This window comes from Citrobacter sp. Cf088 (genome assembly GCF_030334295.1).
GTDB lineage: Bacteria > Pseudomonadota > Gammaproteobacteria > Enterobacterales > Enterobacteriaceae > Citrobacter > Citrobacter freundii.
The window spans coordinates 114,769-166,784 of sequence record NZ_JAOWEE010000047.1 but is presented as its reverse complement, the minus strand read 5'-3'; the positions used below and the strand labels follow the sequence as shown (position 1 = coordinate 166,784).

The 52,016-nt window shown below is 52.4% G+C and carries 49 protein-coding genes and 1 pseudogene (1 of these 50 running past the window's edge); 36 read left to right on the top strand and 14 right to left on the bottom strand.

All coding sequences use genetic code 11. From position 1 onward, the window contains the following. Positions 1-147: 147 nt before the first annotated feature. Positions 148-1,128, bottom strand: a complete 981-nt coding sequence (locus OGV71_RS10665; RefSeq protein WP_000019445.1) for an IS5-like element ISKpn26 family transposase — start codon at positions 1,126-1,128, stop codon at positions 148-150. A gap of 44 nt (positions 1,129-1,172) precedes the next feature. Between OGV71_RS10665 and ehaB the strand changes: the two are divergent. Together ehaB and iprA are read left to right on the top strand one after the other, a co-directional pair. Beyond that, positions 1,173-4,085: pseudogene (gene ehaB, locus OGV71_RS10660) on the top strand (autotransporter adhesin EhaB). Positions 4,086-4,174: 89 nt separating this feature from the next. Further along, complete coding sequence (gene iprA, locus OGV71_RS10655) at positions 4,175-4,798, top strand: hydrogen peroxide resistance inhibitor IprA (RefSeq protein WP_071696892.1); 624 nt, start codon at positions 4,175-4,177, stop codon at positions 4,796-4,798. A gap of 1 nt (position 4,799) precedes the next feature. Here iprA and ampH read toward each other — a convergent pair whose 3' ends face one another. Further along, positions 4,800-5,957, bottom strand: a complete 1,158-nt coding sequence (ampH, locus tag OGV71_RS10650) for a D-alanyl-D-alanine-carboxypeptidase/endopeptidase AmpH (protein WP_003021428.1) — start codon at positions 5,955-5,957, stop codon at positions 4,800-4,802. A gap of 384 nt (positions 5,958-6,341) precedes the next feature. On the opposite strand from ampH, the gene sbmA reads away from it, so the two are divergent. Next, positions 6,342-7,562, top strand: coding sequence for a peptide antibiotic transporter SbmA (sbmA, locus tag OGV71_RS10645; RefSeq protein WP_003021430.1), 1,221 nt, complete (start codon positions 6,342-6,344; stop codon positions 7,560-7,562). Between the two features lie 15 nt (positions 7,563-7,577). Further along, the gene (locus OGV71_RS10640) at positions 7,578-8,681 is read left to right on the top strand and encodes a DUF1615 domain-containing protein (RefSeq protein ID WP_204583993.1); all 1,104 of its coding nucleotides are present in this window, start codon (positions 7,578-7,580) and stop codon (positions 8,679-8,681) included. On the opposite strand, the gene OGV71_RS10635 is transcribed toward OGV71_RS10640, so the two are convergent. Then, positions 8,666-8,989, bottom strand: a complete 324-nt coding sequence (locus OGV71_RS10635) for a DUF2755 family protein (protein ID WP_003021437.1) — start codon at positions 8,987-8,989, stop codon at positions 8,666-8,668. The two genes, OGV71_RS10640 and OGV71_RS10635, sit on opposite strands and share 16 nt — an antisense overlap. A gap of 264 nt (positions 8,990-9,253) precedes the next feature. Between OGV71_RS10635 and OGV71_RS10630 the strand changes: the two genes are divergently transcribed. Next, a complete protein-coding gene (locus tag OGV71_RS10630) occupies positions 9,254-9,472 on the top strand; it encodes a DUF2754 domain-containing protein (protein ID WP_003021440.1) in 219 nt (72 codons plus the stop codon). 23 nt (positions 9,473-9,495) lie between these two features. Here OGV71_RS10630 and ddlA read toward each other — a convergent pair whose 3' ends face one another. After that, a complete protein-coding gene (gene ddlA, locus OGV71_RS10625; protein WP_003847629.1) occupies positions 9,496-10,590 on the bottom strand; it encodes a D-alanine--D-alanine ligase in 1,095 nt (364 codons plus the stop codon). Positions 10,591-10,891: 301 nt separating this feature from the next. Between ddlA and OGV71_RS10620 the strand changes: the two genes are divergently transcribed. The 5 genes from OGV71_RS10620 to adrA all read left to right on the top strand — a co-directional run bounded on the left by OGV71_RS10620 (position 10,892) and on the right by adrA (position 15,724). Further along, complete coding sequence (locus OGV71_RS10620; protein ID WP_003021445.1) at positions 10,892-12,088, top strand: multidrug efflux MFS transporter; 1,197 nt, start codon at positions 10,892-10,894, stop codon at positions 12,086-12,088. 248 nt (positions 12,089-12,336) lie between these two features. Beyond that, entirely contained in the window at positions 12,337-12,579 is a 243-nt protein-coding gene (locus OGV71_RS10615; RefSeq protein WP_204583991.1) for a sigma-S stabilization anti-adapter protein IraP, read from the top strand. Positions 12,580-12,683: 104 nt separating this feature from the next. Then, positions 12,684-14,099, top strand: coding sequence for an alkaline phosphatase (gene phoA, locus OGV71_RS10610; RefSeq protein WP_003021451.1), 1,416 nt, complete (start codon positions 12,684-12,686; stop codon positions 14,097-14,099). A gap of 97 nt (positions 14,100-14,196) precedes the next feature. Continuing rightward, a complete protein-coding gene (gene psiF, locus OGV71_RS10605) occupies positions 14,197-14,517 on the top strand; it encodes a phosphate starvation-inducible protein PsiF (protein ID WP_003021454.1) in 321 nt (106 codons plus the stop codon). A gap of 91 nt (positions 14,518-14,608) precedes the next feature. Further along, on the top strand, positions 14,609-15,724 hold the full coding sequence (adrA, locus tag OGV71_RS10600; protein ID WP_086538773.1) for a diguanylate cyclase AdrA: 1,116 nt from the start codon (positions 14,609-14,611) through the stop codon (positions 15,722-15,724). Between the two features lie 17 nt (positions 15,725-15,741). Here adrA and proC read toward each other — a convergent pair whose 3' ends face one another. Further along, positions 15,742-16,551, bottom strand: coding sequence for a pyrroline-5-carboxylate reductase (gene proC / locus OGV71_RS10595; protein WP_032948672.1), 810 nt, complete (start codon positions 16,549-16,551; stop codon positions 15,742-15,744). A gap of 189 nt (positions 16,552-16,740) precedes the next feature. On the opposite strand from proC, the gene OGV71_RS10590 reads away from it, so the two are divergent. The 5 genes from OGV71_RS10590 (at position 16,741) to ppnP (ending at position 19,426) form a co-directional block, all read left to right on the top strand. Beyond that, complete coding sequence (locus OGV71_RS10590) at positions 16,741-17,196, top strand: YaiI/YqxD family protein (RefSeq protein WP_003021467.1); 456 nt, start codon at positions 16,741-16,743, stop codon at positions 17,194-17,196. 186 nt (positions 17,197-17,382) lie between these two features. Beyond that, positions 17,383-17,928 (top strand): shikimate kinase AroL, encoded by a 546-nt coding sequence (gene aroL / locus OGV71_RS10585; RefSeq protein WP_204583989.1) that lies wholly within the window; start codon positions 17,383-17,385, stop codon positions 17,926-17,928. 26 nt (positions 17,929-17,954) lie between these two features. Continuing rightward, complete coding sequence (gene yaiA, locus OGV71_RS10580) at positions 17,955-18,146, top strand: protein YaiA (RefSeq protein WP_003021472.1); 192 nt, start codon at positions 17,955-17,957, stop codon at positions 18,144-18,146. A 246-nt stretch (positions 18,147-18,392) separates the two neighbouring features. Continuing rightward, positions 18,393-19,070: an AroM family protein gene (locus tag OGV71_RS10575; RefSeq protein WP_003021474.1), complete on the top strand. Its 678-nt coding sequence runs from the start codon at positions 18,393-18,395 to the stop codon at positions 19,068-19,070. Positions 19,071-19,141: 71 nt separating this feature from the next. Then, positions 19,142-19,426, top strand: coding sequence for a pyrimidine/purine nucleoside phosphorylase (gene ppnP, locus OGV71_RS10570; RefSeq protein WP_003021477.1), 285 nt, complete (start codon positions 19,142-19,144; stop codon positions 19,424-19,426). Positions 19,427-19,475: 49 nt separating this feature from the next. Here the strand turns inward: ppnP and rdgC are convergent, their stop codons facing one another. Continuing rightward, positions 19,476-20,387 carry a recombination-associated protein RdgC gene (rdgC, locus tag OGV71_RS10565; RefSeq protein ID WP_003021479.1) on the bottom strand — a complete coding sequence of 304 codons (912 nt, stop codon included), beginning with the start codon at positions 20,385-20,387 and terminating at the stop codon, positions 19,476-19,478. Between the two features lie 91 nt (positions 20,388-20,478). Here rdgC and mak point away from each other — a divergent pair, with 91 nt between their 5' ends. Beyond that, positions 20,479-21,387: a fructokinase gene (mak, locus tag OGV71_RS10560; protein ID WP_044712870.1), complete on the top strand. Its 909-nt coding sequence runs from the start codon at positions 20,479-20,481 to the stop codon at positions 21,385-21,387. Positions 21,388-21,394: 7 nt separating this feature from the next. Here mak and araJ read toward each other — a convergent pair whose 3' ends face one another. The 3 genes from araJ to sbcD form a co-directional block, all read right to left on the bottom strand. Further along, entirely contained in the window at positions 21,395-22,567 is a 1,173-nt protein-coding gene (gene araJ, locus OGV71_RS10555) for an MFS transporter AraJ (protein WP_204584331.1), read from the bottom strand. A gap of 192 nt (positions 22,568-22,759) precedes the next feature. Then, positions 22,760-25,903 (bottom strand): exonuclease subunit SbcC, encoded by a 3,144-nt coding sequence (gene sbcC / locus OGV71_RS10550; RefSeq protein ID WP_204583987.1) that lies wholly within the window; start codon positions 25,901-25,903, stop codon positions 22,760-22,762. Next, positions 25,900-27,102 (bottom strand): exonuclease subunit SbcD, encoded by a 1,203-nt coding sequence (sbcD, locus tag OGV71_RS10545; protein ID WP_071696888.1) that lies wholly within the window; start codon positions 27,100-27,102, stop codon positions 25,900-25,902. The genes sbcC and sbcD overlap by 4 nt, the downstream gene beginning before the upstream one ends. A 190-nt stretch (positions 27,103-27,292) precedes the next feature. Here sbcD and phoB point away from each other — a divergent pair, with 190 nt between their 5' ends. From phoB to malZ, 5 genes are all read left to right on the top strand, one after another. Continuing rightward, the gene (gene phoB, locus OGV71_RS10540; protein ID WP_003021496.1) at positions 27,293-27,982 is read left to right on the top strand and encodes a phosphate response regulator transcription factor PhoB; all 690 of its coding nucleotides are present in this window, start codon (positions 27,293-27,295) and stop codon (positions 27,980-27,982) included. A gap of 50 nt (positions 27,983-28,032) precedes the next feature. After that, positions 28,033-29,328 (top strand): phosphate regulon sensor histidine kinase PhoR, encoded by a 1,296-nt coding sequence (gene phoR, locus OGV71_RS10535; protein WP_003021498.1) that lies wholly within the window; start codon positions 28,033-28,035, stop codon positions 29,326-29,328. 405 nt (positions 29,329-29,733) lie between these two features. Continuing rightward, the gene (gene brnQ, locus OGV71_RS10530) at positions 29,734-31,053 is read left to right on the top strand and encodes a branched-chain amino acid transporter carrier protein BrnQ (protein ID WP_003021501.1); all 1,320 of its coding nucleotides are present in this window, start codon (positions 29,734-29,736) and stop codon (positions 31,051-31,053) included. Positions 31,054-31,134: 81 nt separating this feature from the next. Further along, positions 31,135-32,508, top strand: a complete 1,374-nt coding sequence (proY, locus tag OGV71_RS10525) for a proline-specific permease ProY (protein WP_204583985.1) — start codon at positions 31,135-31,137, stop codon at positions 32,506-32,508. A 138-nt stretch (positions 32,509-32,646) separates the two neighbouring features. Beyond that, on the top strand, positions 32,647-34,464 hold the full coding sequence (gene malZ / locus OGV71_RS10520) for a maltodextrin glucosidase (RefSeq protein ID WP_032941218.1): 1,818 nt from the start codon (positions 32,647-32,649) through the stop codon (positions 34,462-34,464). Here the strand turns inward: malZ and OGV71_RS10515 are convergent. After that, on the bottom strand, positions 34,458-35,360 hold the full coding sequence (locus OGV71_RS10515) for a LysR family transcriptional regulator (protein ID WP_003835993.1): 903 nt from the start codon (positions 35,358-35,360) through the stop codon (positions 34,458-34,460). The genes malZ and OGV71_RS10515 overlap by 7 nt on opposite strands. Positions 35,361-35,633: 273 nt before the next feature. On the opposite strand from OGV71_RS10515, the gene OGV71_RS10510 reads away from it, so the two are divergent. From OGV71_RS10510 to OGV71_RS10500, 3 genes are all read left to right on the top strand, one after another. After that, the gene (locus OGV71_RS10510; RefSeq protein WP_003021513.1) at positions 35,634-36,275 is read left to right on the top strand and encodes a hydrolase; all 642 of its coding nucleotides are present in this window, start codon (positions 35,634-35,636) and stop codon (positions 36,273-36,275) included. A gap of 173 nt (positions 36,276-36,448) precedes the next feature. Further along, positions 36,449-36,994, top strand: a complete 546-nt coding sequence (locus OGV71_RS10505; protein WP_204583983.1) for an antibiotic biosynthesis monooxygenase — start codon at positions 36,449-36,451, stop codon at positions 36,992-36,994. A gap of 21 nt (positions 36,995-37,015) precedes the next feature. Beyond that, complete coding sequence (locus OGV71_RS10500; RefSeq protein WP_003021520.1) at positions 37,016-38,884, top strand: amidohydrolase; 1,869 nt, start codon at positions 37,016-37,018, stop codon at positions 38,882-38,884. 121 nt (positions 38,885-39,005) lie between these two features. On the opposite strand, the gene OGV71_RS10495 is transcribed toward OGV71_RS10500, so the two are convergent. Next, entirely contained in the window at positions 39,006-39,608 is a 603-nt protein-coding gene (locus OGV71_RS10495) for a peroxiredoxin (protein WP_003021524.1), read from the bottom strand. 168 nt (positions 39,609-39,776) lie between these two features. After that, positions 39,777-40,358 (bottom strand): ACP phosphodiesterase, encoded by a 582-nt coding sequence (acpH, locus tag OGV71_RS10490; RefSeq protein WP_016149694.1) that lies wholly within the window; start codon positions 40,356-40,358, stop codon positions 39,777-39,779. A 90-nt stretch (positions 40,359-40,448) separates the two neighbouring features. On the opposite strand from acpH, the gene queA reads away from it, so the two are divergent. The 7 genes from queA to OGV71_RS10455 all read left to right on the top strand — a co-directional run bounded on the left by queA (position 40,449) and on the right by OGV71_RS10455 (position 47,165). Next, positions 40,449-41,519 (top strand): tRNA preQ1(34) S-adenosylmethionine ribosyltransferase-isomerase QueA, encoded by a 1,071-nt coding sequence (queA, locus tag OGV71_RS10485; RefSeq protein ID WP_003021529.1) that lies wholly within the window; start codon positions 40,449-40,451, stop codon positions 41,517-41,519. 55 nt (positions 41,520-41,574) lie between these two features. Beyond that, positions 41,575-42,702, top strand: coding sequence for a tRNA guanosine(34) transglycosylase Tgt (gene tgt / locus OGV71_RS10480; RefSeq protein WP_003021535.1), 1,128 nt, complete (start codon positions 41,575-41,577; stop codon positions 42,700-42,702). Between the two features lie 22 nt (positions 42,703-42,724). Beyond that, complete coding sequence (gene yajC / locus OGV71_RS10475) at positions 42,725-43,057, top strand: preprotein translocase subunit YajC (RefSeq protein WP_003021544.1); 333 nt, start codon at positions 42,725-42,727, stop codon at positions 43,055-43,057. 27 nt (positions 43,058-43,084) lie between these two features. After that, on the top strand, positions 43,085-44,932 hold the full coding sequence (gene secD, locus OGV71_RS10470; protein ID WP_003021547.1) for a protein translocase subunit SecD: 1,848 nt from the start codon (positions 43,085-43,087) through the stop codon (positions 44,930-44,932). 10 nt (positions 44,933-44,942) lie between these two features. Next, positions 44,943-45,914, top strand: a complete 972-nt coding sequence (gene secF / locus OGV71_RS10465; RefSeq protein ID WP_003021550.1) for a protein translocase subunit SecF — start codon at positions 44,943-44,945, stop codon at positions 45,912-45,914. Positions 45,915-46,083: 169 nt separating this feature from the next. Continuing rightward, entirely contained in the window at positions 46,084-46,449 is a 366-nt protein-coding gene (locus OGV71_RS10460) for a VOC family protein (RefSeq protein WP_054528147.1), read from the top strand. A 23-nt stretch (positions 46,450-46,472) separates the two neighbouring features. Continuing rightward, positions 46,473-47,165, top strand: a complete 693-nt coding sequence (locus tag OGV71_RS10455) for a helix-turn-helix transcriptional regulator (RefSeq protein ID WP_003021558.1) — start codon at positions 46,473-46,475, stop codon at positions 47,163-47,165. A gap of 45 nt (positions 47,166-47,210) precedes the next feature. Here the strand turns inward: OGV71_RS10455 and OGV71_RS10450 are convergent, their stop codons facing one another. Together OGV71_RS10450 and OGV71_RS10445 are read right to left on the bottom strand one after the other, a co-directional pair. After that, on the bottom strand, positions 47,211-48,074 hold the full coding sequence (locus OGV71_RS10450; protein ID WP_003021561.1) for a nucleoside-specific channel-forming protein Tsx: 864 nt from the start codon (positions 48,072-48,074) through the stop codon (positions 47,211-47,213). 298 nt (positions 48,075-48,372) lie between these two features. After that, the gene (locus OGV71_RS10445; RefSeq protein ID WP_032950795.1) at positions 48,373-48,912 is read right to left on the bottom strand and encodes a SadB/YajI family lipoprotein; all 540 of its coding nucleotides are present in this window, start codon (positions 48,910-48,912) and stop codon (positions 48,373-48,375) included. Between the two features lie 153 nt (positions 48,913-49,065). Here OGV71_RS10445 and nrdR point away from each other — a divergent pair, with 153 nt between their 5' ends. The 5 genes from nrdR to thiL form a co-directional block, all read left to right on the top strand. Then, positions 49,066-49,515: a transcriptional regulator NrdR gene (gene nrdR / locus OGV71_RS10440; protein ID WP_003021571.1), complete on the top strand. Its 450-nt coding sequence runs from the start codon at positions 49,066-49,068 to the stop codon at positions 49,513-49,515. Positions 49,516-49,518: 3 nt separating this feature from the next. Next, entirely contained in the window at positions 49,519-50,622 is a 1,104-nt protein-coding gene (gene ribD, locus OGV71_RS10435; RefSeq protein WP_048216762.1) for a bifunctional diaminohydroxyphosphoribosylaminopyrimidine deaminase/5-amino-6-(5-phosphoribosylamino)uracil reductase RibD, read from the top strand. A gap of 90 nt (positions 50,623-50,712) precedes the next feature. Further along, entirely contained in the window at positions 50,713-51,183 is a 471-nt protein-coding gene (ribH, locus tag OGV71_RS10430) for a 6,7-dimethyl-8-ribityllumazine synthase (protein WP_003021575.1), read from the top strand. A gap of 19 nt (positions 51,184-51,202) precedes the next feature. After that, the gene (nusB, locus tag OGV71_RS10425; protein WP_000801129.1) at positions 51,203-51,622 is read left to right on the top strand and encodes a transcription antitermination factor NusB; all 420 of its coding nucleotides are present in this window, start codon (positions 51,203-51,205) and stop codon (positions 51,620-51,622) included. Positions 51,623-51,699: 77 nt separating this feature from the next. Next, on the top strand, positions 51,700-52,016 hold the start of the coding sequence (thiL, locus tag OGV71_RS10420) for a thiamine-phosphate kinase (RefSeq protein WP_061547924.1). Its footprint extends 661 nt past the window's final position; the window shows 317 of its 978 coding nt (coding positions 1-317); it begins with the start codon at positions 51,700-51,702; the stop codon falls past the right edge of the window.

Sequence of the window (52,016 nt, the reverse complement as noted above, 5' to 3'; positions counted from 1 at the left end):
GGAAGGTGCGAATAAGCAGGTCATTTCTTCCCAAGCTGACTCGCTGATTAAAATTTCGCGGATCTGGGCCGATTTTTTTCCCGCAAACACATCGAATCAGCCTATTTAGGCTATTTTTTCCACCATTTCTGGCGTTATTTCCGGTTTTTACTGAGATCTCTCCCACTGACGTATCATTTGGTCCACCCGAAACAGGTTGGCCAGGGTGAATAACATCGCCAGTTGGTTATCGTTTTTCAGCAGCCCCTTGTATCTGGCTTTCACGAAGCCGAACTGCCGCTTGATGATGCGAAACGGGTGCTCCACCCTGGCACGGATGCTGGCTTTCATGTATTCGATGTTGATGGCCGTTTTGTTCTTGCGCGGATGCTGCTTCAAGGTTTTTACCTTGCCGGGACGCTCGGCGATCAGCCAGTCCACATCCACCTCGGCCAGCTCCTCGCGCTGTGGCGCTCCTTGGTAGCCGGCATCGGCTGAGACAAATTGCTCCTCTCCATGAAGCAGATTACCCAGCTGATTGAGGTCATGCTCGTTGGCCGCGGTGGTGACTAGGCTGTGGGTCAGGCCACTCTTGGCATCGACACCAATGTGGGCCTTCATGCCAAAGTGCCACTGATTGCCTTTCTTGGTCTGATGCATCTCCGGATCGCGTTGCTGCTCTTTGTTCTTGGTAGAGCTGGGTGCCTCAATGATGGTGGCATCCACCAAAGTGCCTTGGGTCATCATGACGCCTGCTTCGGCCAGCCAGCGATTGATGGTCTTGAACAATTGACGGGCCAGTTGATGCTGCTCGAGCAGGTGGCGGAAATTCATGATGGTGGTGCGATCCGGCAGGGCGCTATCCAGGGATAATCGGGCAAACAGGCGCATGGAGGCGATTTCGTACAGGGCATCTTCCATGGCACCGTCGCTCAGGTTGTACCAATGCTGCATGCAGTGAATACGCAGCATGGTCTCCAGCGGATAGGGCCGTCGGCCATTGCCCGCCTTGGGATAAAACGGCTCGATGACAGCGGTCATATTCTGCCATGGCAGAATCTGCTCCATGCGGGAGAGGAAAATCTCTTTTCGGGTCTGACGGCGCTTAGTGCTGAATTCACTATCGGCGAAGGTGAGTTGATGGCTCATGATGTCCCTCTGGGATGCGCTCCGGATGAATATGATGATCTCATATCAGGAACTTGTTCGCACCTTCCTTAGCATTAGCCTGCACTTTGGCAATCACTTCTCAGGCGAATGCTTCTACTGATATCTCTGGGACCGCCTACACAACGTTTACCCATTATAATGATGCATCTTATGCTGATGGCGTCTAGTACGATGGATATGTCGGGTGGAACAATTACGACACCGATAGTATTTATAACGGTGATATTTATCCGGTAATCAATGACGCTACTGTCAACGGCGTTATTTCTACTTATTATCTGGATGATGGGCTGTCTACTAACACCAATAACAACAGCCTGACGATTAAAAACAGTACCATTCATGGTATGGTGACATCCGAATGTATGACCACGGATTGTTCTAACCGTACAGGTACCGACTACTACTACGACCGCCTGGCGATGAACGTTATCAACTCAACGATTGATGACAACTACGAACATTATACCTACAACGGTACGTATAATGACGCGGCTGACACGCACGTTGTCGACGTTTATAACCTGGGGACGGCTATCACGCTGGATCAAGAAGTTGATCTGTCTATCTCCGCCAACTCTCACGTCGCTGGCATTACCCTGACTCAGGGTTACGAGTGGCAGGACATTGACGATAACACCGTTAGTACCGGCGTAAACAGCAGTGAAGTGTTTAACAACACCATCGCTGTCAGCGATTCTACCCTGACTTCTGGTTCATGGACTGACGAAGGCACCAGCGGTTGGTTTGGTAACACCAGCAATGCGAGCGACTACAACGGTAACGGCTGGAACGCTAATGATATCGCATTAGCGGTTATTGCCAATCCGGATGCTGATAACGCGATGCAGACCAGCGCCACGTTTAATAATTCCACGCTGATGGGTGACGTGCTGTTCTCCAGCAACTTCGATGAGAACTTCTTCCCGAACGGCGCAGATACTTACCGTGATACTGATGCCGATCTGGATACCAACGGATGGGATGGTACTGACCGTCTGGATCTGACTCTGAACAACGGCAGTAAGTGGGTTGGCGCGGCCATGTCCGTACATCAGGTTGATGTTGATGGTGACGGCGTTTACGATAACTATGCTGCAGGTACTGAAGCCACTGCAACGCTGATCGACATCGCTGCCAACAGCCTGTGGCCTTCTTCAACCTACGGTATCGATAGCGACACAACCTCTTATGACGAAAATGGTCATGTGGTTGGCAACTCTGTTTACCAGAGCGGTCTGTTCAACGTCACGCTGAACGGCGCTTCACAGTGGGATACCACCAAAACGTCTCTGATCGACACCCTGAGCATCAACAGTGGTTCCGTCGTCAACGTGGGTGATTCTACCCTGATCTCCGACACTATTGGCCTGACCGGTGGTTCTGCACTGAACATCAACGAAGATGGTCATGTTGCGACCGATACCCTGTCTATTGATAACAGTACCGTCACAATTGCTGATGATGTTGCTGCTGGCTGGGGTGTAGGTAGTGCTGCGCTGTATGCCAACACCATCAACGTTACCAACAACGGTGTTCTGGATGTGGGCAACAGCACAGGCGATGCACTGCAGGTTGATACGCTGAATCTGACCAGCTACACCGACGCTTACAACCATGTTAATGCGGGTGTTTTCGACATCAACAGCACTAACTATGTACTGAATGCTGACCTGACCAACGATCGTACCAACGATACCACCCAGGCTAACTACGGTTATGGCGTGATCGCGATGAACTCTGATGGTCATCTGACTATCAACGGTAACGGCGATTCCGACACCTCAGGCGATCAGTCTGAAGTTGATAACTACGGTGACCATGTCGCGGCAGCAACCGGTAACTATAAAGTTCGCATCGATAACGCGACTGGCGCTGGTTCTGTTGCGGATTACAAAGGTAACGAGCTGATCTACGTTAACGACACGAACAGCAACGCGACCTTCTCTGCAGCCAACAAAGCTGACCTCGGTGCTTACACCTATCAGGCTCAGCAGCAGGGTAACACCGTTGTTCTGCAGCAGATGGAACTGACAGACTACGCGAACATGGCGCTGAGCATCCCGTCTGCTAACACCAATATCTGGAACCTGGAACAAGATACCGTTGGTACTCGTCTGACTAACGCACGTCATGGTCTGGTTGATAACGGTGGTGCATGGGTAAGCTACTTCGGTGGTAGCTTCGATGCAGATAACGGCACCATTAACTACGATCAGGATGTTAACGGCATCATGGTTGGTGTTGATTCCAAAATTGATGGTAACAACGCTAAGTGGATTGTCGGTGCTGCAGCAGGCTTCGCGAAAGGTGATATGAGCGACCGTACCGGTCAGGTGGATCAGGATAGCCAGACTGCCTACATCTACTCTTCTGCTCGCTTTGACAACAACATCTTTGTTGACGGTAACTTAAGCTACTCCCACTTTAACAACGATCTGTCTGCCAACATGAGCAACGGTCAGTATGTTGATGGCAGCACCTCTTCTGATGCCTGGGGCTTTGGCTTGAAACTGGGTTATGACCTGAAGCTGGGTGACGCAGGCTACGTAACGCCATACGGCAGCGTATCAGGTCTGTTCCAGTCTGGTGATGATTATAAGCTGAGCAACGACATGAAAGTTGACGGTCAGTCTTATGACAGCATGCGCTATGAACTCGGTGTAGATGCAGGTTATACCTTCGCCTATAGCGAAGATCAGGCGCTGACTCCGTACTTCAAACTGGCCTACGTTTACGACGACTCTAACAACGATTCTGACGTAAATGGCGATTCTATCGACAACGGTGTAGAAGGTTCTGCGGTACGTGTTGGACTGGGTACTCAGTTCAGCTTTACCAAAAACTTCAGCGCCTACACCGATGCTAACTACCTCGGTGGTGGTGATGTAGATCAAGACTGGTCTGCAAATGTTGGCGTTAAATATACCTGGTAAGACATCTCTCGTTGTTAAAGAAAAGATAATCTAACTCAGAAAAATGCCCGTCACGGATTTGACGGGCATTTATTGCAAGGAATGCCCAGATGTTGTCTGCAAATAAACCGCTTGTGGAATTTGGTAAGCTTGATAAATGTTTGTCGAAATATGGCAAACACTTTGAGTGTGATAACGATAAAGAAATAATTTATTCCAGTGATATAAACAGTGACGATACCTTTATCATTTTAAATGGTGTAATTTCCCTGAGGCGAGGGGAGAATGTGCTGGTTGGTATTGCACAGGCACCGTTTATTATGGGGCTTTCAGATGGCGTGATGAAAACAGATATACAATACAGATTAATCACGGAAAGCGATTGTACGGGATACCATTTACCTGCCTCACAAACAATTAATATAATTGAAGAGTGCCAGCTTTGGCGTGAAGCTTTTTTTTGGTTGGCATGGCAAAATTCCATGCTTGAATTGCGCGATCTGCAGTTGATCGGCAATAACTCCTACGATCAGATTCGCGCGACGCTGATATCCATGATGAAATGGGACGACGTACTGCGTTCGCGTATCGGCGTCATGAACTATATTCACCAACGCACGCGAATTTCCCGCTCGGTTGTCGCTGAGGTTCTCGCGGCTTTGCGTAAAGGTGGTTACATTGAAATGAATAAAGGCAAACTGGTGAGCATTAACCGTTTGCCTTTTGAGTATTAACTCAGGATGCGGGAATAACCTGCGGTTTGTTCCCGCTCAACTCTGCAACCAGATCGTTGATACCGTCACTCATATTGGTAAAACGGGTTAGCGGAGAACGGGTCACCACGATAAACGCCCCGACGTTTTGTTGTGGGATCATCGCCATATAGGTGATGAAACCACCACCGCCGCCGGTTTTTTGAATAATTCCCGGTCGGCCATTCTTCGGCGCCATGTAGACCCAGCCCAAACCAAGCGCATCGGCTCTGCCTGGAACATCCATTCCCACCACTTTAGTTAACTGCGTACGCTGATAAATCAGCGTCTGCATCCGGTCGGCCTGCTGGCTACGATGATAAAAGTCAGAAGAGAGATACTGCTGCATCCAGCGCATCATATCGCCGGGCGTAGAATAGACACCGCCGCTGCCCATTGCCGCCAGCGTATTGTTACAGGGGCTGGCGCCTTTTTCCGCGACCATCAGGCGTCGGCATTGATCGGGGGACGGGGTAAAGGTGGTGTCTTTCATCCCCAGCGGACGGGTGATTTTTTCTTCAAACAGCTGCGGATAAGGCTTACCAGAGGCCGCTCCCAGCGCATCGGCCAGCAGGTCAAACGCCAGGTTGGAATAAGATGCCTGTGAACCCGGTGCGGCTTTCAACGTGGCAGTAGAGAGATAGCTCCAGCGCTGCTCGCGGGTTGGCCAGACAAACACCGGGCGCTTTGCCGCGCCGCCAGGCTGCTCGCGCGGCAGCGCGCTGGTATGCGTCGCCAAATTCACCAGCGTAATCGGCGTGCCCTGATAAGTCGGCACGCGTGCACCTGGAGGTGCATATTTACTCAATGGATCGTTGAGTTTGACCGTGCCCTGATCGAGCAATTTCACCAGCATTTCGCTGGTCATTAATTTAGTGATTGAGGCAATTCGAATCACGGAATCAAGCTGTGGATGGACATTGTTACCGGGACGCGTTTCGCCAAAGCTGCGAAATACGCGCTGATTACCATCAATCACCACGAGCGCCATCCCCGTAGCACCACTGCCGTAAAATATATGGTCGGCATAACGATCGACGATATCGGAGGCGAAAACCGGATCGGTTATAGGCTGTGCCGCCTGGACTGATGTCAATGACGCCGCACACAGCGCGGCAGAAAAAAGCAGACTACGTTTCAACGGTGGTGTCCATGAGTTAGAGAAAGTGAAAAAGGATGTCGTGCGTATGCGTATTTATACTACTCATCGGCGTATTGCAAAGCGCTTATCAACCAATGATAGTGGGAAAAACGTAACGATGAGTAAACGTAGGAGTTTCCTGGATTGCGGATGTTCGCTTTTGTGATCTCACGCTGTGATAATCTGCACATACTGAAACGTTGTCGAGTGTGAAAACCACAGAAACAATTCTTCATAACCGAGGTGCGAACTAAGTGCCTCGGTTTTGGTCACAATTGTCGGTTTCAGCTTGTGTTTTTGGGCGTAAGCCGTCTGGCCTCCGCACTCCACGGTGGCAAATGCACAGCAGTCGTCATAACGATAAGAAGTTAGCAGGAGAGCACTATGTTTAAGTCTTTTTTCCCAAAGCCGGGGCCGTTCTTTATTTCGGCATTTATTTGGGCACTTGTCGCCGTTGTATTCTGGCAAGCAGGTGGGGGAGCCTGGGTTGCACATATTACCGGCGCGTCGGGAGACGTACCTATTAGCGCAGCGCGTTTCTGGTCGTTGGATTATCTGATTTTTTATGCGTACTACATTCTTTGTGTCGGGGTGTTCGCGCTGTTCTGGTTTCTCTACAGCCCACACCGCTGGCAGTACTGGTCTATTCTGGGCACATCGCTGATTATTTTTGTGACCTGGTTTCTGGTTGAAGTCGGCGTCGCTGTCAACGCCTGGTACGCGCCATTTTATGACCTAATTCAAACTGCGCTCAGCGCACCACACAAGGTGAAGATTGAGCAGTTCTATCATGAAGTTGGCATTTTTCTCGGCATTGCTCTGATAGCCGTGGTCATTGGCGTGATGAACAACTTCTTCGTCAGCCACTACGTGTTCCGCTGGCGTACCGCGATGAACGAACACTATATGGCGCACTGGCAGCATTTGCGTCACATCGAAGGCGCAGCGCAGCGTGTGCAGGAAGACACCATGCGTTTTGCTTCTACGCTGGAAGATATGGGCGTCAGTTTTATCAACGCGATTATGACGCTGATTGCCTTCCTGCCTGTACTGGTTACGCTCTCTGCCCATGTTCCTGACCTGCCGATTGTTGGACATGTGCCTTATGGCCTGGTGATTGCCGCGATTGTCTGGTCGCTGATGGGAACCGGTTTGCTGGCCGTGGTCGGGATAAAACTTCCTGGGCTGGAGTTTAAAAACCAGCGCGTGGAAGCGGCCTATCGTAAAGAACTGGTCTATGGCGAAGATGATGGCAACCGTGCGACGCCACCGACGGTGCGTGAACTGTTTCATGCGGTACGCCAAAATTACTTCCGTCTCTATTTTCACTATATGTACTTCAATATCGCCCGTATTCTTTACCTGCAGGTTGATAACGTTTTCGGCTTGTTCCTGCTGTTTCCGTCGATTGTTGCCGGTACGATTACGCTCGGCCTGATGACGCAAATCACCAACGTGTTTGGCCAGGTGCGCGGCTCGTTCCAGTATCTGATTAACTCCTGGACAACGTTAGTGGAACTGATGTCTATTTATAAGCGTCTGCGCAGCTTTGAACGAGAGCTTGATGGTCAGGATATTCAGGAAGTTACCCATACGCTGAGTTAATAATAAGGAGATGTTATGTCGACGGTTTCCCGTCTTTACCCCTTGTCTGGTCTGGCAGCACTGGTGCTGGTGGGATGTAGTAGCCAACCCGCGCAGCCGCTAAAAAAGGGGGAGAAAGCCGTCGATGTGGCGAGCGTGGTGCGCCAGAAAATGCCCGCCAGCGTGAAAGACCGGGACGCATGGGCGCAGGATTTGGCAAAGACTTTTGAAAGCCAGAAGCTGGCGCCGACGGCTGAAAATATCTGTTCGGTGCTGGCGGTCGCGCAACAGGAGTCAAATTACCAGGCGGATCCAGCCGTGCCGAACTTAAGTAAAATCGCCTGGAAAGAGATCGATCGTCGTGCCGAGCGTATGCACATCCCGCTATTTGTGGTGCATACCGCGCTGAAGATTAACTCGCCAACGGGGAAAAGCTACAGCGAGCGCCTGGATACGGTGAAAACCGAAAAACAGCTTAGCGCGATCTTTGATGATTTTATCAACATGGTACCGATGGGGCAGACGTTATTTGGTTCGCTTAATCCGGTGCATACCGGTGGGCCGATGCAGGTTAGCATCGCCTTTGCTGAGCAGCATGCCAGCGGCTACCCGTGGAAAATGGCGGGAACCGTGCGCCAGGAAGTATTTAGCCGCCGCGGTGGGCTGTGGTTCGGTACGTATCATCTGCTTAACTACCCGGCGAATTACAGTGCGCCAATTTTCCGCTTCGCCGATTTCAATGCCGGGTGGTATGCCAGCCGCAATGCAGCTTTCCAGAATGCGGTCAGTAAAGCCAGCGGCGTGAAGCTGGCGATGGACGGTGATTTAATTCTCTATGGCAGCAGCGAGCCGGGCAAAACGGAGCTGGCGGTACGTAAACTGGCCGGGAAGCTGGACATGAGCGAGAGTGAGATCCGCCGTCAGCTGCAAAAAGGCGACAGCCTGGCCTTTGAAGAGACCGCGCTGTACGAGAAGGTTTATAAGCTGGCGGAAGCGAAGGCCGGGAAAACGCTTCCCCGTGAAATGCTGCCAGGCATTCAACTGGAAAGCCCGAAGATCACACGTAATCTGACTACCGCGTGGTTTGCTAAACGCGTGGACGATCGTCGGGCGAAATGTATGGGTCAGTCATCGTTATGATGACGGCGGCGCCAGCGCGCGAATGCCGCGATGGCGCCAAGAATCAGGCTTCCGGCGAGAAAAGGGACCAGTCCAAAAAGGGTTCCGACGCCCAGGCCGATTTCAACTCGTGGGCGCCCTGTCTCTTGCATTTGTAACTGCATCAACTGCTCATAGATGCCGGGAGCGTGGGCCAACAGATTTAAAATCTGCGCGCCTGCCCAGAAGCAAAACAGCACAAATACGGCATACGCAATGTTGCCGGGCAGGGAGGAGGGATCCCGATGCTTGCCCTTAAACAGGGATTTTGAGAGCGTAAAATCAGCCATAAAGACCTCCGGAAATAACCTGCTTTTTTTGACGTAATGCCTGTAACTGAAAGTGAGTCTGACAGGTGATCGGCAATGTCAATATCAGAATGATGGTAATTTCAGGTAGAGATTATTCCTGGATTTCGGTTTTTTGCTTAGCATCACAATTACGCAACCTTAAGTGAAATTAATTTACATTTCAGAAATTCCGCACACGCCACAGACGTGTATGAGGAAATGTGCGAGGATGCGTTTTCATGTTGTATATCCACCGGAGCCGTTATGAACCTGCCTGTTAAAATCCGCCGAGACTGGCACTATTATGCCTTCGCTATTGGGCTTATCTTTATTCTCAACGGCGTGGTGGGCTTACTCGGTTTTGAAGCGCAGGGGTGGCAAACCTATGCGGTAGGGCTGGTGACCTGGGTGATTAGCTTTTGGCTGGCCGGATTAATCATCCGTCGCCGCGTTGAAGATGATGAAGTAAAGGATGCCCAATAGCTATATCAGGCATCCTGGCGGGTTTACATACTGGTTTTCAGCGCGCTATCCGCAGCATGGCGTTCCAGCGCCAGTTCGATTAGGCGAGTGATCAAATCGGTATAGCCTAAACCGCTCGCCTGCCACAGCTTCGGATACATACTGATATTGGTAAAGCCTGGCAGCGTGTTGATCTCATTGATCACAACGTCGTTTTCAGCAGTTAAGAAAACGTCCACGCGCGCCATGCCGGCACAGCCCAGTGTCTGGTAGGCCTGAATGGCGATTTCGCGGATCTTGTCGTTAATCTCTGGTGCAATTGCTGCCGGAACGACAACTGTGGCACCGTTATCGTCAATGTATTTAGTGTCGTAAGCGTAAAAATCGCTGTTCAGCACAATCTCTCCACAAGTACTGGCCTGCGGATGATCGTTGCCCAGTACAGCACATTCGATCTCGCGGCCTTTGATCCCTTGCTCCACCACGACTTTATGATCGAATTCAAATGCCAGCGCGACGGCCTGATCGTATTGGGCTTCGCTGGTTACTTTGCTGACGCCAACGGACGATCCCTGGTTGGCCGGTTTTACAAACAACGGCAGACCCAGGCGGGATTCCACTTCGCTAAAGCTGATGCTGTTGCGATTGGCGCGAGTGAGCGTAATAAATGGCGCGATGTTTAATCCGGCATCACGCAGCAGACGTTTGGTCACGTCTTTATCCATACAGGCCGCAGAACCCAGCACATCAGAACCTACGAACGGTAGGTTTGCCACGCGCAGCATGCCCTGCAGAGAGCCATCTTCACCCAGAGTGCCATGTACGATCGGGAAAATAACATCGACCGTCGGCAGCGGTTGACCGTTTTGTGCATCGATCAACTGGTGCGCTTGTTTACCCGGTACCTGCGCCAGGCTGGTCTCAGAAGGTCGCAATGCAATATGCGCCGGGTCGTCTGAATTGAGCAGATAATTACTGGCATCGCTGACGTGCCATTGCCCTTGTTTATCAATACCTAACAGCACAACGTCAAAGCGAGTCTTGTCGATGGCATCGACAATATTTTTTGCCGATTGCAATGACACTTCATGTTCCGCTGATTTACCACCAAATACGATTCCTACCCGCAACTTTGCCATCTTAAAAACCCATTCCATGAATGCAAAGCACATACATTACCACGACAAAACGCAGGTTTCCTCGGCTTCTGGCAGATTGTTTTGGCTGACGACAGGGGAATAGAACACAACAAACAAGCGGCCCGCACGCGAAGCATAATCCCCTGCTTATATTATGGGTTTGATGTGAGCCGTATCACAAATATGATGAGCGGGAAGATAAAATACTAAACTGTGATTTATCGCACCTGTGGACCCTTATTCAGCTAAGTAATTTGTTAAGCTGCTCGCAGTTTTCAGCTACTTATCGTTATGAGTCCTTATGGAATCCTGGAGAGTTAACCTTATTTCCGTTTGGTTCGGGTGCTTTTTTACCGGACTGGCGATTAGCCAAATCTTGCCTTTTTTACCACTCTATATCTCCCAACTGGGCGTGACCTCACATGAAGCGCTCTCAATGTGGTCCGGATTAACGTTCAGCGTCACCTTCCTGATTTCAGCTATTGTCTCTCCAATGTGGGGCAGTTTAGCCGACCGCAAAGGACGCAAGCTAATGCTGCTGCGGGCCTCACTGGGTATGGCCATTGCGATTTTGCTACAGGCATTTGCTACTAACGTCTGGCAGCTTTTTCTGCTGCGCGGGGTGATGGGGTTAACCTCCGGTTATATTCCTAATGCGATGGCGCTGGTCGCGTCACAGGTTCCGCGTGAACGCAGCGGCTGGGCGCTGAGTACGCTGTCGACGGCGCAAATTAGCGGTGTCATTGGTGGACCGTTAATGGGGGGCTTTATTGCCGATCACGTTGGCTTACGGGCGGTATTCTGTATTACCGCCGCTTTGCTGGTGGTGAGTTTTCTGGTCACACTGTTTTTGATCAAAGAGGGCGTTCGTCCTACGATTAAAAAAAGCGAACGTCTGAGTGGGAAGGCCGTATTTGCCTCGCTTTCACATCCGGCGCTGGTGATCAGCCTGTTTTTTACCACCATGGTGATTCAACTGTGTAACGGTTCAATTGGGCCAATTCTGGCGCTGTTTATTAAATCAATGGTCCCAGATAGTTCGAATATTGCCTTTCTCAGCGGGCTGATAGCCTCTGTACCGGGCATTTCTGCTCTGATTTCCGCGCCTCGACTTGGTAAATTAGGCGACCGTATTGGTACTGAGCGGATTTTAATGGCGACGTTAATCTTCGCGGTGGTGCTGTTTTTCGCTATGTCGTGGGTCACCACGCCGTTGCAGTTGGGAGTTCTCCGTTTTCTGCTTGGCTTTGCCGACGGTGCGATGTTGCCGGCGGTGCAGACGCTGTTAGTGAAATACTCCAGCGACCAGATAACCGGGCGCATCTTTGGTTATAACCAGTCATTTATGTATCTCGGCAACGTCGCCGGGCCATTAATGGGGGCGACGGTTTCGGCAATGGCGGGGTTCCGTTGGGTGTTCATTGCTACAGCAAGCATTGTGCTTATCAATATCTGGCAATTAGCTATTGCGTTGCGACGTCGGCGCGGGGGGCGTTGAGTTTCTGATTAACAACGCTGCCTGTCAGCGTTGTTAATCCATAATTGTGTATTATATATTTGTGTGATTATTAATTTTCTTACCTTTTTATATTGAATCATTCTGCGTCAAGACGCATTTAGCCTTATTTTGTGTTGTGATTGTTTTCGCAAATCGTTTTATTACTTATAAAAATACAACTTTCATCCTCTAGGCAGTCGTGAGCCTTAATGATAACGTGACCCATATTTTGTTAAGGGAATAGGCAAATGAAAAACCTCGTCACTGAGTTGTTACTTAAACTCGCGCAAAAAGAAGAAGAGTCGCAAGATCTGGCGGTACAGGTCGAAACGTTAGAGCGGGTAATCATCGAAATGCTGCGCAATATGACGTGGAACGATCGGCAAATATTTATTCGTCAAATTGAGGGGGCGCTGGCTGATGCAAACCGCATGCCCGCGTTTCTGACGAACATACATAACGCTTGCGAGATCGTACCAAAAGCGTTTTGAACCATCTGTGGCGGGGCACCCACAAATTATCATAAAAGTGTCACATCAAATACTTATAGTCGCTTTGTTTTAATTTTACCGTATTTATACATGGAGAATATAAAGTGAAACAAAGCGCACTCGCTATTGCCCTGTTACCTTTGCTGTTTACCCCGGTTATTAATGCAGAAACATCTACTGTAGCGGTTTTGGATAATCGTGCCGCTCAAGGTGATATCTCCACGCCGGGTGGCGCTCGCCGATTGTCTGCCGACCAAACCGCGGCTCTGCGCGAATCCCTGAACGACAAACCGGCCAAAAATATTATTTTACTGATTGGCGATGGGATGGGTGATTCCGAAATAACGGCAGCGCGAAATTATGCTGAAGGCGCGGGCGGCTTTTTTAAAGGTATTGATGCTTTACCGTTGACCGGACAATACACACATTATGCGTTGGATAAGAAAACCGGCAAGCCCGATTATGTGACAGATTCTGCAGCATCGGCGACGGCGTGGACGACCGGTGTTAAAACTTACAATGGTGCTCTGGGCGTTGATATTCATGAGAAAGATCACGCTACTATTCTGGAAATGGCCAAAGCGGCGGGTCTGGCGACAGGCAACGTTTCCACGGCTGAATTGCAGGATGCCACGCCGGCCGCGCTGGTTGCCCATGTCACTTCGCGTAAATGCTATGGCCCGAGCGTGACGGCTGAAAAATGCCCTACGAACGCGCTGGAAAAAGGCGGTAAAGGGTCGATTACCGAACAATTATTGAATGCCCGTGCGGATGTTACGTTAGGTGGCGGGGCAAAGACTTTTACTGAAACCGCTACGGCAGGTGAGTGGCAGGGTAAAACGCTGCGTGAACAAGCACAGGCCCGTGGTTACCAGATGGTGAGTGATACCGCGACGCTGGCGGCGATTACCGAAGCGAATCAGGATAAACCGCTGTTGGGTCTGTTCTCTGACGGTAATATGCCAGTGCGTTGGGAAGGCCCGAAAGCGTCTTATCACGGAAATCTGGATAAGCCGGTAGTGACCTGCACGCCAAATCCAAAACGTAACGACAGCGTGCCGACTCTGGCACAGATGACGGATAAAGCGATTGAGCTGTTAAGCAAAAATGAGAAAGGCTTCTTCCTGCAAGTGGAAGGCGCGTCAATCGACAAACAAGATCACGCCGCTAACCCGTGTGGACAAATTGGTGAAACTGTCGATCTGGATGAAGCGGTGCAGCGTGCGCTTGCTTTTGCGAAGAAAGATGGCAACACCCTGGTCGTGGTAACCGCTGATCACGCGCATGCCAGCCAGATAGTCGCACCGGATACTAAAGCTCCCGGTTTAACGCAAGCGCTGAACACCAAAGATGGCGCGGTGATGGTCATTAGCTATGGCAACTCTGAAGAAGAGTCCCAGGAGCACACCGGCAGCCAACTACGTATTGCAGCCTATGGCCCTCATGCGGCGAATGTGGTTGGCCTGACCGATCAAACCGACCTGTTCTACACCATGAAAGCGGCGTTAGGACTGAAATAACCCGACGCCCGGCGGCAATACTTTTGCCGTCGGGTGGTATTTTTATCGTTAGCAGCCAAACTTACCTGTGTGTCGTCGTTCAGAAAAGGATGGAGCTATGAAAATTACATTATTAATGACGTTGCTTTTTGGTCTTATTTTTTTAACTACCGTCGGTGCTGCCGAGAAGACATTAACCCCGCAACAACAACGTATGACCACCTGCAATCAGCAGGCAACGGCGCAGACCTTAAAAGGGGATGCGCGTAAGACGTATATGAGTGATTGCCTGAAAAACAGTAAATCTGGGCCTGAGGAAAAGAGTCTGACGCCGCAGCAGCAGAAAATGCGTGAATGCAACGTCAAGGCGACGGAGCAGTCTCTGAAAGGCGATGATCGTAATAAGTTTATGAGTGCTTGCCTGAAAAAATCTGCTTAGCACTTCCGGGTGAGCAGATAAAATCGCTCACCCGAAATATCATACTTCCGCCGCCAGACCCCTTCCTATAATTTGGGAAATTTGTTTCAGAATATTCCCAAATACGATGAATGATGAAAATTTTTATCAAAAGAAGGTCGTCTCAAATGAAGCATTTATATTGCTTCATCAAAATGACCACCAACGTTCCGGTCTGCGATTTGCCCGACGAATCAGGCTGCCGCGAGCGGTGGGACTGGGGGGTATGTTTTTCCCTATCGCGTCGGTATTAGTTTCTCAGCCAATAACCGGAGGCTGGTGGCTTTTGCTGGTGGGATGGGCATTTGTCTGGCCACATCTGGCATGGCAACTGGCAAGTAAAGCTGTCGATCCACTGCATAGCGAATATACCAACTTAAAAGCCGATGCCATCCTCGCCGGGATGTGGATGGGGATTATGGGGATAAACTTGCTGCCATCCACGGCGCTGTTGATGATTATCTGTATCAACCTGATGGGCGCAGGAGGTATGCGAGTCTTCATCGCAGGCGCCGTGTTGATGGTGGTTTCCTGCCTGGTGACGTTACAGTTAACGGATATCCCCGTGGCTTTTAGCAGTACGCAGCTGAGCGTGCTGCTGTCACTGCCAGTGTTAGTGGTTTACCCGTTGCTGTTTGCCTGGGTGAGTTATAAGACGCTCATCCGGCTGGCAGAACATAAACGTCGCTTACAGGTTATGAGTACGCGAGATGGGATGACCGGTGTGTATAACCGACGTCATTGGGAGCTGTTGCTGCGTAATGAGTTTGATAATTGCCGCCGCCATCAGCGTGATGCCACGCTCCTTATCATCGATATCGACCATTTTAAGAGTATCAATGATACCTGGGGCCATGATGTAGGGGATCAGGCCATTGTTGCACTGACCCGCCAGTTACAGATGACCTTACGCGGTAGCGATGTGATTGGGCGTTTTGGCGGTGATGAGTTTGCGGTAATCATGTGTGGCACGTCGGCGAGCAGCGCGATTGCAGCGATGTCTCGTGTTCACGAACGGCTTACCCAACTGCGTTTATCTTGCGCGCCGCAGGTTGACCTGCGCATTAGCGTGGGCGTTGCGCCGCTGACATCTGAAACTGAACACTATAGAGAATGGTTAAAATCAGCAGATATGGCGCTCTATAAAGCAAAGAATTCCGGACGTAACCGCACTGAAGCGGCGGCATGACGTCCGGCGGTGTTAACTCAGGAGCGGCTGAGTTTTTCCGATTGCTCCATGCACTTAATCATCGCTTCAATTACTGATGAACGGAAACCGCGGTCTTCCAGGACGCGTACCGCCTCAATGGTGGTTCCACCTGGTGAGCACACCATATCCTTTAATTCGCCAGGATGTTTACCCGTTTCCAGCACCATCTTCGCCGAACCCATTACCGCTTGTGCCGCAAATTTATAAGCCTGCGCGCGGGGCATCCCCCCCTGAACGGCGGCATCTGCCATTGCTTCGATAAACATAAATACATAGGCCGGTGCTGAACCGCTGACACCAACGACCGGATGAATCATTGCCTCCGCAATGACTTCAGCTTCGCCAAAGCAGCGGAAGATATTCAGTACGTCAGCCGTATCTTCCGGCGTGACTAAGGCGTTTGGCGTGACGGAGGTCATTCCGGCGTTCACCAGCGACGGCGTGTTTGGCATCGCGCGAATGATTTTACGGTCGTGACCCAGCGCGCGGGCAAGCTGATCGAGGGTGACGCCTGCGGCAATTGAGACGACCAGGGAGTCTTTGTTCAGGCTGGAGGTAATTTCGCTCAGCACCTTAATCATAATGCCTGGCTTTACGGCCCCAAAAACAATATCAGCGATCTGCGCGACTTCTTGTGCAGACTGCGCCGCATTAATGCCGTACTGGTCGTGTAGCGCGGCGACCTTATCGGGGGAAGGGGTATAGACCCAGATTTGTCCGGGGAGAACCTGACCGCTGGCGATCATGCCGCCAAGAATGGCTTTGCCCATATTACCGCAGCCGATAAAACCAATTTTCTTGTCCATCTTGTCACTCCCTATGGATGATATTCATTGTTTTATACCCTAATTACTTCAAGCAACTTGAATTATTTGGGGTAAATCTGGGAAAGCTAAGCTTAGCGCGGAATGAATATGTTCAGAAGGAGAAACAGCACTTTGCCTGAAAGTAAAAGCACGCGACAATGTGCGGCAGCACAACAGTGGGGAGAAGTTATGACAATATGGGTGGATGCCGATGCGTGTCCGAATGTGATTAAAGACATTTTGTACCGCGCTTCTGAGCGCATGCAAATGCCGCTTGTTTTGGTGGCCAACCAAAGCCTGCGCGTCCCGCCTTCGCGTTTCATCAGCACATTACGTGTGCCTGCGGGCTTTGACGTGGCTGATAACGAGATTGTGCGTCAGTGCAGCGCTGGTGATTTAGTGATAACGGCCGATATTCCGCTGGCGGCTGAAGTGATTGAAAAAGGTGCGGCGGCGCTTAACCCGCGTGGCGAACGTTATACCGAAGCCACGATCCGCGAGCGTCTGATGATGCGTGATTTTATGGATACGCTACGCGCTAGCGGTATTCAGACCGGGGGGCCGGACAGCCTTTCGTCCCGTGACAGACAGCATTTTGCGGCTGAACTTGATAAATGGTGGCTGGAAGTTCAGCGTAGAAAATAGTATGTGTAATTTATTATTTACACTTTATTCGTTGTGAATTCTTGTTATAGTAGGGATTAACTCATCTCGCCATTCTTTATGTAATTTTTTCTTTACGATTTTGGCGGCGTACTAGTTTGATGATATGATTATATTTTTAACCGCATCAGATCCCGCTTGTTGGCGGCTCTCTGGGGAAATTCTGTGATGACGCAACCTCTTTTTCTTGTTGGCCCCCGGGGGTGTGGTAAGACGACAACCGGTATGGCGCTGGCAAAGGCTATTGATTTCCAGTTCGTTGATACCGATCGCTGGTTGCAATCGCACGTGCAAATGACCGTGGCGGAAATCGTCGAAAGAGAAGGATGGGAAGGGTTTCGTGCCCAGGAAACGACCGCTCTGCAGGCTGTCACAGCACCAGCAACGGTTGTTGCGACTGGCGGCGGTATCATTCTTACCGAATTTAACCGCCACTACATGCGCAGCCACGGCGTGGTTATCTATTTAAGCGCACCGGTATCGGTACTGGTTGAGCGTCTGGAGGCCACGCCTGAAGAAGGATTACGACCGACCTTAACCGGAAAGCCGTTGACTGAAGAAGTGCAGGAAGTGCTCGCCCAGCGAGATGTTTTGTATCGCGAAGCCGCGCACTATATCGTTGATGCCACCAATGCGCCTGCGCAAGTGGTGGAAGACATTCTTGGGATACTGGCGCAGGCAGCGCCACGGTTGCAGGGCGGTGTCTATACTTAATGTTCATCCAGTGAAAAGGAAGAACTATGCCGACACAACCACCTTACCCACGTCAAGCGACCATTGTTACGGTTGAAAAAGGGACGCCAGGCCAGACGGTAACCTGGTATCAACTTCGTGCCGATCACCCTAAACCGAATTCGTTGATCAGTGAGCATCCTTCGGCTCAGGAAGCGATGGATGCTAAAAAACGCTACGAAGACCCCGATAAAACCTGATATGAAGACCGCCCTGGCACGAGTCTTAAAAGTGCCAGTCCGGGCGTGCATCACATTTTTTTAAATTTCGCTGTATACAGTAAAAATTGAAAATTAAACAATAACAATCCAGTACTGGAATGATCTGGAATCTTTACACAATACACCGCCGATCTACTGCTACGCTTTTGAGCATTTGTAGCACAGGTTAGCGTCCGGCACGTGTCCGGGATTTCACAGCAAAGTAAGAAAACGGTGGAGCAACAAATGAGTACGTCGTTGGCTATCCTCACGATTGGCGTTGTGCCAATGTGTGAGGTGTTACCGCTCCTGACGGAATATATTGATGAACAGCACATTACTCACCACAGTCTGCTGGGGCAGATGCAGCGAGAAGATGTGATGGCTGAGTACGGAGCTTCACCCGGTGATGAGCTGTTATTAACGCTGCTTAGCGACCATCAGCTTGCACATGTCTCGCGCCTGAAGGTAGAACGCTCGCTACAAAGTATCGTGGAGGTGCTGGATAATCAGGGCTTTGACGTGATCCTGCTGATGAGTACCGCTTCAATCACCCGTCTGACCGCCCGCAATAGCATCTTGTTGGAACCCATACGCATTATTCCCCCGTTAGTGGCTTCGATTGTCGAAGGGCATCAGGTTGGGGTCATAGTACCTGTTGCTGAATTGCTCAAAGCCCAGACACAAAAGTGGCAGGTGTTACAAACGCCACCAGTGTATGCCGTAGCGAATCCAGTAGAAGGTTCTGAACAACAGCTGATTGATGCCGGGAAATATCTCCTTGAGCAAGGCGCTGATGTTCTCATGCTGGACTGCCTGGGTTTTCATCAACGCCATCGTGATTTACTGCAAAAGTCGCTGGATGTCCCGGTTCTGCTGTCCAATGTGTTGATTGCCCGGCTAGCTTCGGAATTGCTGGCGTAATTTTGCGTGACAGGTGGAACGTCAGCCCCCTATATTGGTTCCTAACTTAATCACGAGATAGGGTCAGTTGTATGCTTCAAAGTAATGAATACTTTTCCGGCAAAGTAAAATCGATCGGTTTTACCAGCAGCAGTACTGGCCGCGCCAGTGTAGGCGTGATGGCTGAAGGTGAATATACCTTTGGTACTGCGGCGCCTGAAGAGATGACGGTGGTTAGTGGCGCACTGAACGTGCTGCTGCCGGGGGAAACCGAGTGGAAAGTATATGCCGCAGGAGACGTGTTTAACGTACCGGGCAACAGTGAGTTTCATCTGCAGGTAGCAGAGCCAACATCCTATCTTTGCCGCTATTTGTAAGCGTAAAAATGACGAATGGCGATATTGTGTCGCCATTCGCTAAACAGGGCTAACGTTGCGCTTCGCCGCCTAATCCTTCCACCAGACTTTTAATCAGCGCCGCCAGTTCACCTGTCATCAGAATGAAATCGGCATCAAAACGCTGAGCATAATCTTCACGGTCGATATCTTCGTTCTGATCGCGCAGCTCGTCGCTGAACTTCAGACGCTTAATGGAGCCGTCGTCACACATAACGAACTGAATACGCTGCTGCCAGTCGAGGGCCAACTTGGTGACCAGTTTGCCCGCCTCGATATGCACGGCGATTTCGTCGCAGACCAGATCCTGCTTTTTCGCGCGGATCACACCGCCGTCTTCAAGGATCGCTTTCAGTTCAGCTTCATCCAGTAACTGGAATCCTTGTGCTGTTGTGCCGGAGCGAACCCATTCGGTCAGCGTCAGCTCAATAGGGTTTTCCATCGTTAGCGGAACGACCGGCAGCGAACCGAGGCTTTTACGCAGCAGCGCCAGCGTATCTTCCGCTTTTTTCGCGCTTGCACAGTCGACCATGATCAGATCGTTGACGGTGTCGATCCACATCATTGTCTGGCTGAAGCGGCTAAAGGCGCGCGGCAGCAATGAGTGCAGAACTTCATCTTTCAGTGAGTCTTTTTCGGTCTTCTTGAGTTTGCGACCTTGCTCAGCTTCCAGTTTGAATATTTTGGCTTCCAGCGCCTGTTTGATAACCGGCGACGGCAGAATTTTTTCTTCTTTGCGGGCGCAGATAATAATTTGGCCATTGGCGGTATGCGTTAATGCATCGCTGTGCGATCCCATCGGCGGAACCCAGCCCATTTTTGCCATATCCTGGCTACCGCAAGGGGTGAACGTCATTGATGCCAGCTGTTTTTCCATCTCTTCGGCACGCAAAGAAACATCGCGGCTAAGACGGTAAACCATTAAATTTTTGAACCACAGCATGATAATTTCCACGGCCTTGTCGTTAAATCCAGCGGGCATGATAGCGAATTGTCGCTATGCTTGCATTGTTAATCGGGAAGAGGAGCAAACAGTGCGTATAGGTATCGATTTGGGCGGTACGAAAACGGAAGTTATTGCGCTTGGCGATGCGGGCGAACAGCTTTTTCGCCATCGCCTGCCCACGCCGCGTGATGATTATCGGCAAACGATAGAAACCATCGCCATGCTGGTGGAGATGGCGGAAAACGCCACCGGGCAGACGGGAACCGTTGGAATGGGCATTCCCGGTTCAATCTCGCCCTACACCGGGGTGGTAAAGAATGCCAACTCGACCTGGCTTAACGGGCAACCTTTTGACAAAGACCTGAGTGCGCGTCTGAATCGCGAAGTGCGGTTGGCAAATGATGCCAACTGTCTGGCGGTTTCTGAAGCGGTGGATGGTGCGGCGGCGGGGGCGCAAACCGTGTTTGCGGTGATTATAGGCACCGGATGTGGCGCAGGCGTGGCGCTGAATGGTCGGGCACACACCGGCGGTAACGGTACCGCAGGGGAGTGGGGGCATAATCCGCTGCCGTGGATGGACGAAGATGAGCTGCGTTATCGGCAGGAAGTCCCTTGTTATTGCGGCAAGCAAGGCTGCATTGAAACCTTCATTTCCGGGACCGGTTTTGCCACCGACTACCAGCGCCTGAGCGGTAAGCCGCTCAAAGGCAGTGAAATTATCAGCCTTGTTAATGCGCAGGATACTCTTGCGGAGCAAGCGTTGAGCCGCTATGAGCTTCGTCTGGCGAAATCACTGGCACATGTGGTGAATATTCTCGATCCGGACGTCATTGTGCTGGGTGGCGGAATGAGCAATGTCGATCGACTGTATCAAAACGTTCCGACGTTGATGCAGCAATTTGTTTTTGGTGGCGAGTGTGAAACGCCTCTACGCCAGGCGTTGCACGGTGACTCCAGCGGCGTGCGCGGCGCGGCCTGGCTGTGGCCGCACGTATAAACGGTTGTTATGTCGCGGGTGCAACCTGTTGTTGCACGCCGCGCTTCAGGCGACCATAGAGCAGCAGCGAGGACATCGCAGAAAACGACAGCAGTGCAGCCGGCAGCGTCACGTAGTTGTAGGTAAATCCCAGCGTCAACATCATGCCACCGCAGTACGCGCCAATCGCGCTGCCGAGATTGAAGGCAATTTGCCCGCCAGCCGCGCCCAGTAGTTCTCCCCCTTTAGCATTTTGCAGCAGCAAAATTTGCAACGGCGCCGACAGAGCAAACAGACCCGCGCAGCAAATGAAAGCGAAGGTCAGCGACGCGGATTTGATGCCGCCAAAGGCAAAGAGCAGCAGCAGAGCCAGCACAATCACGAAGTCGGTTATTACCGCAATTCGCAGCGGCGTATAACGGCCTGACAGCCTACCGCTTAGCAGATTTCCCAACACCATTCCCAATCCCACTAGCATCATGATGAAGGTCATTAGCGCCTCGGAGAAGCCGGAGATATACATCATGTACGGTTTGACGTAGCTGAACCAGGCGAAAACCCCGGCGTTCCCAAACATGGTGGCGGAAAAAATGAACCACGGGGCGGGGCTTTTCAAAAAGTGAAATTGTTCGCGCAGTTTCCCTTTTGCCTCATCGCTAATGTTGGGGACCCAAAAAGCGACCGAGACTATTACGGCGATATTAAAGACGGCTATCAGCAGAAACGTGTAGCGCCAGCTAAATTCCTGGCTGAGCCAGGTGCCGACGGGAATGCCAACCAGATTGGCAACGGTCATCCCCGAAATCATGCCCGCGACGGCGGCAGTGACTTTTCCCGGACGGGCCAGCTTCGACAGGATAATCGCGCCCACGCCGAAAAATGCGCCATGAGGGAAGCCGGAAACCAGCCTGCCCACCGCCAGCATAAAATACGAGGAAGAGAGGGTGAAGATGGCGTTGCCAATCACGCACAGGGTGACCAGAAACAGCAAAATATGTTTGAGCGAAAAGCGATTGGAAAAGAGCGCAATAATGGGCGCGCCAAGCACTACGCCAAAGGCGTAAAACGAAATCATATGGCCAGCGGCAGGAATGGAAATTCCCACGTCCCGCGCCAGCTCAGTGAGGACACCCATGATGCCAAACTCGGCCATGCCCAGCCCAAATGTTCCGAGCGCTAAAGAGAAAATGACTTTTTTCATACCACCTGCCAACAAGAAAGACGCAGGATATGCGTCATAGCGACGAATGTTCGCCGCCAATAGCGATAGCTTGCGGATAAGTGAAGTGGAATGCCATTTCATATCCGTCCCTGAGTATGCAATATTGTGCTACCTGGCGTGCCGGATAGCGTTAGCGCTTATCCGGCCTGTGACACCACATCCGCTGGCCGATTACTCCACCTCAAACATTTTGTCGAGTTTGCTGTAGCCCAGACCGTTGATTTTTTTCACCTTGATCTGCACCGGAATGCGTTCTTTCATTGCTTCGACGTGGCTGATCACGCCAATGGTTTTACCGGTGGCGTTGAGTGCATCAAGCGCGTCCAGGGCGGTATCCAGCGTTTCACTGTCCAGAGTGCCGAAACCTTCGTCGAGGAACAGGGAGTCAATTCGCGTTTTGTGGCTGACCAGATCGGATAATGCCAGCGCCAGCGCCAGACTCACGAGGAAGCTCTCGCCGCCGGAAAGCGTACGCGTATCACGTACGGCATCGGCCTGCCAGGTATCAACCACTTCCAGCTCTAACGCTTCGCTGGCCTTGCGCTGCAACAAATATCGACCGTGCAGACGGGTTAACTGGTTGTTGGCAAGCCAGACGAGGTTATCCAGCGTCAGCCCCTGGGCAAATTTGCGGAACTTATCTCCCTCTTTCGAGCCGATCAGCGCATTCAAATACCCCCAGTCTTCGACCTGCTGCGCGACTTTTTCAATCTCCTGCATCAGCGCCTGCTGCTGCTGGCGGTTTTCAGCATCTTGTTTGAGCTGCTGGCGAATTTCGCCCTGACGAGTAGTGTTATCGCGTAGCAGTTGGGTGAGCTGCGCCAGCGCGTCGTGCAGATGCTGCGCCGTCATCGTGAGATCCACTTCTGTTGGTTGCTGCTGTTGATGAGCCGCCAGTGCCTGCTGGGCCTGATTAACCAGCGTTTGCGCCTGCTGTCGCTGGCCTTCCAGTGATTGCTTCAACTGCTCCAGGCGATTAAAGGTCTCTTCGTCCAGCAGGGCGGCAATAAAGGCGTCGCGATCGGCAAAGATGCTGGCCTTTAATGCGGCATCAAACTGCGCCTGGATTTCCGCGGCGCGCTGAACGTCCTGCTCCTCCTGCTGTTGCAAGGTTTGCCACTGTCCCTGTAAAGAGAGGCAATCGTCGTGCACCTGCCGCCAGTTTTCCAGCGACAAATCCTCAATGTTTTCAGAAAGCGCTTCGGTTGCAGGCAGCGTTTCCAGCAGCGGCGCAAGCTGGGCAATCCGGGCCTGTAACTCGGTCAGTTCATTCTGACGCTGTTGCCACATTTGTGCTTCGTTCGCCCGTTCCCTTAGCCATGAGGCGACGTCATCCTCGGGCGGAAGGGCCAGACCATAACGGGAAAGCTCGGCGGTTAGCGTCGCCTGGCGCTGGTCAATATGCAGCTGGAGCTGGGTAATCTGCTCGGTATGCGCGGTGATTTGCGCCTGCAGGGTATGACGCAGGCTCAACTGGTGAAGCTGTTGTTCGTGCTCTTCCTGAGCGGCCAGCCACGGGGCAATGTCATCCTGCGGTTGTAGCGTGACGTTGAGGCTGGCGGTGACGGTCAGCCATTCTTGAGTAAGTGCTTGCTCCTCCTGAGAAAGCGTCTGTGCTTCGCGTTCATCCCGCTGAAGTTGCTGGGTTATCGCCTCAAGCTGGCCGCGTAACGTTGAACCCTCATCGGCCAGTGTTTTGACCTCTTTTTCCAGTGACTCACGCCGCGTCTGATTCACGCTCAGTTCGAGCGTTTGATAGCGTTCAATCGCCGGATGTGCGGTGGAGCCGCATAGCGGGCAAGGCATGCCGGATTGCAACAATGCCCGTTGGCTTTCCAGATCTTTGATGCGGGTTTCTTGCTCGCAAATGACTCTCACATCAGTAAGTTGCTGATTTTTATCTTTATAGCGCTGACGTTTTTCGGCAAGCACCGCGTTGCGCTGGGTCAACTCTTGTTGATGCTGTACAAGCGTGGCGCGTAACTGTGCCAGTTGTTTTTGCTTCGGGGTGATTTGCCCGTGTAAATTGCTCAGCCGCTGGCGTAACGGACGAAGCTGCACATGTTGCGCCAGCGCATCCGTTACCTCCTGCGGCGAAAGGGTCAGCGCGGGAAGCGTTAGTGCATTGAGCTTACGCGTGTCGTTTTCTCGCAGCTGCTGCCATTGGCGTAGCTGGGTGCTGGCGTCGGACTGTTGGGCCAGCAGCGCTTTCCATCCTGCCAGTTCGCTACTCCATAAGCGGAAGCGATCATGCTCATTAAGCCAGTCGGTTAACGTCTGTTGTTCGGCTAGCATCAAGGTCGACTGCATTTGCGCCTGCTGACGAATACGCCCGCGCAGCGTTAAGCTGCTTTGTAAGCGAGCATTCACTTCCTGAATCTTCTGGCGCGTACGCTCGATGGTAGCCGTTTGTTCCTGAATTCGCTCCCAGTGCGGGCGTAACGCCCTGGCCGGTAGTGCCAGACTCAGTGCCGCCAACTGCGGCTGCGCGTCTTCTTGCGCCTGAAGTGCTGCCTGTAATGCCTGCTGGTGACGGTTTATATCCGTTTGTAGCTCATTTTGCCGAATGAGCCAGTTGAGGTGCTGTTGCTGGGTCTGTTGGCTGGTAAGGTATTGTTTTTCTTCGTCAGTAAGTACCTGCAAACTTTCCGTCAGGGATTGCACCTGCTCTGGCGCTAACAGCGCCACGCCGCTGGCCTGGGCCTGCAGTTTTTCCAGCTCCGTACGCGCTGATTTGTGCTTTTCAAACACCATGGCGGAGATTTGGCCGTAGATCTCAGTACCGGTTAACTCTTCGAGCAGCTCGGCACGCTCTTTTGGTTTGGCATTAAGAAATGCGGCAAACTGGCCCTGAGAGAGCAGCATGGAACGGGTAAAACGGCCGTAATCCAGCCCGGTAAGCTCGGCGGTCATCTCCAGCTTGTCTTTGACTTTATCGGCGAGGATTTTACCGTCGGCGCAGCGGGCCAGCTCAACGCGCGGAACCTGCAGGTTGCCCTCAGGCTGGTTGCGTGCCCGGTTCTGGCTCCAGAATGCGCGGTAGGCTTCGCCCCGCACCTCAAATTCCACCTCGGCCAGACACTCCGCTGTGTCGCGGGTCATCAGGTCGTTTTGCGACTGTGACACAGTATTCAGGCGCGGCGTTTCGTGGTACAGCGCAAGGCAAATTGCGTCCAGCAGGGTGGTTTTCCCCGCACCCGTCGGCCCTGTGATGGCGAAGAGCCCGTTGCTGGCAAAAGGTTCTGCCGTGAAATCGACTTTCCATTCTCCCTTCAGGGAGTTGAGGTTTTTCAGGCGCAGGCTGAGAATTTTCATGCTTCAGCCTCCCCGGCAAGCGTCTGTACGGTTGCGCTAAACAGCTGATTAAGCCGCTCGCGCTGCGGTTCTTCGAGTTCTTCCAGCGCCAGGCGGCGGTCAAAAACCTCCGCCACGCTCAGCTCGCTTAATGTTTCACGGCGTTCATTGGCCATAATGCGTTCGCGCTGTTCCCGACTGCGGCGCACCAATAACACCTCTACCGGTAAATCTTCGGTCAAGGCCTGGATTTTACGCTGCATATCATGCAGATAGTTATCGGTGGTAATTTCAATATCCAGCCACACCGGCGGCTCTTGCTGTACGTTGCGCCACTGCTCAAGCTGGGCGGTAATGGCGGCTAGATCGCCTTTCAGTACCGCAAGCTGCTGGGTTACCGGTACGGTGAGATTCTCGACGGCGTTGAGTTTCCCTGCTTCAAAGCTCACCAGATGTACGCATTTGTTTTTGCCGCACTCGTCAAAACTGAGCGCAATCGGCGAGCCGCAGTAGCGAATATGCTCCGTGCCACCGATAACCTGCGCCCGGTGAATATGGCCCAGCGCGATGTAGTCCGCCGGAGGGAAGTTTTGTGCAGGGAAGGCGTCCAGCGTACCGATATAAATGTCACGGACGGCGTCACTTTTACTGGCGCCGACGGTGGTCAAATGCCCGGTCGCGATGATGGGCAGATTCTGATCACCACGCAGCGTGCAGGCATCCTGATACTGCTGCTGGTAATAGTCGGTGATGGCTGACAGCAAATGTTGCTGTTTTTCTTGCCCGGTTAGCCCGGCCTGGCTGGTAATGATGTCGCGTGGACGTAAAAAAGGAACCGGGCACAGAATTGCCCCCGGCGTGCCGTCACGTTGCGACAGTACCTGCGGCGCATGGCCGGCGCTGGCAACGACCGTGGTGTTGAGAAACGCCAGTATATCGCGGGATTCGTTGAGTGTGGCGACGGAGTCGTGGTTGCCTGCCAGCACCACCAGATGACACCCGGTTTGCTGTAAATTAACGACAAAACGGTTATACAGCTCACGGGCGTAGCTTGGCGGTGAGCCGGTATCGAAAATATCACCCGCCACAATAATGGCATCCACCTGATGGGATTGTGCCGTTTCCAGCAGCCAGTCGAGAAAGGCCTGATGTTCAGCGGCGCGGCTCTTGCTGTAGAAATTTTGGCCCAGATGCCAGTCAGACGTGTGAAGGATGCGCATAAGAGTTCCATGACGATAAAACAGAGGTGGGGATTATAACCTTTCAAGGACGGTAATATCTTGTCTCCGGGCTGTCATAATTCGCCGGGCTGCGTTAAACCTGGGCTATCTTTTCATAAATCTGTCATAAAACTGACGCATAATGGCACCGTATTGATGGCAAACGATTTAATTATAAACAGGGCAAATCATGGCGAGACGTATTCTGGTCGTAGAAGATGAAGCTCCAATTCGTGAAATGGTCTGCTTCGTGCTCGAGCAAAACGGTTTTCAACCCGTAGAAGCCGAAGACTATGACAGTGCTGTGAACCAACTCAATGAACCCTGGCCGGATCTCGTCCTGCTTGACTGGATGCTTCCCGGCGGCTCGGGTCTGCAATTTATTAAACATCTCAAGCGCGAAGCCATGACGCGGGATATCCCCGTGATGATGCTGACGGCGAGAGGTGAAGAGGAAGACCGCGTCCGGGGTCTGGAAACCGGTGCGGATGATTATATTACCAAGCCGTTTTCTCCCAAGGAGCTGGTGGCGCGTATTAAAGCGGTTCTGCGTCGTATTTCACCGATGGCGGTGGAAGAGGTTATTGAGATGCAGGGGCTAAGCCTTGATCCGACCTCGCATCGCGTGATGACCGGCGAGGATCCGCTGGATATGGGGCCGACTGAATTCAAACTGTTGCACTTCTTTATGACCCACCCTGAGCGCGTCTACAGCCGGGAACAACTCCTCAATCATGTCTGGGGAACCAATGTCTACGTGGAAGACCGGACAGTGGATGTGCATATCCGCCGCTTACGTAAAGCGCTGGAGCACAGCGGACACGATCGAATGGTGCAGACAGTTCGCGGGACGGGATATCGTTTTTCGACCCGCTTCTGACTGACAAGAATCAGGGCCTGATGGATTAGGCCGTTTATGGAGTAAGACGTTTGCTAGAACGATTGTCATGGAAAAGGTTGGTACTGGAGCTGATCCTGTGCTGCATACCGGCATTTATCCTTAGCGCTTTTTTCGGTTACCTGCCCTGGTTTTTACTGGCGTCGGTAACGGGCCTGCTTATCTGGCATTTCTGGAATCTATTACGTTTGTCCTGGTGGCTATGGGTCGACAGAAGCATGACGCCGCCGCCGGGGCGAGGCAGTTGGGAACCGTTGTTATATGGGCTGCATCAAATGCAGCTGCGCAACAAAAAGCGCCGTCGAGAACTGGGTAACCTGATCAAACGTTTTCGCAGCGGGGCGGAATCACTACCCGACGCGGTGGTGTTGACCACCGAAGAAGGCGGTATCTTCTGGTGTAACGGATTGGCTCAGCAGGTTCTGGGACTGCGCTGGCCGGATGATAGCGGGCAAAATATTCTTAACCTGCTGCGATACCCGGAATTCACACAATATCTGAAAACGCGCGACTTTAGCCGGCCTATCAATCTGGTGCTCAATACCGGACGGCATCTGGAAATTCGCGTGATGCCCTACACGGATAAGCAACTGCTGATGGTGGCGCGCGACGTTACCCAGATGCACCAACTGGAAGGTTCACGGCGAAACTTTTTCGCCAACGCCAGCCATGAGCTGCGCACACCGCTGACGGTGCTGCAAGGTTATCTGGAAATGATGCAGGAGCATCCGCTGGAAGGGACAACGCGCGAAAAAGCGCTGCATACCATGCGCGAACAAACGTACCGTATGGAAGGCCTGGTGAAGCAGCTGCTGACGCTGTCAAAAATTGAAGCTGCTCCGACGTTGCAACTGAATGAGAAAGTCGATGTGCCCATGATGCTGCGCGTGATCGAGCACGAAGCGCAAACCCTGAGCCAGCATAAACATACGTTTACCTTTGATGTCGATAACAGCCTGAACGTGCGGGGCAACGAGGAACAGTTGCGTAGCGCTATCTCGAATCTCGTGTACAACGCGGTGAACCACACACCAGCGGGAACGCACATTACCGTACGCTGGCAGCATGTGGTCTCGGGGGCGGAATTTTGTGTGGAAGACAACGGTCCAGGCATTGCCGCCGAGCATATTCCACGTTTGACCGAGCGTTTTTATCGGGTAGATAAGGCGCGATCGCGGCAAACGGGCGGTAGCGGGTTGGGCCTTGCCATCGTGAAACATGCGCTGCATCATCACGACAGCCGTTTGAATATCGAAAGCGAACCAGGCAAAGGGACGCGATTTAGTTTCGTGATCCCGGAACGTTTGATTGCCAAAAGTAACGGTTAAAGCACATTCGTAAGATTATCTTTCCAAAAGCCAGCACAAGCTGGCTTTTTCTATGCGGTCAATATATGACTCCTGAATTTTACGACGTTTGATTGTTTTTTGTTCGAACTATTACCCATACCTTTTTCCATGAAATGGTGTTTTGTGCTAACCCCATTTTTCATATCGTTATATTGTTCTGGTTTTTGGATCCCACCTTGCTTTAAAACGTTATAAGCGTTTAAATTGCGCTCCAGGTGCTGTCATACCGACTGCATTTACGCGGTAAATCGAAAAACTATTCTTCGCCGCGCCAGGTCGGGAGTGTTTCCCGCTGGAATTGAGCAAAAATGCCGCTGTATTGTCCCCCAGGGAAAGGCAAAAATTTACTATTTTCAACACCACATCCACAGGCAGTAAGACTTTATGACCCATCAGTTAAAATCGCGCGATATTATCGCTTTGGGATTTATGACATTTGCACTGTTCGTTGGTGCAGGAAACATCATCTTCCCCCCAATGGTTGGTTTGCAGGCAGGTGAACACGTCTGGACTGCGGCTTTTGGCTTTTTGATTACCGCCGTTGGCCTGCCGGTACTTACCGTTGTCGCGCTGGCGAAAGTCGGTGGTGGTGTGGACCGACTGAGCACACCTATCGGTAAAGTTGCTGGTCTGCTACTGGCGACTGTTTGCTATCTGGCCGTTGGGCCGTTATTTGCTACCCCGCGTACCGCGACGGTCTCTTTCGAAGTCGGGATTGCACCGCTGACCGGTGACTCTGCGCTGCCGCTGTTTATCTATAGCGTTATCTATTTCGCGATTGTGATTCTGGTTTCGCTGTATCCGGGCAAACTGCTGGATACGGTGGGTAATTTCCTGGCGCCGCTGAAAATCCTGGCGCTGGTTGTTCTGTCTGTCGCCGCAATCGTCTGGCCAGCAGGCCCGATCAGTAATGCGATGGAAGCCTACCAAACTGCGGCATTTTCTAATGGCTTCGTGAACGGGTATCTGACCATGGATACGCTGGGCGCGATGGTGTTTGGTATTGTTATCGTTAACGCCGCTCGCTCGCGTGGTGTTACTGAAGCGCGTCTGCTGACCCGTTACACCGTTTGGGCGGGTTTAATGGCGGGTGTGGGCTTAACGCTGCTGTATCTCGCGCTGTTCCGTCTGGGTTCAGATAGCGCGATTCTGGTCGATCAGTCTGCTAACGGCGCGGCGATTCTGCATGCGTATGTTCAGCACACCTTTGGCGGTGCAGGAAGCTTCCTGCTGGCGGCGCTGATTTTCATCGCCTGTCTGGTCACCGCGGTTGGCTTGACCTGTGCGTGCGCAGAGTTCTTTGCCCAGTACGTTCCACTGTCTTATCGTACGCTGGTATTTATCCTCGGCGGCTTCTCGATGGTGGTTTCTAACCTGGGTCTGAGCCATCTGATTCAGATCTCTATTCCGGTGCTGACGGCTATCTATCCGCCATGTATCGCACTGGTTGTATTAAGCTTTACCCGCTCATGGTGGCATAATTCTTCCCGCGTCATTGCACCTGCGATGTTTATCAGCCTGATTTTTGGTATCCTTGATGGCATTAAAGCTTCTGCAATTGGCGACGTGTTACCGGCCTGGACCCAGCGTTTACCGCTGGCGGAGCAGGGGCTGGCGTGGTTGATGCCAACAGTCGTGATGGTGGTCCTGGCAGTTATCTGGGATCGCGCCGCGGGTCGACAAGTGACCTCCAGCGCACACTAATATCACTGACAATAAGTTTTAACCACGGGGCTATTAACATGGCCCCGTGGTTTTTTTATTGTGTTAACAGGTTAGGAATCGATGGAAAGTAATAACAAGCTAAAGCGTGGGCTGAGCACCCGGCACATCCGCTTTATGGCATTAGGTTCAGCAATTGGTACCGGGCTGTTCTATGGCTCGGCCGATGCCATCAAAATGGCGGGGCCAAGCGTGTTGCTGGCCTATATTATCGGCGGCGTAGCGGCGTATATTATTATGCGCGCGCTGGGCGAAATGTCTGTTCATAACCCAGCAGCCAGCTCCTTCTCGCGCTATGCGCAGGAAAACCTCGGACCACTGGCAGGCTATATCACCGGCTGGACCTATTGTTTTGAAATCCTGATTGTCGCCATTGCCGATGTGACTGCCTTTGGTATTTACATGGGCGTCTGGTTCCCGGCCGTACCGCACTGGATTTGGGTACTCAGCGTAGTGCTGATTATCTGCGCCATCAACCTGATGAGCGTGAAGGTGTTTGGCGAGCTGGAGTTCTGGTTCTCGTTCTTCAAAGTCGCCACCATTATCATCATGATTGTCGCTGGTTTCGGTATCATCATTTGGGGGATTGGCAACGGCGGGCAACCGACCGGTATCCATAACTTATGGAGCAACGGTGGCTTCTTCAGCAACGGCTGGCTCGGCATGGTGATGTCGCTGCAAATGGTGATGTTCGCTTACGGCGGGATTGAGATTATCGGGATTACCGCAGGCGAAGCCAAAGACCCGGAAAAATCTATTCCGCGCGCTATCAATTCCGTACCAATGCGTATCCTGGTGTTTTATGTGGGGACGTTGTTCGTCATTATGTCTATCTACCCGTGGAACCAGGTGGGTACCGACGGTAGCCCGTTCGTTATGACGTTCCAGCATATGGGCATTACCTTTGCTGCCGGGATCCTCAACTTTGTGGTTCTGACTGCGTCGCTGTCGGCAATTAACTCTGACGTCTTCGGTGTGGGACGTATGCTACACGGCATGGCGGAACAGGGCAGTGCCCCAAAAATGTTTGCCAAGACGTCGCGTCGTGGCGTGCCGTGGGTTACGGTGATGGTGATGACCTTCGCGCTGCTGTTTGCGGTTTATCTTAACTACATCATGCCGGAAAACGTCTTCCTGGTGATCGCCTCTTTGGCAACGTTCGCCACGGTTTGGGTGTGGATTATGATCCTGCTGTCGCAGATTGCTTTCCGTCGTCGTCTGCCGCCAGAAGAGGTCAAAGCGCTGAAATTTAAAGTACCGGGTGGGGTAACGACGACCATTGTTGGCCTGATTTTCCTGGTCTTTATCATCGCGCTTATCGGCTATCATCCGGATACCCGCATTTCGCTGTACGTCGGCTTTGCGTGGATTGTCCTGCTGCTGGTCGGCTGGGGATTCAAGCGCCGTCGCGAGCGCCAACTGGCTGAAGCACAGTAATATTTTTGCCGGGTAGCTTTGCGTTACCCGGCAATTTTCTCCTCCCCCGAACTCCTCCCCCAATAAACGTTAAGATGATGAGTGATCCTGCACTTCGCTATGGCAAGGTGACGTCATTATCATCAAAGGGGATACGTGATGTTGAACGCCTGGCACCTTCCGGTTGCCCCATTTGTTAAGCAAAACAAAGATCAACTGACGATTACATTATGGCTGGCGGGGGAAAATCCACCCCAGCGGGTGACGCTACGCGCAGAAAACGATAACGAAGAGATTTCGCTAGCTATGCACAAGCAGCGCAGCCAGCCGCAGCCGGGTGTGACCGCGTGGCGAGCGGCGATCGATCTCTCCAGCGGGCAGCCTCGTCGACGCTATAGCTTTAAATTACTTTGGCTCGATCGTCAGTTGTGGTTCACCCCACAGGGATTCAGCCGTTTTCCGCCTGCGCGTCTGGAGCAGTTTGCCGTCGATGTGCCGGATAACGGTCCGCAGTGGGTCGCTGACCAGGTCTTTTACCAAATTTTCCCGGACCGTTTTGCCCGCAGCCAGTCGCGTGAAGCGGGCCAGGATAACGTCTATTACCATCACGCGGCCGGGCACGACATCGTGCGGCGCGAATGGGACGAACCGCTTACGGCTCAGGCCGGTGGCTCCACGTTCTATGGCGGTGATTTGGACGGCATCAGCGAAAAGCTACCGTACCTGAAAACGTTAGGGGTCACGGCGCTGTACCTGAATCCTGTGTTTACCGCGCCGAGCGTGCATAAATACGATACCGAAGATTACCGTCATGTTGATCCGCAATTTGGCGGCGACACGGCGCTGCTGCGCCTGCGGCACAACACCCAACAGCAGGGCATGCGCTTGATTCTGGACGGTGTTTTTAACCATAGCGGCGATTCGCACGCCTGGTTTGACCGGCATAGTAGGGGAACGGATGGGGCGTGCCATAACCCAGAATCCCCCTGGCGCGACTGGTATCATTTCTCAGCCGACGGCGTTGCGCTCGACTGGCTGGGGTATTCCAGCCTGCCCAAGCTGGACTTCTCTTCGGAAAGCCTGGTAAATGAAATTTATCGCGGCGAAGACAGTATCGTCCGTCACTGGCTGAAAGCGCCGTGGAGTATGGACGGCTGGCGTCTTGATGTGGTGCACATGCTGGGAGAGGCAGGAGGCGCGCGTAACAACCTACAACACGTGGCCGGCATTACGCAGGCGGCTAAAGAAACCCAGCCAGAGGCGTATGTGGTGGGTGAACATTTTGGCGATGCGCGCCAGTGGTTGCAGGCCGACGCGGAAGATGCCGCCATGAACTATCGCGGCTTTACTTTCCCTCTCTGGGGATTCCTCGCTAATACCGATATTTCATACGACCCACAATCCATTGACGCCCAGACCTGTATGGCGTGGATGGATAACTACCGCGCGGGGTTGTCGCATCAGCAGCAATTGCGCATGTTTAACCAGCTCGACAGCCACGATACCGCTCGCTTTAAGTCTCTGCTCGGTAAAGACGTCGCACGTTTACCGCTGGCGGTGGTGTGGCTATTTACCTGGCCTGGCGTGCCCTGTATTTACTACGGCGACGAAGTGGGGCTGGATGGCAACAATGATCCGTTTTGCCGCAAACCTTTCCCATGGCAGCCTGAAAAACAGGACGCTAACCTGCTGGCGTTGTACCAGCGGCTGGCAAAATTACGCCACCAGAGCCAGGCGCTACGCCACGGTGGTTGTCAGGTGATTTACGCCGAGGATAACGTGGTGGTGTTTGTACGGGTGCTAAACCGCCAGCGCGTGTTAGTGGCGATTAACCGTGGCCAGGCTTGTGAAGTGGTCCTGCCAGCCTCGCCATTACTGAGCGTGAGTCATTGGCAGCACAAAGAGGGCAAAGGTGTGCTTGCCGACGATATCCTGACGTTGCCGGCGATTTCCGCCTCTGTATGGTCAGGTCATTGATATAAGTGCGCAATCGCCGGGCTTGCCAGCAGCGCGTCTCGCCACCAGCGCTGCGCCAGCCCATCACGGTTATTGCGCCATGCCATATAGGCCACGTCTTTTTGGCGAAATGAGATAACCGTTTTTTCCACCAGCTCGCCCGTAGCAAGCCACGGGCTGGCAATATGACGGGGGAGAAATCCGCAGCCCATGCCGGCTCGCAGTAGCATCACTTTACTGTGGAAGTCATCGACACGGATCTGCGCCTGCTCCTCCATCAGATTGGTTTGTAACGGATGGCAGAAGCGGGCGCTGTCGCTGATAACAATCGCCCGATGCAGGCACAACTGCTCGTTGGTCAGGCCATCAGGTGCTGCGGCCAGCGGATGCTCTGGTGCCACGACAAATACATTGTCCAATGTACCGAGCATTTTGTAGGACCAGGCCGCTGACGTTGGTGGTTCATTAATCGCCCCCAGAATAATATCTGCTCCATTATGAGTCAGCTCCTCCCAGGAACCCGCCAGCGTATGATGGGTAAAACTGAGGCGGGTTTGCTTATTCAGCGCGTGAAATTCATCGATAATGGGTAACAGCGAGGCGAAAGGAAAGGAGTCGTCCAGCGCAATCGCCAGCTCTTTTTCCCAGCCTGAACTCAGCTGTACCGCCTGTTTTTCGAGATCTTTTGCCGCACTTAGCAATAAACGTCCCTTTTCCAGCATCATCTGTCCGGTGTCGGTAAATTTAGCCCGGTGTCCGGAACGGTCAAGCAACTCGATATTCAGGTCGCTTTCCAGCTTTTGAATCATATAGCTGAGTGCCGCAGGCGTTTTAAACAGCGATTCGGCCGCCGCGGCAAATGAACCCTGTTTGTCGAGTGCGTCGAGAATAAGCAAAACATCCAGATTAATGCGCATAAGCAGAAAAGATCCTGAAAATTAAACCCTTCTGTTGTACCGAATGAAGAAAAACAATGCCAGTGAATAAATTAGATGAATCATGCGCATTTTTTTGATGTTGTTTAGGATATATCTCAACACAGAATTAATAGTTTCACAGTATGGTAAGTTTTCTTTAATAACTCGTTAGAAATTTCCCGCTATACTCAACAAGCTTTCTGATTCAGGATCCTGCTGCTGACGGCAGATACAGACCGTTGCCTTTTAACTTATTGATTAAGAAGGTGTGATATGTCTATTCGGGAACTGATTGACCCTCAAAACTCTACGCTTATTTTTATTGATCATCAGCCGCAAATGTCATTTGGTGTAGCGAATATCGATCGCCAGACTTTAAAAAATAATACCGTGGCATTAGCGAAAGCCGGGAAAATATTCAATGTTCCGGTGATTTATACTTCTGTTGAAACGAAAAGTTTTAGCGGATATATCTGGCCAGAATTGTTAGCGGTTCATCCTGATGTAAAACCCATTGAACGCACCTCGATGAACTCCTGGGAAGATGCGGCGTTTGTGAAGGCCGTGGAAGCGACTGGGCGTAAAAAACTGATTATCTCCGCGCTGTGGACCGAAGTCTGCCTGACTTTCCCGGCACTGATGGCGCTGGAAGCGGGTTATGAAGTATATGTGGTGACCGACACTTCCGGTGGCACGTCCGTGGATGCCCATGAGCGCTCTATCGACCGCATGGTACAGGCTGGTGCCGTACCCGTAACCTGGCAACAGGTTCTTCTTGAGTACCAGCGCGACTGGTCTCGCAAAGAAACCTACGACGCCGTCATGGATCTGGTACGCGAGCACAGCGGCGCCTACGGTATGGGCGTGGATTATGCCTATACCATGGTGCATGGCGCGCCAGAACGTAAAGCCTAAATACACGTCATCCTTCATGTTGCATCTTTGTTGGCTTCGCTTGCGTACCCCGGTCACTCACTTATGAAAGCTCCCGGGGATCCACAACCTTGCCGCCTCGATACACCATGAATGATTTTGTGTATTGCTTTCCTGGCCTAAGCGGCCTGTTTCCTCTCAACAAGGAACTCTTCATGGCGCAGAACAAACATGTGACGTTGGTGATTACCCACACCCTGCTGCCTGAGCAGGCGCAGCGGTATGAGCAATGGCTGGGGAAAATTATGCCGGTGGCGGCCGAGTTTCCCGGTCATCTCGGGGCGAACGTGATTCGCCCTGCGGATGGCGACAACTTGTGGAATATCATTATTCGCTTCGACACGCTTGAGCATCTGTATAACTGGACCCAGTCTGATACACGCCGCGTGTTGGTGGAAGAGATCGTCCCACTGCTGGCGGAAGGTGATAAAACCGAAATTCGTACCGAAGCGGCATTCTGGTTTACGCCGCCAGCGCCACATGTACGCCAGCCCAAACGCTGGAAACAGTTTCTGATAACCCTGCTGGTGATATTTCCTAGCACCAATCTGGTGCCGTGGTTGACCGGCATTGTGCTGCCTGCAATGAAGGGCTCGTTACTCCTGCATCTCATCAATGATGCCTGTGTGGTTGCGCTGGTGGTCTGGTTCTGGATGCCCATCGTAACCCGTCTGTTTGCCAGATGGCTGAAAAAAGCCTGACCGGTATCTCAGGAGATTGTTATGTCTCAAACTGCCACACTGATTCTGACTCACGGAAAAATTCATACTCTCGATAGGCAACGCCCGCAGGTCGAGGCGGTGGCGATTGCCAACGGAAAGATCCTGGCGACCGGTAGCCACGAGCGGGTAATGAGCTTTGCTGCCGAAGGGACGCAGGTTGTCGATCTGCAAGGACATACGGTGATCCCGGGTCTGAACGATTCTCACTTGCACCTTATTCGTGGTGGACTGAATTACAACCTGGAATTACGTTGGGAAGGCGTGCCGTCGCTGGCGGACGCCCTACGTATGCTCAAAGACCAGGCGGACAGAACGCCGTCGCCGCAATGGGTACGCGTGGTGGGCGGCTGGAGCGAATTCCAGTTTGCCGAACGTCGCATGCCAACCCTGGAAGAACTGAATGAAGCTGCTCCGGATACCCCGGTTTTTGTTCTGCATCTCTACGACCGGGCTTTGCTGAACCGCGCTGCGCTGAAAGCCGTTGGCTACACCAAAGCGACGCCGGATCCGGCGGGCGGTGAGATTGTGCGTGATAGCAACGGCAACCCGACCGGGATGTTGATCGCTAAACCAAACGCCATGATCCTTTATTCGACGCTGGCAAAAGGACCAAAACTGCCGCTGGAAATGCAGGTTAACTCGACCCGCCAGTTTATGCGTGAACTGAACCGTCTGGGACTGACCAGTGCCATCGATGCGGGCGGCGGCTTCCAGAACTATCCGGAAGATTACGAGATCATTGAGCAGTTACACGCCAACAAGCAGATGACGGTGCGTATTGCCTACAACCTGTTTACCCAGCGTCCAAAACAGGAACTGGAAGACTTTGAACGTTGGACCGATATGCTCAAACCGGGGCAGGGGACCGACTTCTATCGCGCCAATGGGGCCGGGGAAATGCTGGTTTTTTCGGCAGCGGATTTTGAAGATTTTCTCCAGCCGCGCCCGGACTTGCCGGAGGGTATGGAAGATGAGCTGGAGCGCGTGGTGCGACACCTGGTGGAGCACCGCTGGCCGTTCCGCCTGCACGCCACCTACGATGAATCTATCAGCCGCATGTTGGACGTGTTTGAGAAGGTGAATCGTGATATCCCGTTCAATGGCCTGCACTGGTTCTTCGATCATGCCGAAACCATTACTGAACGGAATATCGAGCGCGTTAAAGCGCTGGGCGGCGGGATTGCTGTTCAGCACCGAATGGCGTTCCAGGGCGAATATTTTGTCGATCGTTATGGCAAAGATGCGGTCAAACACACGCCGCCGGTGGCGAAAATGCTGGCGGCTGAAGTTCCGGTCGGGCTGGGGACTGACGCCACCCGTGTGGCCAGCTACAACCCGTGGACCGCGCTCTATTGGCTGGTTTCGGGCCGCACCGTTGGCGGTATGGCGATGTACGATGATAACAACCGCTTGCCGCGTGACGTGGCGCTGGAACTGTGGACCGCTGGCAGCGCCTGGTTCTCCAGCGAGCAGGGTAAGAAAGGGCGAATCGAGAAAGATCAACTGGCCGACCTGGTGGTGCTGTCTAAAGATTACTTCAACGTGGCGGAAGAAGAGATCAAAGGCATTGAGTCAGTGATGACCATTGTCGATGGCAAAGTCGTGTATGCGGCAGGGCATTTCACCCCGCTGGCACCACCAGCCATCCCGGTTGTGCCGGACTGGTCGCCGGTGGTGAAGGTGCCGGGGCACTATCGCTCAGCGCCGCCTGCTGCGGCAAAAATTGGCGCAATGGTGCAGATGCATCAGTGCTGTGGTAGCTGTGGCGTACACGGTCATCAGCATGATATTGCGCGTCAATCAGGCATTCCGGTGTCAGATGACCGGGCTTTCTGGGGCGCGCTTGGCTGTTCCTGCTTCGCGTTTTAATTGTGGTTTGGATAAGTGTATTGTCGCGGGTGATACTTACAGAGAGTGACGCAATTGCCGACCTGACCTACGAACAATAAAAAAGGCCCGCACTAGCGGGCCTTTTGTCGATTCATGCCAATTACAGGCTGGAAACGTTCTCGGTCAGGTATTTTGCTACGCCGTCCGGAGACGCGTTCATACCTTCTTTACCTTTTTCCCACTGTGCCGGGCATACGTCGCCGTGCTCTTCGTGGAACTGCAGCGCGTCAACCATGCGCAGCATTTCGTCGATGTTGCGGCCCAGCGGCAGATCGTTAACCACCTGGTGGCGAACAACGCCGTTAGCGTCGATCAGGAAAGAACCGCGCAGAGCAACGCCAGCTTCCGGGTGCTCGATGCCGTAGGCTTTCTGGATTTCGCGTTTGATGTCAGCAACCATTGCGTATTTCACTGCACCGATGCCGCCTTTGTCGACAGGGGTGTTACGCCATGCGTTGTGGACAAATTCAGAGTCGAAGGAAACGCCAACAACTTCAACGCCGCGCTTCTGGAATTCTTCGTAACGTTTGTCGAATGCGATCAGTTCAGACGGGCAAACGAAGGTGAAGTCCATCGGCCAGAAGAACAGAACGGTAGTTTTACCGTTGGTATGCTGTTTGAAGTTGAAGTTTTCAACGATCTCACCGCTACCCAGTACCGCAGCTGCTGTGAAATCCGGAGCCTGACGAGTTACCAGTACCATATAATTCTCCTGCAATGTTAAGGGGTTTTTGGAACGCAACGCGGGCCAGTATAGAGAGTGTTCGTGAATAAGACAAAGAGGCGCTGGCAATCAATGAGACAGGTTTTGTCTATCAATCTTTTGCCGGATGACGGCTACGGCTTATCCGGCGGGGAATGCGGGTTGCAATCAAAGGGTTTTACGCCGCGCCTGGTCCATCATTTGCGGATAAAACTGCCAGAATCGTTCTTCTAACGCATCGTAATGCGTATTGAGGTCATACCATGAGTCGCGTAGGGCATCGAGCCGTGGACGGCGGCTGGCCATGCCGTTCAGGACGTTCTGGATAAAATCCATGTCCCGGTAGCGCTCAAGCCATTTCTCTGACCATATATAGTTATTCAGATTGATAAAGCGTGGCGGCGATTCCGGCAAAATAGTGGTTACCTGGGTACGGGCATAGCGCACAAAGTCCGTCAGCGGGAAGTCAGGGGAGATCTCCGACCAGTGGCGCGACAGAAAATGATCCCACATGACATCCAGCGTAATCGGCGCGACGCGGCGCGTTTCGCTACGAAACCATTCTTTGGCTTCACGCACCTGCGGCAGGTTATCTGTCATCACGTCGATACGACGATGCATGAAGATGCCTTCTACCACATCAGGCGAGTAGTGCGTTTCCGGATTACCCCGGACAAAATCGGCCAGCAGATTGCCGGAAAGCGAACTGTCGGCAAGGTGAGCGAGATGCAAATGTGCAAGAAAATTCATAGTTAAATGTTTATCCAGAGGGGTAAAGGTTGCAGGGAGAACGCCCCGGCACTAGACTACCCGCCTCTTATTTTAGTCTGAGTCAGTGTCATGCGCGTTACCGATTTCACCTTTGAACTACCCGAATCCCTGATTGCCCACTATCCGCAAGCTGAGCGCAGTAGCTGTCGCTTGCTGTCTTTGGACGGGCCGACGGGCGCGCTGACGCACGGTACTTTCACCGATTTGCTCGATAAGCTCAACCCTGGCGATTTGCTGGTCTTTAACAACACCCGCGTCATTCCTGCGCGTCTGTTTGGTCGTAAAGCCAGCGGCGGTAAAATTGAAGTGCTGGTCGAGCGTATGCTGGATGACAAACGTATTCTGGCGCATATTCGTGCCTCGAAAGCGCCGAAACCGGGCGCCGAGCTGCTGCTGGGCGATGACGAAAGCATTAAAGCAACGATGGTGGCGCGCCATGACGCGCTGTTTGAAGTTGAGTTTAACGACGAACGCAGCGTGCTGGATATCCTCAACGCGATTGGCCATATGCCGTTGCCGCCGTATATCGACCGTCCGGATGAAGACGCCGACCGCGAGCTGTACCAGACCGTGTACAGCGAAAAACCGGGTGCCGTCGCTGCGCCGACCGCGGGTCTGCATTTTGACGATCCGCTGCTGGCTAAACTGCGCGATAAAGGCATTGAAATGGCGTTCGTCACCCTGCACGTTGGAGCGGGTACTTTCCAGCCGGTGCGCGTAGACACTATTGAAGACCACATTATGCACTCCGAATATGCGGAAGTGCCGCAGGATGTGGTGGATGCGGTGCTGGCGGCGAAAGCGCGCGGTAACCGCGTGATTGCGGTGGGCACCACCTCCGTACGTTCACTGGAAAGTGCGGCGCAGGCGGCCAAAAACGATCTAATCGAGCCGTTCTTCGGCGATACACAAATCTTTATTTATCCAGGCTATAAATATCAGGTGATTGATGCTCTGGTCACCAACTTCCACCTGCCGGAATCGACATTGATTATGCTGGTTTCCGCATTTGCTGGTTATAAAAACACCATGCATGCCTATCATGAAGCGGTAAAAGCGGAATATCGCTTTTTTAGTTACGGGGATGCGATGTTTATCACGTACAATCCGCAGGCTATTTCTGAGCGTGTCGGGGAATAAGTTTCCGGCATGAGTGTTTAAAACGTCGGACTGTTTTTCTGACGCAGGAGTGAAGATGAAATTTGAACTGGATACCACAGACGGTCGCGCTCGCCGCGGCCGCCTGGTTTTTGATCGTGGCGTAGTAGAAACGCCTGCTTTTATGCCGGTCGGTACTTACGGCACAGTAAAAGGCATGACGCCGGAAGAAGTTGAAGCGACCGGCGCACAGATCATCCTCGGCAACACTTTCCACCTGTGGCTGCGCCCGGGGCAGGAAATCATGAAACTGCACGGCGATCTGCACGATTTTATGCAGTGGAAAGGGCCGATCCTCACCGATTCCGGCGGCTTCCAGGTGTTCAGCCTGGGCGATATCCGGAAGATAACCGAACAAGGCGTGCATTTCCGTAACCCGATCAACGGCGATCCGATTTTCCTCGATCCCGAGAAGTCGATGGAGATTCAATACGATCTCGGTTCCGATATCGTGATGATCTTCGACGAATGTACACCGTATCCGGCCGACTGGGACTATGCTAAACGCTCGATGGAGATGTCTCTGCGTTGGGCGAAGCGCAGCCGTGACCGTTTTGATAGCCTCGGCAACAAAAATGCGCTTTTTGGCATCATTCAGGGCAGTGTTTACGAAGATTTACGTGATATCTCCGTCAAAGGTCTGGTAGATATCGGCTTTGATGGCTACGCTGTCGGCGGTTTGGCTGTCGGTGAGCCGAAGGAAGATATGCACCGCATTCTGGAACATGTTTGCCCGCAGATTCCGGCAGATAAACCGCGTTACCTGATGGGCGTCGGTAAACCAGAAGATCTGGTTGAAGGCGTGCGTCGCGGTATCGATATGTTTGACTGTGTGATGCCAACGCGAAATGCCCGTAATGGTCATTTGTTTGTGACTGACGGCGTGGTAAAAATTCGTAACGCGAAACATAAAAGCGACACCAGTCCGCTCGATGCTGAGTGTGATTGCTACACCTGTCGCAATTATTCGCGCGCTTACTTGCATCATCTCGACCGTTGCAACGAAATATTGGGCGCGCGTCTCAACACGATTCATAACCTTCGCTACTACCAGCGTTTGATGGCGGGTTTACGCAAGGCTATTGAAGAGGGTAAATTAGAGAGCTTCGTGACCGATTTTTACCAACGTCAGGGTAGACCAGTTCCACCTGTGAACGTTGATTAATTTTAATAATGAGGGAATTTGAATGAGCTTTTTTATTTCTGATGCGGTAGCGGCAACAGGTGCTCCGGCGCAGGGCAGCCCGATGTCTCTGATTCTGATGCTGGTGGTGTTTGGTCTGATTTTCTACTTCATGATCCTGCGCCCGCAGCAAAAGCGTACCAAAGAACACAAAAATCTGATGAACTCCATTGCGAAAGGCGATGAAGTGCTGACTAACGGTGGTCTGGTGGGTCGCGTGACCAAAGTAGCAGAATCTGGCTACATCGCTATCGCGCTGAACGACACCACTGAAGTGGTTATTAAACGTGATTTCGTAGCTGCCGTTCTGCCGAAAGGCACCATGAAGGCGCTGTAATTTATTGTTTTCCCAAAGGGAACTGCCGTGTTAAACCGTTATCCTTTGTGGAAGTATGTCATGCTGATCGTCGTGATTGTCGTCGGTCTGCTCTATGCGCTTCCCAACCTGTATGGTGAGGATCCGGCTGTTCAAATCACTGGCGTGCGCGGTGCCGCCGCCAGTGAGCAAACGCTGATCCAGGTCCAGAAAACGTTACAAGAAGATAAAATCACACCTAAGTCTGTGGCTCTGGAAGAGGGTGCTATTCTCGCGCGCTTCGACTCCACTGATACCCAACTGCGCGCACGTGAAGTATTAATGGGCGTACTGGGCGATCAGTACGTCGTGGCGCTTAACCTTGCTCCGGCAACCCCGCGCTGGCTGGCTGCCATTCATGCAGAACCGATGAAACTCGGCCTTGACCTGCGTGGCGGTGTTCACTTCCTGATGGAAGTGGATATGGATACCGCGCTGAGTAAGTTGCAGGAACAAAATATTGATAGCCTGCGCAGCGATCTGCGTGAAAAAGGCATTCCTTATACTACCGTTCGCAAAGAAGATAACTACGGTCTGAGCATCACTTTCCGTGATAGCAGCGCCCGTGATGAAGCTATCTCTTACTTGAGCAAACGTCACCAGGATCTGGTTATTTCCAGCCAGGGCAGCAATGCACTGCGTGCTGTAATGACCGATGCGCGCCTGAGCGAAGCCCGTGAGTACGCGGTACAGCAGAACATCAACATTCTGCGTAATCGTGTTAACCAACTGGGTGTTGCTGAGCCGGTGGTACAACGTCAAGGTGCTGACCGCATCGTGGTCGAACTGCCGGGTATTCAGGATACCGCGCGTGCGAAAGAAATTCTGGGCGCAACCGCGACGCTGGAGTTCCGTCTGGTAAACACCAACGTTGACCAGTCCGCTGCAGCATCGGGTCGTGTTCCGGGTGATTCGGAAGTGAAACAGTCTCGTGAAGGTCAGCCTGTTGTGCTGTACAAGCGCGTGATCCTGACCGGTGACCATATCACCGATTCCACTTCCAGCCAGGACGAATATAATCAGCCGCAGGTTAACATCTCGCTGGATAGCGCGGGTGGTAACATCATGTCCAACTTCACCAAAGACAACATCGGTAAGCCGATGGCGACCCTGTTCGTGGAGTACAAAGACAGCGGTAAGAAAGATGCTAACGGTCGTGCAGTACTGGTGAAACAGGAAGAGGTGATTAACATTGCCAATATCCAGTCTCGCCTGGGTAACAGCTTCCGTATCACCGGTATCAACAACCCGAACGAAGCGCGTCAGCTTTCTCTGCTGTTACGTGCCGGTGCGTTGATTGCGCCGATTCAGATTGTGGAAGAACGTACCATCGGCCCAACCCTGGGTATGCAGAACATTAAACAGGGTCTGGAAGCGTGTCTGGCCGGTCTGGTGGTGTCTATCCTGTTCATGATCTTCTTCTATAAGAAGTTCGGTCTGATTGCGACCAGTGCGCTGATTGCTAACCTGGTATTGATTGTCGGTATTATGTCGTTGCTGCCGGGCGCTACGCTAAGTATGCCGGGGATTGCGGGGATTGTCTTAACCCTTGCCGTCGCGGTCGATGCGAACGTACTGATCAACGAACGTATCAAAGAAGAGTTGAGTAACGGGCGTTCGGTGCAGCAGGCCATCAACGAAGGTTATGCGGGCGCATTTAGCTCCATCTTTGATGCGAACATTACGACGCTGATCAAGGTCATCATCCTGTACGCAGTTGGCACCGGGGCAATTAAAGGGTTCGCGATTACTACCGGTATTGGTGTGGCGACGTCGATGTTTACCGCGATTGTCGGTACACGTGCCATCGTAAACCTGTTGTATGGCGGCAAGCGCGTCAAAAAGCTGTCAATCTGAGGAGTGCGAAGTGGCACAGGAATATACTGTTGAACAATTAAACCACGGCCGTAAAGTCTGGGACTTTATGCGCTGGGACTACTGGGCTTTCGGCATTTCAGGTTTCCTGCTGATTGCGGCCATCGTGGTGATGGGCGTACGCGGGTTTAACTGGGGGCTCGATTTTACCGGTGGTACGGTTATTGAAATCACGCTGGAAAAACCGGCCGATATGGACGTGATGCGCGATGCGCTGGAGAAAGCGGGCTTCGTTGATCCGCTTCTGCAGAACTTCGGCAGCAGCCACGACATTATGGTACGTATGCCGCCAACTGAAGGTGCAGACGGCGGTCAGGTGCTGGGCAGCAAAGTGTTGAGTGTGATTAACGAATCCACCAACCAAAACGCCGCGGTGAAGCGAATTGAATTCGTGGGTCCGAGCGTGGGGGCTGATCTGGCGCAAACCGGTGCGATGGCGCTGATGGCGGCGCTGATCTCCATCCTGGTGTACGTCGGTTTCCGCTTTGAGTGGCGACTGGCGGCGGGGGTGGTTATCGCTCTGGCGCACGACGTGATTATCACACTTGGGATCCTGTCGTTGTTCCATATCGAGATTGACCTGACTATCGTCGCATCACTGATGTCGGTAATCGGTTACTCGCTGAACGATAGTATCGTTGTATCTGACCGTATTCGTGAAAACTTCCGCAAAATTCGTCGCGGTACGCCTTACGAAATCTTTAACGTGTCACTGACTCAAACGCTGCACCGTACGTTGATTACGTCCGGTACAACGTTGATGGTTATTCTGATGCTGTTCCTGTTCGGTGGTCCGGTACTGGAAGGCTTCTCGCTGACGATGCTGATCGGTGTTTCCATCGGTACCGCATCTTCTATCTACGTGGCATCGGCGCTGGCGCTGAAGCTGGGTATGAAGCGTGAGCACATGCTGCAGCAGAAGGTCGAGAAAGAAGGGGCGGATCAACCGTCGATTCTTCCTTAACCATTAAGAGTGAAGATACTGGAATCCCGATCGTAAGGTCGGGATTTTTTTTTGCCTGTGAATTAGCGACAGGCAATTATCTTTTCCTGTCGCCATACTACTGACAGTATGCTGTCAGTAGCCCTGTCTTATAGTCCTTCTGAGATTACCCACACAGGCAGGAGGAAGTATGAGCAACGTAATTAATTGGTTTGAAATCCCTGTAGCACAAATGGATCGCGCCATCGCTTTTTATGAACCAGTGATGCAGGTTTCTTTGCGTCGGGAGAACATGGACTGCGCTGAGCTGGCCGTATTTCCGCATCAGGATCCCGCTCCCGGCGGGGCGCTGGCTAAATTTGAAGGTATTACTCCTTCAGCGCAGGGCGCTATTATTTATCTGCATACGGACGATTTGACTGCAACGCTTGAACGCGTCGCCACTGCTGGCGGTCAGTGTGTGTTTGGCCCACTCGAACTGGGGCAGGACATTGGTACGATTGCGCTATTTACTGACAGCGAAGGCAATCGTGTTGGTTTACATCAACCCGCGTAATATTTTCAGCACTGAGGATTAAAATGAGCAGACGCGCCGACCGCTTGTTTCAGATTGTACAAATCCTGCGTGGCAGGCGAGTGACAACGGCGGCGCTGCTGGCAGAACGTCTTGAAGTTTCTGAACGGACGATTTATCGCGATATCCGCGATCTCTCTTTATCCGGCGTGCCCATTGAAGGCGAAGTGGGCAGTGGATACCGCTTAATGGCGGGGTTTGATCTGCCGCCGTTGATGTTAACCCAGCACGAATCAGAAGCGTTGATGGTAGCGATTCGGTTGCTGAAAACATGGGGCGGGGATTCACTCTCACAGGCGCTGGAATCAGCACAGGAAAAAGTGTTGGCGATATTGCCGCCAGAGAGTCGGCGCAGAGCCGAGCAAACGCGGATTTTCGCGCCAGATTTTGGTAATCAGCCGCATTCACGCAGTGCGTTCGATCTCATACATCGCGCGGTTTCAGCTCAGCAGGTGTTGGCGCTGCATTATCGCGATGAGTCCGGGAACCTCTCGTGGCGCGACGTTCAGCCGCTGGGATTATTTTTCTGGGGCGAGCACTGGCTGCTGGTTGGCTGGTGCGAGAAGCGTGATGATTATCGCTGTTTTCGCGTTGATCGATGTCTGAAGATCACGCCACTCGACAGGCACTTTCGCGAATCTGCGGATCGTTCGCTAAGTGACTTTTTACGTAAAGTACGCTGTGAAGACCAGCCATAAAAAAGCCAGCGGTTAAGCTGGCTTGTTTGCGATAAATTGTCTGGATTAGAAGTTGTAACCTACGACCAGGTAACCACCCCAACCGGTAGATTTCGCGCTGAAGTCGCCTTCGCCCCAGTTCAGAGTATCCCCACCTTTCCACTGACCGCCGTTATGGAAGTAACGCGCTACGACAGAGTAGTGCCAGTGATCGTAGTTCAGCGCCAGGACGTGGCTGGAAGCGATAGAGTTGCTGGTGCGGTTCGGGTCATCACCCAAATCTGAGCCCCAGTCGAAGTTGGTGAAGCCGATGTAGGTCAGTTGGCCGCCCCAAACCTGGGTGATCGGCACAAAGTATTTCACTTTGAAACGATAGCCATCCCACTCGTTTTCGTTGGATGCGCCATAGTTCTGCCACTGGTATTTAGCATAGACGTTCAGGGACAGACCCATCGGCAGACCGGTATCGATATCGGTACCCAAACCCATATACCAGGTGCTCTGGCGGCTGGCTTTGTTATCACCCATGTCGTAGATGTAGTTGTTGGCGAAATACCATTCTTTGAACGGACCAAAGCTCAGGTCAGCACCGGTCAGTTTATCGATGGAGAAACGCGGTTCGATTTCCATAAACAACGGGGAACCGTCAGACCAGATACCTTTATCGTTGCCGTTACCCCAGTCGAAGGTTTTCGGAATATCGATGTAGCCATAGAAATCAAACCAGTCTTTTTTGGCAAATGCTTCGTATTCCAGATACACGTCGTTGTTCAGTTTCGGAGAGAAACGGGTGTGATAGCTACCCACCACGTTAACGCTCTGGTGCCACCAGTCGGACAGATATTGCGGTTTGTCATTTTCTGCTGCGTTGGCAGTAAAAGACGAGGAGAGCGCCAGCACTGCACCGGCTGCAAGTAATGTTTTTTTCATATGTATGCCACTGTTTGAAATCCCTTTCGGGAGTGAAAAATGCGCAATTTGCGTTTCTAAATATTTCGTAATTCTTCGGAGCCTATTATAAAAATCATTGTTCACAAAAATATGTCTTGTTTCACAGTTCTATCATTTACGTAATCGATTGCGTTCACGTTTGCGTACTTTAGGCGGCGAATTGTACTGGCTCTCATGAATGTTGCCAAGTTTTACCAGAAATATCGGTTATGTCAGGGGAGTAACAAAATGGAGCGGAGTGATGTTGCGGAACGCACAAAACGTTCCGCAAAAAAGTTTATTGGCTAACAGGCTGGATGTCGTGGATGCGAACAAATCCTAACCTCTCTGGAGTGAGGCCATTTATTTGCAACGGAATGTCTACGTCGCTGGGAGCAAGAATACTCGCCGGAGCGTTGACCAACTGGTTGTGAACGTTCACTTCCTGATAGTTGTCCGTGGTGCCCTGAATTTGCCCGTATTCGACGGTGGCGCTAAAGGCAGGTAAAGGCGTGTTGGATTCACCCTGAATCCGTAGCGTCAGGCGCGTACCATCCGCGTTCGGTGCAATGTTTACCAGCGACATGCGTAAAGTGCCAATCTGGCTCTCTAGTCGTGCCGGAGTTTTGGAACCCGGTAGCAGATAGACGCCGCTGGTTGATTTTGCATTCAACATATTTTGTTGCGTAATTTTTACTGTTTCCTGATTAAGCTGCGCCATCTCTTTATTCAATGTGCTAACGCTTTGATGCATCTGGCGTACTTCGCTTTGCTGTGCGCAGGCACTAAGACTAAAGAGACTTCCCACCAGGAGAATTCTTAGGTAACGTCTTGTCATTGTGATTACTTCCTTCATTGTCGCGATAGCATAATGGTAGTGTGGACTGAGCACGAAGGCATCGATCCTTTGTCTCAAAAGCGCAGTGCCTTTGTTGTCACGGCAGTTCAGGGTAAAATAGATTCTGTTAACCACTGAGGTACAGGACGCCGTATGCATTGCCCATTCTGTTTCGCCGTAGACACTAAGGTAATTGACTCTCGTCTTGTAGGCGAGGGCTCCTCGGTACGCCGCCGTCGGCAGTGTCTGGTCTGTAACGAACGTTTCACCACTTTTGAAGTGGCTGAACTTGTCATGCCGCGCGTTGTGAAAAGCAACGACGTGCGTGAACCCTTTAATGAAGAAAAGCTGCGTAGCGGCATGCTCAGAGCGCTTGAGAAACGGCCTGTTAGCGCGGATGACGTCGAAATGGCGTTAAACCATATCAAATCACAGCTGCGTGCGACTGGTGAGCGTGAGGTGCCGAGCAAGATGATTGGCAACCTGGTGATGGAGCAGTTGAAAAAGCTCGATAAAGTCGCCTACATCCGCTTTGCCTCTGTCTACCGGAGTTTCGAGGACATCAAAGAATTTGGCGAAGAGATTGCTCGCCTACAGGACTAAGCCATGCAGGATGAATTGTACATGGCGCGTGCGCTGAAGCTTGCTGCGCGCGGACGTTTTACCACTCACCCCAACCCCAACGTGGGCTGCGTGATTGTGAAGGATGGGGAGATCGTCGGCGAAGGATATCACCACCGTGCGGGCGAACCGCATGCCGAAGTTCATGCTCTGCGGATGGCTGGAGAAAAAGCGCAAGGGGCAACGGCCTATGTGACGCTTGAACCCTGTAGTCATCATGGTCGCACGCCGCCGTGTTGCGATGCGCTGATTGCGGCGGGTGTATCGCGTGTGGTTGCGGCGATGCAGGATCCCAATCCGCAGGTCGCAGGACGTGGGCTCTACCGTTTGCAGCAGGCGGGCATCGACGTCAGCCACGGGCTGATGATGAGCGAAGTTGAGCAACTGAATAAAGGCTTTCTCAAGCGCATGCGTACGGGATTCCCGTATCTGCAGCTTAAGCTTGGCGCGTCGCTTGATGGCCGTACGGCGATGGCCAGCGGTGAAAGCCAGTGGATTACCTCACCACAGGCGCGCCGCGATGTGCAACGCTTGCGCGCGCAAAGCCATGCCATTTTAACCAGCAGTGCTACGGTGCTGGCAGACGACCCTCAGCTTACCGTGCGTTGGTCGGAGCTTGGGGAGTCAACTCAGGCGAGTTACCCGCAGGAAGAGCTGCGCCAACCAATCCGCATTGTTCTGGATAGCCAGAATCAGGTCACGCCGGAGCACCGTATTGTGCAACAGCCTGGAGAAACCTGGATTGTCCGGACTGAAGACGACCCCGGTAGCTGGCCGGAGACGGTTCGTAGCCTGAAGGTGCCGGAACATAACGGGCATCTGGATCTGGTGGTGCTGATGATGCAACTGGGCAAACAGCAAATTAACAGTATTTGGGTTGAAGCAGGCCCAACGCTCGCGGGGGCATTATTACAGGCCGGTTTGGTCGATGAGCTAATCGTGTATGTTGCGCCTAAACTGTTAGGCAGCGATGCGCGTGGATTATGTGTGCTTCCAGGCCTTGAGAAACTGGCTGACGCACCCCATTTTAAATTCAATGAGATACGCCAGGTGGGCCCGGACGTTTGCCTGCATTTAACGACTGCGTGAGGCTTTCTGATTTAGAGGAAGCAGCGCACAGAATATTATGATAAAATCCGCCCCCCTTACGGGGCCATAAATCGAACCCGAAGGAAGAATATGAACATTATTGAAGCTAACGTTGCTACCCCGGACGCTCGCGTCGCCATCACCATTGCGCGTTTCAACAACTTTATCAATGACAGCCTGCTGGAAGGGGCTATCGACGCCCTGAAACGTATTGGCCAGGTTAAAGATGAAAACATTACCGTTGTTTGGGTTCCAGGTGCATATGAGCTGCCGCTGGCCGCTGACGCACTGGCAAAAACCGGTAAATACGACGCGGTAATTGCGCTTGGTACGGTGATCCGTGGCGGTACCGCGCACTTCGAATATGTGGCTGGCGGTGCAAGCAATGGCCTGGCGCATGTCGCTCAGGACAGTGGCATTCCGGTAGCCTTCGGTGTTCTGACCACCGAAAGTATTGAACAAGCCATCGAACGTGCTGGCACCAAAGCCGGCAACAAAGGCGCAGAAGCTGCACTGACTGCGCTTGAAATGATTAATGTATTGAAAGCCATTAAGGCCTGATTTTTGTAAGGGGAAATCCGTGAAACCTGCTGCTCGTCGCCGCGCCCGTGAGTGTGCCGTCCAGGCGCTCTACTCCTGGCAGTTGTCCCAGAACGACATCGCTGATGTTGAATACCAGTTCCTGGCGGAACAGGACGTTAAAGATGTCGACGTTCTGTATTTCCGTGAACTGCTGTCCGGGGTGGCGACTAACAGCGCGTACCTGGATGGATTAATGAAGCCTTACCTGTCTCGTCTGTTAGAAGAGCTGGGTCAGGTAGAAAAAGCCGTACTGCGTATTGCGCTGTTTGAACTGTCTAAACGTAGTGATGTGCCGTACAAAGTGGCCATCAACGAAGCGATTGAACTGGCGAAAACCTTCGGCGCTGAAGATAGCCATAAATTCGTGAACGGCGTACTGGATAAAGCAGCACCTGTGATTCGCCCCAACAAAAAGTAATCCCGAGGCCGGCTGGATGGTGGAAGCTGTTTCCGCTGTCCCCGGCTTTTTCTTTTTTTTCTGCTGAGGCATAACGTATGGCATGCGGCGAGTTTTCCCTGATTGCCCGTTATTTTGACCGCGTAAGAACGTCTCGTCTTGATGTCGAAACCGGTATTGGTGACGACTGCGCACTCCTGAATATCCCTGAAAAACAGACGCTGGCGATCAGTACCGATACGCTGGTGGCAGGCAATCACTTCCTCCCCGACATTGATCCCACCGATCTCGCCTGGAAAGCACTGGCGGTGAATTTGAGCGATCTGGCGGCGATGGGGGCCGATCCTGCGTGGTTGACGCTGGCACTCACGTTACCTGACGTTGATGAAGCCTGGCTTGAAGCCTTCAGCGATGG

Bases quoted from the DNA above. Each gene is read 5' to 3' on its own strand.
- psiF (WP_003021454.1), top strand. From the start codon at position 14,197: ATGAAAATTACATTATTAATGACGTTGCTTTTTGGTCTTATTTTTTTA.
- OGV71_RS10615 (WP_204583991.1), top strand. From the start codon at position 12,337: ATGAAAAACCTCGTCACTGAGTTGTTACTTAAACTCGCGCAAAAAGAA.
- proY (WP_204583985.1), top strand. From the start codon at position 31,135: ATGGAAAGTAATAACAAGCTAAAGCGTGGGCTGAGCACCCGGCACATC.
- OGV71_RS10640 (WP_204583993.1), top strand. From the start codon at position 7,578: ATGTCGACGGTTTCCCGTCTTTACCCCTTGTCTGGTCTGGCAGCACTG.
- iprA (WP_071696892.1), top strand. From the start codon at position 4,175: ATGTTGTCTGCAAATAAACCGCTTGTGGAATTTGGTAAGCTTGATAAA.
- sbcC (WP_204583987.1), bottom strand. From the start codon at position 25,903: ATGAAAATTCTCAGCCTGCGCCTGAAAAACCTCAACTCCCTGAAGGGA.
- proC (WP_032948672.1), bottom strand. From the start codon at position 16,551: ATGGACAAGAAAATTGGTTTTATCGGCTGCGGTAATATGGGCAAAGCC.
- ppnP (WP_003021477.1), top strand. From the start codon at position 19,142: ATGCTTCAAAGTAATGAATACTTTTCCGGCAAAGTAAAATCGATCGGT.
- OGV71_RS10445 (WP_032950795.1), bottom strand. From the start codon at position 48,912: ATGACAAGACGTTACCTAAGAATTCTCCTGGTGGGAAGTCTCTTTAGT.
- OGV71_RS10460 (WP_054528147.1), top strand. From the start codon at position 46,084: ATGAGCAACGTAATTAATTGGTTTGAAATCCCTGTAGCACAAATGGAT.
- queA (WP_003021529.1), top strand. From the start codon at position 40,449: ATGCGCGTTACCGATTTCACCTTTGAACTACCCGAATCCCTGATTGCC.
- OGV71_RS10590 (WP_003021467.1), top strand. From the start codon at position 16,741: ATGACAATATGGGTGGATGCCGATGCGTGTCCGAATGTGATTAAAGAC.
- ribH (WP_003021575.1), top strand. From the start codon at position 50,713: ATGAACATTATTGAAGCTAACGTTGCTACCCCGGACGCTCGCGTCGCC.
- rdgC (WP_003021479.1), bottom strand. From the start codon at position 20,387: ATGCTGTGGTTCAAAAATTTAATGGTTTACCGTCTTAGCCGCGATGTT.
- tgt (WP_003021535.1), top strand. From the start codon at position 41,575: ATGAAATTTGAACTGGATACCACAGACGGTCGCGCTCGCCGCGGCCGC.
- OGV71_RS10495 (WP_003021524.1), bottom strand. From the start codon at position 39,608: ATGGTACTGGTAACTCGTCAGGCTCCGGATTTCACAGCAGCTGCGGTA.
- OGV71_RS10630 (WP_003021440.1), top strand. From the start codon at position 9,254: ATGAACCTGCCTGTTAAAATCCGCCGAGACTGGCACTATTATGCCTTC.
- phoB (WP_003021496.1), top strand. From the start codon at position 27,293: ATGGCGAGACGTATTCTGGTCGTAGAAGATGAAGCTCCAATTCGTGAA.
- yaiA (WP_003021472.1), top strand. From the start codon at position 17,955: ATGCCGACACAACCACCTTACCCACGTCAAGCGACCATTGTTACGGTT.
- OGV71_RS10505 (WP_204583983.1), top strand. From the start codon at position 36,449: ATGGCGCAGAACAAACATGTGACGTTGGTGATTACCCACACCCTGCTG.
- ribD (WP_048216762.1), top strand. From the start codon at position 49,519: ATGCAGGATGAATTGTACATGGCGCGTGCGCTGAAGCTTGCTGCGCGC.
- aroL (WP_204583989.1), top strand. From the start codon at position 17,383: ATGACGCAACCTCTTTTTCTTGTTGGCCCCCGGGGGTGTGGTAAGACG.
- OGV71_RS10515 (WP_003835993.1), bottom strand. From the start codon at position 35,360: ATGCGCATTAATCTGGATGTTTTGCTTATTCTCGACGCACTCGACAAA.
- acpH (WP_016149694.1), bottom strand. From the start codon at position 40,358: ATGAATTTTCTTGCACATTTGCATCTCGCTCACCTTGCCGACAGTTCG.
- OGV71_RS10500 (WP_003021520.1), top strand. From the start codon at position 37,016: ATGTCTCAAACTGCCACACTGATTCTGACTCACGGAAAAATTCATACT.
- brnQ (WP_003021501.1), top strand. From the start codon at position 29,734: ATGACCCATCAGTTAAAATCGCGCGATATTATCGCTTTGGGATTTATG.
- OGV71_RS10635 (WP_003021437.1), bottom strand. From the start codon at position 8,989: ATGGCTGATTTTACGCTCTCAAAATCCCTGTTTAAGGGCAAGCATCGG.
- OGV71_RS10575 (WP_003021474.1), top strand. From the start codon at position 18,393: ATGAGTACGTCGTTGGCTATCCTCACGATTGGCGTTGTGCCAATGTGT.
- araJ (WP_204584331.1), bottom strand. From the start codon at position 22,567: ATGAAAAAAGTCATTTTCTCTTTAGCGCTCGGAACATTTGGGCTGGGC.
- yajC (WP_003021544.1), top strand. From the start codon at position 42,725: ATGAGCTTTTTTATTTCTGATGCGGTAGCGGCAACAGGTGCTCCGGCG.
- ddlA (WP_003847629.1), bottom strand. From the start codon at position 10,590: ATGGCAAAGTTGCGGGTAGGAATCGTATTTGGTGGTAAATCAGCGGAA.
- OGV71_RS10665 (WP_000019445.1), bottom strand. From the start codon at position 1,128: ATGAGCCATCAACTCACCTTCGCCGATAGTGAATTCAGCACTAAGCGC.
- OGV71_RS10450 (WP_003021561.1), bottom strand. From the start codon at position 48,074: ATGAAAAAAACATTACTTGCAGCCGGTGCAGTGCTGGCGCTCTCCTCG.
- OGV71_RS10455 (WP_003021558.1), top strand. From the start codon at position 46,473: ATGAGCAGACGCGCCGACCGCTTGTTTCAGATTGTACAAATCCTGCGT.
- sbcD (WP_071696888.1), bottom strand. From the start codon at position 27,102: ATGCGCATCCTTCACACGTCTGACTGGCATCTGGGCCAAAATTTCTAC.
- OGV71_RS10620 (WP_003021445.1), top strand. From the start codon at position 10,892: ATGGAATCCTGGAGAGTTAACCTTATTTCCGTTTGGTTCGGGTGCTTT.
- nrdR (WP_003021571.1), top strand. From the start codon at position 49,066: ATGCATTGCCCATTCTGTTTCGCCGTAGACACTAAGGTAATTGACTCT.
- malZ (WP_032941218.1), top strand. From the start codon at position 32,647: ATGTTGAACGCCTGGCACCTTCCGGTTGCCCCATTTGTTAAGCAAAAC.
- sbmA (WP_003021430.1), top strand. From the start codon at position 6,342: ATGTTTAAGTCTTTTTTCCCAAAGCCGGGGCCGTTCTTTATTTCGGCA.
- OGV71_RS10510 (WP_003021513.1), top strand. From the start codon at position 35,634: ATGTCTATTCGGGAACTGATTGACCCTCAAAACTCTACGCTTATTTTT.